The organism is Pseudomonas sp. TYF_14, assembly GCF_043105275.1.
In the GTDB taxonomy this organism is placed as follows: Bacteria; Pseudomonadota; Gammaproteobacteria; order Pseudomonadales; family Pseudomonadaceae; genus Aquipseudomonas; species Aquipseudomonas alloputida.
Window position 1 is genome coordinate 1 of sequence record NZ_JBICLK010000095.1, and the last position, 52,232, is coordinate 52,232.

48 protein-coding genes, 1 tRNA gene and 2 pseudogenes are annotated in these 52,232 nt (G+C 61.3%); 22 read left to right on the plus strand and 29 right to left on the minus strand.

Annotation, left to right across the window (positions count from 1 at the left end; genetic code table 11):
• Positions 1-208 (minus strand): annotated as a pseudogene (locus tag ACF8O8_RS26655) (DUF1264 domain-containing protein); the annotation flags it as partial.
• 428 nt (positions 209-636) lie between these two features.
• A pseudogene (locus ACF8O8_RS26660) lies at positions 637-747 on the minus strand (transposase domain-containing protein); the annotation flags it as partial.
• Between the two features lie 269 nt (positions 748-1,016).
• On the opposite strand from ACF8O8_RS26660, the gene ACF8O8_RS26665 reads away from it, so the two are divergent.
• Both ACF8O8_RS26665 and ACF8O8_RS26670 read left to right on the plus strand, forming a co-directional pair.
• Positions 1,017-2,225, plus strand: coding sequence for an MFS transporter (locus ACF8O8_RS26665; protein WP_392510820.1), 1,209 nt, complete (start codon positions 1,017-1,019; stop codon positions 2,223-2,225).
• A gap of 156 nt (positions 2,226-2,381) precedes the next feature.
• A complete protein-coding gene (locus tag ACF8O8_RS26670; RefSeq protein WP_010954776.1) occupies positions 2,382-2,987 on the plus strand; it encodes a TetR/AcrR family transcriptional regulator in 606 nt (201 codons plus the stop codon).
• A gap of 81 nt (positions 2,988-3,068) precedes the next feature.
• Here the strand turns inward: ACF8O8_RS26670 and ACF8O8_RS26675 are convergent, their stop codons facing one another.
• Positions 3,069-4,430, minus strand: a complete 1,362-nt coding sequence (locus ACF8O8_RS26675; protein WP_392510821.1) for a chloride channel protein — start codon at positions 4,428-4,430, stop codon at positions 3,069-3,071.
• Positions 4,431-4,566: 136 nt separating this feature from the next.
• A complete protein-coding gene (gene nhaA, locus ACF8O8_RS26680) occupies positions 4,567-5,928 on the minus strand; it encodes a Na+/H+ antiporter NhaA (RefSeq protein ID WP_392510823.1) in 1,362 nt (453 codons plus the stop codon).
• A gap of 303 nt (positions 5,929-6,231) precedes the next feature.
• On the opposite strand from nhaA, the gene ACF8O8_RS26685 reads away from it, so the two are divergent.
• The gene (locus ACF8O8_RS26685) at positions 6,232-8,205 is read left to right on the plus strand and encodes a choline BCCT transporter BetT (protein WP_010954773.1); all 1,974 of its coding nucleotides are present in this window, start codon (positions 6,232-6,234) and stop codon (positions 8,203-8,205) included.
• Between the two features lie 27 nt (positions 8,206-8,232).
• On the opposite strand, the gene ACF8O8_RS26690 is transcribed toward ACF8O8_RS26685, so the two are convergent.
• From ACF8O8_RS26690 to ACF8O8_RS26715, 6 genes are all read right to left on the minus strand, one after another.
• Positions 8,233-8,649: a DUF1850 domain-containing protein gene (locus ACF8O8_RS26690; protein WP_392510825.1), complete on the minus strand. Its 417-nt coding sequence runs from the start codon at positions 8,647-8,649 to the stop codon at positions 8,233-8,235.
• The gene (locus tag ACF8O8_RS26695) at positions 8,646-10,673 is read right to left on the minus strand and encodes a TRAP transporter permease (protein ID WP_010954771.1); all 2,028 of its coding nucleotides are present in this window, start codon (positions 10,671-10,673) and stop codon (positions 8,646-8,648) included. The genes ACF8O8_RS26690 and ACF8O8_RS26695 overlap by 4 nt, the downstream gene beginning before the upstream one ends.
• Positions 10,674-10,700: 27 nt before the next feature.
• Positions 10,701-11,651 carry a TAXI family TRAP transporter solute-binding subunit gene (locus ACF8O8_RS26700; protein WP_392510827.1) on the minus strand — a complete coding sequence of 317 codons (951 nt, stop codon included), beginning with the start codon at positions 11,649-11,651 and terminating at the stop codon, positions 10,701-10,703.
• Between the two features lie 104 nt (positions 11,652-11,755).
• Positions 11,756-13,210 carry a TrkH family potassium uptake protein gene (locus tag ACF8O8_RS26705; protein ID WP_392510829.1) on the minus strand — a complete coding sequence of 485 codons (1,455 nt, stop codon included), beginning with the start codon at positions 13,208-13,210 and terminating at the stop codon, positions 11,756-11,758.
• Positions 13,211-13,477: 267 nt separating this feature from the next.
• Positions 13,478-14,119 carry a 3-oxoacid CoA-transferase subunit B gene (locus ACF8O8_RS26710; protein WP_003251131.1) on the minus strand — a complete coding sequence of 214 codons (642 nt, stop codon included), beginning with the start codon at positions 14,117-14,119 and terminating at the stop codon, positions 13,478-13,480.
• 8 nt (positions 14,120-14,127) lie between these two features.
• A complete protein-coding gene (locus ACF8O8_RS26715; protein WP_010954768.1) occupies positions 14,128-14,823 on the minus strand; it encodes a 3-oxoacid CoA-transferase subunit A in 696 nt (231 codons plus the stop codon).
• A gap of 1,905 nt (positions 14,824-16,728) precedes the next feature.
• Between ACF8O8_RS26715 and ACF8O8_RS26720 the strand changes: the two genes are divergently transcribed.
• Complete coding sequence (locus ACF8O8_RS26720) at positions 16,729-17,379, plus strand: methyl-accepting chemotaxis protein (protein WP_370688786.1); 651 nt, start codon at positions 16,729-16,731, stop codon at positions 17,377-17,379.
• Between the two features lie 204 nt (positions 17,380-17,583).
• Positions 17,584-18,222 (plus strand): TetR family transcriptional regulator, encoded by a 639-nt coding sequence (locus ACF8O8_RS26725; RefSeq protein WP_392510831.1) that lies wholly within the window; start codon positions 17,584-17,586, stop codon positions 18,220-18,222.
• Between the two features lie 3 nt (positions 18,223-18,225).
• On the opposite strand, the gene ACF8O8_RS26730 is transcribed toward ACF8O8_RS26725, so the two are convergent.
• From ACF8O8_RS26730 to ACF8O8_RS26745, 4 genes are all read right to left on the minus strand, one after another.
• Positions 18,226-21,789, minus strand: a complete 3,564-nt coding sequence (locus tag ACF8O8_RS26730) for a molybdopterin cofactor-binding domain-containing protein (protein ID WP_392510833.1) — start codon at positions 21,787-21,789, stop codon at positions 18,226-18,228.
• The gene (locus tag ACF8O8_RS26735; protein ID WP_064491887.1) at positions 21,786-22,259 is read right to left on the minus strand and encodes a (2Fe-2S)-binding protein; all 474 of its coding nucleotides are present in this window, start codon (positions 22,257-22,259) and stop codon (positions 21,786-21,788) included. The genes ACF8O8_RS26730 and ACF8O8_RS26735 overlap by 4 nt, the downstream gene beginning before the upstream one ends.
• A 440-nt stretch (positions 22,260-22,699) precedes the next feature.
• Positions 22,700-23,176: a MarR family winged helix-turn-helix transcriptional regulator gene (locus tag ACF8O8_RS26740; RefSeq protein WP_350298065.1), complete on the minus strand. Its 477-nt coding sequence runs from the start codon at positions 23,174-23,176 to the stop codon at positions 22,700-22,702.
• Between the two features lie 70 nt (positions 23,177-23,246).
• The gene (locus ACF8O8_RS26745) at positions 23,247-24,299 is read right to left on the minus strand and encodes a 2,5-dihydroxypyridine 5,6-dioxygenase (protein WP_004577272.1); all 1,053 of its coding nucleotides are present in this window, start codon (positions 24,297-24,299) and stop codon (positions 23,247-23,249) included.
• A gap of 321 nt (positions 24,300-24,620) precedes the next feature.
• On the opposite strand from ACF8O8_RS26745, the gene nicC reads away from it, so the two are divergent.
• The 6 genes from nicC (at position 24,621) to ACF8O8_RS26775 (ending at position 30,947) form a co-directional block, all read left to right on the plus strand.
• Positions 24,621-25,769 (plus strand): 6-hydroxynicotinate 3-monooxygenase, encoded by a 1,149-nt coding sequence (nicC, locus tag ACF8O8_RS26750; RefSeq protein WP_010954763.1) that lies wholly within the window; start codon positions 24,621-24,623, stop codon positions 25,767-25,769.
• Complete coding sequence (nicD, locus tag ACF8O8_RS26755; RefSeq protein WP_010954762.1) at positions 25,766-26,572, plus strand: N-formylmaleamate deformylase; 807 nt, start codon at positions 25,766-25,768, stop codon at positions 26,570-26,572. The genes nicC and nicD overlap by 4 nt, the downstream gene beginning before the upstream one ends.
• A gap of 13 nt (positions 26,573-26,585) precedes the next feature.
• Positions 26,586-27,338: a maleate isomerase gene (locus tag ACF8O8_RS26760; protein ID WP_003251112.1), complete on the plus strand. Its 753-nt coding sequence runs from the start codon at positions 26,586-26,588 to the stop codon at positions 27,336-27,338.
• Between the two features lie 15 nt (positions 27,339-27,353).
• On the plus strand, positions 27,354-27,995 hold the full coding sequence (locus tag ACF8O8_RS26765; protein WP_003251109.1) for an N-carbamoylsarcosine amidohydrolase: 642 nt from the start codon (positions 27,354-27,356) through the stop codon (positions 27,993-27,995).
• 208 nt (positions 27,996-28,203) lie between these two features.
• Entirely contained in the window at positions 28,204-29,517 is a 1,314-nt protein-coding gene (locus tag ACF8O8_RS26770) for an MFS transporter (protein ID WP_003251108.1), read from the plus strand.
• A gap of 137 nt (positions 29,518-29,654) precedes the next feature.
• On the plus strand, positions 29,655-30,947 hold the full coding sequence (locus ACF8O8_RS26775) for an OprD family porin (protein WP_392510836.1): 1,293 nt from the start codon (positions 29,655-29,657) through the stop codon (positions 30,945-30,947).
• Between the two features lie 171 nt (positions 30,948-31,118).
• On the opposite strand, the gene ACF8O8_RS26780 is transcribed toward ACF8O8_RS26775, so the two are convergent.
• A complete protein-coding gene (locus ACF8O8_RS26780; protein ID WP_350298062.1) occupies positions 31,119-31,304 on the minus strand; it encodes a hypothetical protein in 186 nt (61 codons plus the stop codon).
• 260 nt (positions 31,305-31,564) lie between these two features.
• On the opposite strand from ACF8O8_RS26780, the gene ACF8O8_RS26785 reads away from it, so the two are divergent.
• On the plus strand, positions 31,565-31,840 hold the full coding sequence (locus ACF8O8_RS26785; protein ID WP_350298061.1) for a hypothetical protein: 276 nt from the start codon (positions 31,565-31,567) through the stop codon (positions 31,838-31,840).
• 312 nt (positions 31,841-32,152) lie between these two features.
• Here ACF8O8_RS26785 and ACF8O8_RS26790 read toward each other — a convergent pair whose 3' ends face one another.
• Positions 32,153-33,058 carry a LysR substrate-binding domain-containing protein gene (locus ACF8O8_RS26790; protein WP_392510838.1) on the minus strand — a complete coding sequence of 302 codons (906 nt, stop codon included), beginning with the start codon at positions 33,056-33,058 and terminating at the stop codon, positions 32,153-32,155.
• 98 nt (positions 33,059-33,156) lie between these two features.
• On the opposite strand from ACF8O8_RS26790, the gene ACF8O8_RS26795 reads away from it, so the two are divergent.
• Entirely contained in the window at positions 33,157-33,918 is a 762-nt protein-coding gene (locus ACF8O8_RS26795) for a TSUP family transporter (protein WP_010954755.1), read from the plus strand.
• Position 33,919: 1 nt separating this feature from the next.
• Here ACF8O8_RS26795 and ACF8O8_RS26800 read toward each other — a convergent pair whose 3' ends face one another.
• From ACF8O8_RS26800 to ACF8O8_RS26820, 5 genes are all read right to left on the minus strand, one after another.
• Positions 33,920-35,344, minus strand: a complete 1,425-nt coding sequence (locus tag ACF8O8_RS26800) for a diguanylate cyclase (RefSeq protein WP_392510840.1) — start codon at positions 35,342-35,344, stop codon at positions 33,920-33,922.
• A 137-nt stretch (positions 35,345-35,481) separates the two neighbouring features.
• On the minus strand, positions 35,482-37,311 hold the full coding sequence (locus tag ACF8O8_RS26805) for an SLC13 family permease (protein ID WP_392510842.1): 1,830 nt from the start codon (positions 37,309-37,311) through the stop codon (positions 35,482-35,484).
• Between the two features lie 126 nt (positions 37,312-37,437).
• The gene (locus tag ACF8O8_RS26810; RefSeq protein ID WP_010954752.1) at positions 37,438-37,830 is read right to left on the minus strand and encodes a glycine zipper domain-containing protein; all 393 of its coding nucleotides are present in this window, start codon (positions 37,828-37,830) and stop codon (positions 37,438-37,440) included.
• 73 nt (positions 37,831-37,903) lie between these two features.
• Positions 37,904-38,089 (minus strand): hypothetical protein, encoded by a 186-nt coding sequence (locus ACF8O8_RS26815; protein ID WP_004577263.1) that lies wholly within the window; start codon positions 38,087-38,089, stop codon positions 37,904-37,906.
• 243 nt (positions 38,090-38,332) lie between these two features.
• Complete coding sequence (locus ACF8O8_RS26820) at positions 38,333-38,623, minus strand: RcnB family protein (RefSeq protein ID WP_010954750.1); 291 nt, start codon at positions 38,621-38,623, stop codon at positions 38,333-38,335.
• Between the two features lie 117 nt (positions 38,624-38,740).
• Between ACF8O8_RS26820 and ACF8O8_RS26825 the strand changes: the two genes are divergently transcribed.
• Both ACF8O8_RS26825 and ACF8O8_RS26830 read left to right on the plus strand, forming a co-directional pair.
• Complete coding sequence (locus ACF8O8_RS26825) at positions 38,741-39,091, plus strand: hypothetical protein (protein ID WP_012051882.1); 351 nt, start codon at positions 38,741-38,743, stop codon at positions 39,089-39,091.
• Positions 39,092-39,260: 169 nt separating this feature from the next.
• The gene (locus ACF8O8_RS26830) at positions 39,261-40,082 is read left to right on the plus strand and encodes a bifunctional 2-polyprenyl-6-hydroxyphenol methylase/3-demethylubiquinol 3-O-methyltransferase UbiG (protein ID WP_003251085.1); all 822 of its coding nucleotides are present in this window, start codon (positions 39,261-39,263) and stop codon (positions 40,080-40,082) included.
• On the opposite strand, the gene ACF8O8_RS26835 is transcribed toward ACF8O8_RS26830, so the two are convergent.
• The 4 genes from ACF8O8_RS26835 to ACF8O8_RS26850 form a co-directional block, all read right to left on the minus strand.
• A complete protein-coding gene (locus ACF8O8_RS26835) occupies positions 40,083-40,850 on the minus strand; it encodes an SDR family oxidoreductase (protein ID WP_003251082.1) in 768 nt (255 codons plus the stop codon). It lies immediately after the preceding gene.
• Between the two features lie 36 nt (positions 40,851-40,886).
• The gene (locus tag ACF8O8_RS26840) at positions 40,887-41,954 is read right to left on the minus strand and encodes a phosphotransferase family protein (RefSeq protein WP_010954749.1); all 1,068 of its coding nucleotides are present in this window, start codon (positions 41,952-41,954) and stop codon (positions 40,887-40,889) included.
• Between the two features lie 183 nt (positions 41,955-42,137).
• Entirely contained in the window at positions 42,138-42,455 is a 318-nt protein-coding gene (locus ACF8O8_RS26845; protein WP_003251077.1) for an SCP2 sterol-binding domain-containing protein, read from the minus strand.
• Between the two features lie 56 nt (positions 42,456-42,511).
• Positions 42,512-43,222: a histidine phosphatase family protein gene (locus ACF8O8_RS26850; protein ID WP_010954748.1), complete on the minus strand. Its 711-nt coding sequence runs from the start codon at positions 43,220-43,222 to the stop codon at positions 42,512-42,514.
• A 197-nt stretch (positions 43,223-43,419) separates the two neighbouring features.
• Here ACF8O8_RS26850 and sohB point away from each other — a divergent pair, with 197 nt between their 5' ends.
• Positions 43,420-44,439: a protease SohB gene (gene sohB, locus ACF8O8_RS26855; RefSeq protein ID WP_392510845.1), complete on the plus strand. Its 1,020-nt coding sequence runs from the start codon at positions 43,420-43,422 to the stop codon at positions 44,437-44,439.
• A 154-nt stretch (positions 44,440-44,593) separates the two neighbouring features.
• Positions 44,594-44,667: transfer RNA gene (locus ACF8O8_RS26860), tRNA-Cys, on the plus strand.
• Between the two features lie 522 nt (positions 44,668-45,189).
• On the opposite strand, the gene ACF8O8_RS26865 is transcribed toward ACF8O8_RS26860, so the two are convergent.
• Positions 45,190-45,987 (minus strand): helix-turn-helix transcriptional regulator, encoded by a 798-nt coding sequence (locus tag ACF8O8_RS26865; protein ID WP_010954674.1) that lies wholly within the window; start codon positions 45,985-45,987, stop codon positions 45,190-45,192.
• Between the two features lie 120 nt (positions 45,988-46,107).
• Here ACF8O8_RS26865 and ACF8O8_RS26870 point away from each other — a divergent pair, with 120 nt between their 5' ends.
• From ACF8O8_RS26870 to ACF8O8_RS26885, 4 genes are all read left to right on the plus strand, one after another.
• Complete coding sequence (locus tag ACF8O8_RS26870; RefSeq protein WP_010954673.1) at positions 46,108-46,923, plus strand: carbon-nitrogen hydrolase family protein; 816 nt, start codon at positions 46,108-46,110, stop codon at positions 46,921-46,923.
• Between the two features lie 140 nt (positions 46,924-47,063).
• Positions 47,064-48,173, plus strand: a complete 1,110-nt coding sequence (locus ACF8O8_RS26875) for a polyamine ABC transporter substrate-binding protein (protein ID WP_010954672.1) — start codon at positions 47,064-47,066, stop codon at positions 48,171-48,173.
• 85 nt (positions 48,174-48,258) lie between these two features.
• A complete protein-coding gene (locus ACF8O8_RS26880) occupies positions 48,259-49,380 on the plus strand; it encodes a P1 family peptidase (protein WP_049587969.1) in 1,122 nt (373 codons plus the stop codon).
• Between the two features lie 179 nt (positions 49,381-49,559).
• The gene (locus tag ACF8O8_RS26885) at positions 49,560-49,859 is read left to right on the plus strand and encodes a hypothetical protein (RefSeq protein ID WP_010954670.1); all 300 of its coding nucleotides are present in this window, start codon (positions 49,560-49,562) and stop codon (positions 49,857-49,859) included.
• A 125-nt stretch (positions 49,860-49,984) separates the two neighbouring features.
• Here the strand turns inward: ACF8O8_RS26885 and ACF8O8_RS26890 are convergent, their stop codons facing one another.
• Complete coding sequence (locus ACF8O8_RS26890; RefSeq protein ID WP_010954669.1) at positions 49,985-51,082, minus strand: SDR family oxidoreductase; 1,098 nt, start codon at positions 51,080-51,082, stop codon at positions 49,985-49,987.
• Positions 51,083-51,154: 72 nt separating this feature from the next.
• Between ACF8O8_RS26890 and ACF8O8_RS26895 the strand changes: the two genes are divergently transcribed.
• On the plus strand, positions 51,155-51,526 hold the full coding sequence (locus ACF8O8_RS26895; protein WP_020191349.1) for a MerR family transcriptional regulator: 372 nt from the start codon (positions 51,155-51,157) through the stop codon (positions 51,524-51,526).
• 31 nt (positions 51,527-51,557) lie between these two features.
• Here the strand turns inward: ACF8O8_RS26895 and ACF8O8_RS26900 are convergent, their stop codons facing one another.
• Both ACF8O8_RS26900 and ACF8O8_RS26905 read right to left on the minus strand, forming a co-directional pair.
• The gene (locus tag ACF8O8_RS26900) at positions 51,558-51,794 is read right to left on the minus strand and encodes a hypothetical protein (RefSeq protein ID WP_020191348.1); all 237 of its coding nucleotides are present in this window, start codon (positions 51,792-51,794) and stop codon (positions 51,558-51,560) included.
• Between the two features lie 276 nt (positions 51,795-52,070).
• Positions 52,071-52,232: DUF6434 domain-containing protein (locus tag ACF8O8_RS26905; RefSeq protein ID WP_392510849.1), on the minus strand; the 162-nt coding region annotated here is incomplete at its 5' end.

Here is a 52,232-nt window from a genome sequence, read left to right on the forward strand (position 1 = left end):
TGTAAAAGTGGAAGCCATCCAGGTAGGCGTTGATGGCCTCAATGGGCGGCTTGGCCTGCAAGGTCGCGGCGCCGGCTTCCAGCAACTGAGTCTTTGCGGTTTCGGGCCTGCCAGGCGTCTCCACAGGCGACTTCGTCTCAGGAGCAGAGCAAGCCCACAGAAGACTACAGGCCAGGGGAAGGGTTATAAATCTGATGAGTTGTGGCATGAGAGTGGCTCTAGCTAGTGTCCTCAAGGGACAGCCTGGGCCTGCTGAACGGACAACTCAGAAGACAAACGGCCGAATTCTAGGCAAAAGAAAGCCCGCTGCTAGGCGGGCTAATGGGAGCTTCTATCACACGTAGGGATAGGATGAGTGTTGCCTAGGTGTCGTGAAAATTGGGTGAAAGAAAAGTCCCTACAATGTCATCGCAGGGTTCTCCAACGCAGGGCCAGCCCATGCGCGTGATCTGCGACATATGCGACGGTTCACGTCATTGAATCTTGGTGTCAAATGGTAAGCGGAGCGCGCCGGCCCAATGGGCCAGAGGCATGAGGAAAGCCCTGATTATTCAAGGCTTTTTGCGTTTCTTAACCGATCCACGTTCCCTTCCTGCCGCAAGGTCAGGGCTTGGTTTACCGTGGCTTCCCCGACTTTCACTTCCACGGCAATAGCGATTCGTAATCCTCAACCTTCGCGGCATGCGGCAAGTCCTCCAGTACGTGGCGAAGCCATGCATAGGGTTCTTGGCCGTTGGCTTTGGTGGTTCAAGCAAGCTCTCAATTGTGCGCTGACTGCAGTGACGTTCGTGGCGACTGGCCTGCGGGCCTCATCGCTCACACCTTTCACTCTCGCTTAACGGCGAACGAGTGCTCGGGACACGCAAGGCGCCACGGGGCAGGGCGGCTGAATAAGGACGTTCCCCGTCGAGTATTTACATTCAGTTCGTATGATAATAAGGTTTTAATCATACGAGCTGCATGTATTTTGCCTTGAGCGTGACTGCCCAAGGGCCTTTCGATAAGGAGAGTCGAGCGTGTTCAGTACCTACCGCGAGTTGTTCCAGGCCAAAGGCGCCAAGGGCTTCGCCTTGGCCGGCCTGCTGGCCCGGCTGCCGTTGCCGATGACCGGTATCGGGATCATCACCATGTTGTCTCAGATCACCGGCAGTTACGGCCTGGCCGGTGCGGTGGCGGCCACCTTCGTGCTGACCTATGCACTGATGTCGCCGCAGATCTCGCGCCTGGTCGACCGCCATGGCCAGGGCCGCTTATTGCCGGCCGCCGCCGGGCTCAGCGTGCTGGGCATCCTTCTGCTGTTGGCTTGCAGCTATTGGCGGCTGGCGGACTGGACCCTATTCGTCGGGGCCGCGCTCGCCGGCTTCATGCCCAGCATGTCGGCGATGGTGCGCGCGCGCTGGACCGCGATTTACCGCGGCAAGGCGCAACTGAAGACAGCCTACTCGCTGGAAACCGTTCTTGACGAAGTCACCTTCATTGCTGGCCCGCCGATTTCGGTGGGGCTGAGCGTGGCGGTACTTCCGCAGGCCGGTACATTGGCTGCTGCCGTGTTCCTGGCCATCGGCGTGTTCGCCTTGGCGGTGCAGGTCGGCACCGAGCCGCCAGTAGAGGCCGATGCCGCCACCGGGCAAGACAGCACGTCGGTGTTCAGGCTGGCCGACGTACGCCTGCTGACCTTGCTGATGGTCGCTATGGGCTTGATCGTCGGTACGGTCGACATCGTCAGCGTGGCATTCGCCGAGCAGATGGACATGCCGGCTGCGGCCAGCGTGGTGCTGTCCTGTTATGCCATCGGCTCCTGTGTCGCTGGGCTGGTGTTCGGTGTCCTGAAACTCGATACCCCGCTACACAAGCTGCTACTGCTGGGTGGGTTGGCGACGGCGGCGACAACCTTGCCGCTGCTGGTGGTGGGAAACATCATCGGGCTGGCCATCGCCGTGCTGGTTGCGGGCCTGTTCTTCGCCCCGACCATGATCGTGGCGATGTCGCTGGTAGAGCGCATCGTGCCCGAAAGCAAGCTGACCGAAGGGATGACCTGGTTGCTCGCCGGTCTCAACGTTGGAGTTGCCGGCGGTGCCGCAGCATCTGGGCAGGTGGTCGATGTGTGGGGTGCCCAGGCCGGATTCAACGTGGCCTTGGCCGCCGGGGCCGCAGTGTTGTTGGTCGCGCTTTGGGGCTACCAGCGCATGCGCGATCGAGCCCGACAGGCGTCGTATTCGCTTTGATCGGCTTCAGGGCTGGCCGCCTGGCTTGGGGGCTCGGTCACCGCGCGACGATACGACAGGCTTGTCAGTGCGCCTCGCGCCCAAGACAATGCGTGCAAGCGGTATGAATACTCGTATACGCCTACCCCATGCCGCCAGAACACAAGGAATAGCTGGATGGTTCGCCGCACCCGCGCCGCAATGCAAGAAACTCGAGCCCTGTTACTGGCCACCGCCCGCCAGATGTTCAGCGAGCAGGGGTTTGCGCACGCCTCGATGGATGATCTGACCGCCCGGGCGGGCTTGACGCGGGGGGCGTTGTACCACCACTTTGGCGACAAGAAGGGCTTGCTGGCAGCCGTCGTTGAGCAGCTCGACGCTGAAATGGACGAGCGCCTGCGTGCTATTACCGAGACCGCCGATAACGCTTTGGACGGCTTCCGCCAACGCTGCCACGCCTACCTGGAGATGGCGCTGGAGCCCGAGATCCAGCGTATCGTGTTGCGCGACGCCAGAGCGGTGTTGGGGGGCGGCTCGCCTGAGGCCCAGCGGTATTGCATAGAGTCGCTGCGCCAGTTGATCGACAACCTGGTACTAGAGGGCGTTTTCGTCAACGCGCACGCTCAAGCGCTGGCTGCGTTGATCTACGGCAGCTTGGCTGAAGCGGCTGTGTGGATCGCGGAGGCCGAAGACGGCAATGCACGCTTGGCGCAGGCTGGCAAGGCGTTCGACCTGCTGTTGCTCGGGGTGCTAAAGCGGCCAACAGACTCTACGGACGCGTGAATGCGCGCGACAGTTCCACCCTGTTGGGAGCCCCGCTACCTGACTACCCGTTAACGTCTGGCAGGGCAGGCTTGGTGCTGCTCAAGGTTTTTCAGTAGCGCTCGCTCGGCTAGCGGCGGGTTCTGTGGAAGAAGACGCGGCAGCATGAAGCTTGTCGGTAATCTGCTTGGCCAAGGCATGGTAAAGCGAGACCGGAGACACCCATCCAGAGATGGCCGCCGCCATCAGTGTCGCGGCCAACATGGGAATGGCCAGGTCCGGGCTGTGTGTCAGTTCAAGCACGATGACCGAGGCGGTCAGTGGCGAGCGTGTCACACCGGCCAGGTATGCGCCCATGCCGAGTAGTGCGCCTGCCTGAGGGTCAACATCGGGCAGCAAGCTCAACAGCGGCGCAAAGGCGGCGCCGATGCTCAGCGAAGGCGAAAAGAGCCCGCCTGGAATCCCGGAAAGATAGGACGCGACGTTGGCCAGAAACTTCCACAGGAGAAAGCTTGTGTCCGTGATCGGCTGCCCCTCCAGCAACGCACGCGTTTCTTCATACCCGGTGCCGAATACATGATTGCCAGAGACGAGCCCCAAGGTGGCCAGCAGCAACCCACAGGTGGCAGCAAAGCGCACTGGATAGCGTCCGCGTAACGTACAGACCTGGCCGAGTATGCCCTTGTCGGTGGGCAGCACAAGCTTGGCGTAAAAACCACCCAGCAGCCCGCCCAGCACTGCACAGGCAGGAACGACGCTCCAGCCCCAGCCCACCGGCATCCGACCGCTGATCTCGCCAAAGTAGGCGTAATGCCCCATCAGCCCCAGCGTCACGACCCCGCCGATCAGCACCGCAGTGAGCACCAAGCCACTGAAACGTTGCTCGAACGTGCGGCTCAACTCCTCAATGGCAAAGACTACCCCCGCTAACGGTGTATTGAAGGCTGCCGCAATACCCGCGGCGCCTCCGGCGAGCACCAGGCCAGCGATGGTGCGCCGGCCGTGCAGGCCTAAGCGTCGGCCAAAGGAATAGAGCACTGCGGCGCCGATGTGGACGGTCGGGCCTTCCCGGCCAACCGAACCGCCGACCAGCAGGGCGCCGAGCGTCAGGCTCATGCGTGCTGCAGCCACAGGGAGCGAGAGTAATCGGGCGCGCAGCCGGCGAGAGGGCATTTCCAGGGCGGCGATGACTTGGGGGATGCCGCTACCCTTCGCATTCTCAAACCATCGTTGCGTCAGATAAGCCAGGAGCGCGAAACCCAGCGGAGTGATGAGAAGAGGTGACCAGGGTGCCCATTCCAGCAAGCGCTTGAAAGAAGCGAACGCCGCGTCGGCTAGCCAGGCGAATGCCAGCGCAACGAGCCCCACCAGCAATGCCCCGATCCAGAACGCCAGTCGCTGGCGCCATTCTCGCCAGCGTGAACGGCGGGGGAGTGAAGGTGCAGGGCGGGTAGGGTCGGACATTGTCCACACATGGCTGACTTGAAAAGCCGTGAGTATGGCGTGTTTTCCCGCACAGGCCTACCCGACACAGGTTGTAGCCGCACCGGGAGTGGCGATCCGCTTGCCCAACTGCAAGGGATCGCCAGTCCGGAATTGGCTAGGTGGGCGAACCGGCTTTGGTAGCAGACGCTGCGCTGCGCATGCTCCACACCCCCCAGGTCAACCCCAGCACGGCTGCGATCAACGACGCGGATAGCACACCGAGTTTCGCTGCCCCGAGTGAGCCAGGGTCGACGAACGCGAGGTTGGCGATGAAGATCGACATGGTGAAACCGATACCGGCCAGCAGCCCGACCAGGACAATGCTACGCCAGTTGACCTCGGCGGGAAGCACGCACCAGCCCAGGCGGACCATCAGCCAACTGACGCTGACGATGCCCAAGGGCTTTCCTGCAACCAGGGCGACAGCGACGGCGATCATGACCCACTGGGGGCCTTCTGCGGACAGGTCGACACCCGAAAGGCTGACCCCGGCGTTGGCCAAGGCAAACACCGGCATGATGCCGAAGGCTACCCAGGGGTGCAGGGTGCCTTGCATGCGCACTACCGGCGGCAGCAGTTCGCGCTGGGCCAGGCGCAGTCGTTTCAACGGGTCCATGAGGTCGCTGGCATCTTGCTCAGGCGCTTTGGCGCGCCCCAGCAATTCGCCGGTGAAGCGGGTAATGGCGTCCAGTGGGCGCTCACGCATCGGCATTGCGGTGACAGGTGTCATCAGGCCCAGCACGACGCCTGCGAGGGTCGGGTGGGCGCCGGTCAACAAGATGCCCAGCCAGACGATCGCACCGGGAATGACATAGGCGTAGGCTGAACCCACTCCGATCTTCTGAAGCCCGATCACCATTAGCAGGCCGATCACTGCAACGCCGAAGCCGGTGTAATCAAGGCCGCCTGAGTAGAAGAACGCGATGATCAGGACTGCGATGATGTCATCGATGATTGCCAGGGCGAGGAGGAATACACGTACGTTGGACGGGATCGACTTGCCGAGCAGGGCCAATACGCCCACCGCAAAGGCGATATCCGTCGCCGTTGGCACGGCCCAACCTTGTTGGTCTGCTGGCGCGTGACCAAAACTCAGGTAGAGGAGTGCGGGTACCGCTACGCCGCCGACAGCGGCTGCCATGGGAAGCGTGGCTTGACGCAGGCTGGACAGTGCACCTTCGTGGATCTCGCGGCGGATCTCCATGCCCACGACCAGGAAAAAGATGGTCATCAGGCCATCATTGATCCAGAAATGCAGGGACTGCGAATAGACATGCGAGCCCACGCCGAACGTCAACGGGGTATGCCAAAGGGCTTCATAACTGTCGGCAGCCGGGGAATTCGCCCAGATCAGGGCAGCGACTGCGGCAATCAACAGAACGATGCCGCTGACCGCTTCAATGTGCAAAAAGCGTTCAAGGTTGGCGAAGGCGCGCTCGGCCAGTTTCTGGGCGCGAGGTAATTCTTGTTTATGCATAGGCACAGGTGCTCCCGCATGGCGGCCCGACCTGCGCTGTTCTTTAACCTGCCTCACTGCACCGTGCAGCTGGCACCCGTGCGGTAGTCTACCGAATAACCACTCGCAGATGAACAAAAAGCGCCAAACCATTCACTCCAATGAGGCGTCGGTTTGAGATTTTTTCCTGCAGACGTTAGGGTTTGTGGTTGTTTTCGAGCACACGGAGCTTGGCAAACGAGAGTTTATCCAGCTGCTAGCCTTGGTAAATGTCGTCGTGCCCAGGCACGCTGTGCTCATCGCCTTGCAAGGAGAACTGCCGCTATGACTGCAGCCCCCAAACCCAGGAGCACCCTCAATCCACCTGTCTTCTACACCAGTGCGATACTTGTTTTTCTGCTGGTCTTGTACGCCACGGCATTTCAGGAGCACGCCCAAACGCTGTTCGAGCAAGTCCAGCGATGGATCATCACCAATGCCAGCTGGTTCTATATTCTTGTTGTAGCGTTGGTGTTGATCAGCGTGGTGTTTCTGGCCGTCAGCCGCTATGGCGACATCAAGCTAGGCCCTGACCACAGTGAGCCGGATTACCGAAAGAGCAGTTGGTTCGCCATGCTGTTCTCGGCAGGAATGGGGATTGGCCTCATGTTCTTCGGCGTGGCCGAACCGGTCATGCATTTCTCCACGCCGCCCGTGGGCGATCCCGGCACCGTTGCCGCGGCGCGCGAAGCCATGAAAATCACCTTTTTCCACTGGGGCCTGCATGCCTGGGCGATCTATGCCATCGTCGCGCTGATCCTGGCCTACTTCAGCTTCCGCAATGGCCTTCCGTTAACCTTGCGTTCGGCACTCTATCCGCTGATCGGTGAGCGAATCTATGGCCCTATAGGGCATGCCGTGGATGTCTTCGCCATCCTCGGCACGGTGTTTGGTGTGGCCACCTCGCTGGGTTATGGGGTATTGCAGATCAACAGCGGATTTCATCATGTGTTCGGTTTGCCGGTAAACACCACCGTGCAAGTCATCCTCATCACCGCCACCTGCGCATTGGCGACGCTTTCGGTGGCTAGCGGCCTGGATAAAGGTATTCGCATCCTGTCCGAACTCAACCTGAGCCTGGCGGTGATCCTGATGCTGTTCGTGCTGCTGCTTGGGCCTACGGTGTTCCTGCTGCAGACCTATGTACAGAATACCGGCGCCTACCTTTCGGACATCGTCAATAAAACCTTCAATCTCTACGCTTACGAGCCCACCGACTGGATCGGCGGCTGGACCTTGCTGTACTGGGGCTGGTGGTTGTCCTGGTCGCCCTTCGTGGGTTTGTTCATCGCACGTATTTCGCGAGGGCGGACCATCCGCGAATTCGTCTGCGGCGTACTGTTCGTGCCTGCGGGTTTCACCTTGCTGTGGATGACGGTGTTCGGCGACTCGGCAATCCATATGATCCTCAACGATGGCGTGAAGGATCTGGCTGCTGTGGTCAGTGAAGACAGTTCCCTCGCGTTGTTTGCTTTCCTGGAGCATTTTCCGTTCTCCAGCATCATTTCGCTGGTCGCGGTGCTGATGGTGGTCGTGTTCTTTGTGACCTCGGCGGACTCTGGTGCGCTGGTCGTGGATATGCTCGCCTCCTCCGGACAAGGTCACTCACCCCTGTGGCAACGTATCTTCTGGTCAGTCTGCATAGGCGCAGTCGCGATCGCGTTGCTGCTGGCGAACGGCCTCAAGGCGCTGCAGACCGCGACCATTGCGAGCGCTTTGCCGTTCGCGGTCATCCTGCTGGTTGCGATTTGGGGCTTGTTCAAGGCGCTGAGTCTTGATGCGACTCGCCGCGGGTTGCGCAATCAAGCCTTGCCGGGCCCACGCCATACCCGCCACCCACACGGCGGCTGGCAGCGGAGGCTGCGCAATATTGCATTGATGCCTCGCCGGGTTCATGTCACGCGCTTTATCGCCGAGGTGGTGAGGCCGGCCTGTGAAGAGGTCGCCCAGGAGCTGCGCAAGCAAGGCTACGAGGTGAGCGTGAATGAGCGTGATGATGGGCGGGTATCTCTGGAGCTCTCCCATGCCGGTGAAGGACGTTTCCTCTACGAGGTGCGGCCACGGGCCTTCAATACGCCAAGCTTCGTCATGCGGGACACCGAAGACGGTGCCGATTCCCGCAAGTATTTCCGCGCGGAAGTGCATCTGCGAGAAGGGGGCCAGGACTACGACATCATGGGGTGGAGCCGTGACGATGTGATTGGCGACATCCTGGATCAGTACGAACGCCACCTGCATTACTTGCACGTGGTGGGCTGAAGTGGATTCGGTCCTGCCCTGTCGCCGTCAGGGCAGGGCGGTTCGCCTGCTGTCCAAAGGCGGATTTTCACAGGCCCAGAAGTCTACTGCAGCAATGCGTTCGCTCGGCGGTCCTAACCAATAGGACAGTGGCTGGCACCCGTCTGTCGTGCAGACCTGGTAGTCACCAGCCTCGGGCGTTCGCCCGGCGTGCAAGGGCTGCAGCGGTGGTAGATGACGACGATAGTGCCAAGTGCCGTCACGCAGTTGAGCGTCGTCCGGAATCTCCATGCCGGCCCCGCTGCCTTTGACCCGTGCCTCTACCAGTACCAGGCCCACCGGGGTCACCTGATAATCCTCTTCCCAGCGGACCTTTTCGGTACTGTGCTGCCACGCAAGGGTAAAACCGTTCAGTGGCAGGCTGACCCAGACCACACCGGCCAACCCAACGCAAAGGCTGATCATGCGAGGTGGCCAGAGGCCGGTCGGGTTCGCCAGTAGTGCCAACCCAGCACTGCCGCACCCAAAGCAAAACCGACCTCATCGCTGATGGGCGCGGCAAGTATCAAGGACACACCAGCCGCGAACGCCAACAGGCGCTCCCACCAGGGCATGGGGGCACGCAAATGCCCGATCGACGCACATCCCCAGAGGGCTACCGCGAACGCCGCCTTGATCACCATGTACAACGTGGAGCCCATGCTGTCACCTTGCATCATCAACGCCGGGTCATAGACCGCCATGAAGGGCACAACGAAACCGGCCAAGGCAATGCGCACCGCCCAGAAGCTGATCAACAGGCCTTTTTCCTTGGCAATCGGGGCCGCTGCAAAGCATGCCAATGCCACTGGCGGCGTCAGGTCGGCCAGGATGCCGAAATAGAACACGAACATGTGCGAGACGATCAGCGGGACCCCGAGCTCCAACAGGGCGGGGGCGGCAATGGAGCTGGTGATGATGTAGTTGGGGATGGTCGGGATGCCCATACCCAATACCAGGCAAGTGAGCATGGTCAACACCAGCGAGAGGAACAGGTTGTCCCGTCCCAGGTCAAGGATGTATCCGGCAAAGGTGGTGGCCAGGCCGGTCAGCGAGATGACGCCGATAATGACGCCGACCAGCGCACAGGCAATGCCCACCGGCACCGCATGACGGGCACCCTCCGCGAGGGCCATGACGCATGCGTGCAGGGTGGCACGGCCGCCCTGGACAAAGCAGCACGCAATGGCCAGGCCGGCAATGACCATCAGGATCACCCCGATCCCCATGCGGAAAAAACCTGAACACAGTATCCCGAGTGCAACCCAAAAAGCCGCGCGCAGCCAGGTTTTTTGAGCGCGCAGGATGATCGCCGAGCCTAGGATGACGATGGCGGTCAGGGCCAGGCCGACCATTCCCGAGTACAAAGGCGTTCGCCCGGAAAACAACAGGGCGACCAGGACCATCAGCGGTACCAGCAGGAACCAACGTTGTCGCAACGCATCCCAGGCACTCGGGCACTGTTCGCGAGGCAAGCCGTGCAGATGGCTGCGCCGAGCCTCCAGGTGGACCATCCAGTAGACCGAGCCGAAGTACAGCAATGCTGGGATGAGCGCGGCTTTCGCCACCTCGGCGTAGGGCACGTTGATCGTCTCGGCCATGATGAACGCCACGGCGCCCATCACCGGCGGCATCAGCTGGCTGCCCATGCTGGAGGTCGCCTCGACGCCACCGGCAAATGCAGGTTTGTAGCCAAAACGCTTCATCAGCGGAATGGTGAACTGTCCGGTGGTGACGACATTGGCCACCCCCGAGCCGGTAATGGTACCCATCAGTGCCGAGGAGAACACCGACACTTTGGCCGGCCCTCCGCTGCGATGGCCGAACAGCCCCATGGCGAAATCGGTGAACAGACGAATCATGCCCGCCTGCTCAAGAAATGCGCCGAACAGGATGAACAGGTAAATGTAGGTGGCTGAGACATAGGTCGGGGTGCCATACAGTCCCTCGGTGCCGAAGGCCAACTGATTGACGATCTGATCGAGGCCGTAGCCTCGATGCGCGAGTTCGCCTGGCAAGTGTTGGCCAAGCAACCCATAGGCCAGAAACAGGGCGCAAATGATGGGCAACGCTATGCCCATGACGCGTCGCGCGGCTTCAAAGACCAAACCAATAAGCAACAGCCCCACGATCAGGTCACTGGTGGTCAGCTCACCGGAGCGTTGAATCAGATCCCCTTCGAAGTACCACTGGTATGCAGCCGTCGCCATTCCCGCAAGGCCCAGCAGCCAGGCAAGGGGTTGCCACGGCCGACGGTGGCCAACGAATGAATAGCTCAGGTACACCACCAGCAACAGGAACCCCACGTGTATTGCACGCAGTACTTGGGTGGAAATCAGGGGGAAGGCCGCCGTGGCGATCTGGAAAACCGAAAAGACCAATGCCACGGCAAAAAGCGCGGCAGGCCAGCGATCGGTGCTGGCGTGAAGACCTTGCGCGGTATCACTCATACGCTGCTCCATGGCTCAGGAATGTCATCAGGGGAGCAGGTTTTTCTCCTTGAAGTACCTCTCTGCTCCTGGATGCAGCGGAATGGGCAGGTTCTTGGCGGCATTTTCTGCCTGGATATCTTTCGCTGCAGCGTGGGCCGTGACCAGGCGTGGAAGGTTCTCGAATATCAGCTTGGTCATCTGATAGGCCAGGTCATCGCCGATGTCGGCGCGGGTGACGAGGATGTTGTTGATGGCCGCCGTTGATACGTCCGCACTCTGACCATCATAGGTGTTGGCAGGAATGGTGGCGGGTTGGTAGGCGTTGTTGCCAATGCGGGTCACGACCTCGGCAGGGATAGGCACGAACACTACCGGCAAGGTCGCGGCCAGGTCTCGGATAGCCGCTTGACCGAGCCCTGAGGATTGCAGCGTGGCGTCAAGCTGACGGTTCTTGATCAGTTCGACGGACTCCGCATAGGGCAGGTATTCAACTTTTCCCATGTCCTGGTAGGTAAGCCCCGCAGCTTTGAAGATGGCGCGGGCGTTCAGTTCTGTCCCGGACTTGGGGGCTCCAACCGAGATACGCTTGCCTTTGAGGTCTGACAGGGATGTGATCCCAGACTCCTTGCTGGCGACGATCTGGATGTAGTTGGGGTAGGTACCTGCGATGGCACGGAGTTTCTTCAAGGGCGTTTTGAATCCAGCCTCTGCATCGCCCTTCCAGGCATCTGCCACCGAATCCCCCAGTGCGAATGCCAACTCCCCTCGACCGGCTTGCAACAGGTTGAGGTTCTCTACCGAGGCCTTGGTGGCTTGCACCGTGGTCTTGCTGCCCTCTATGCCGTGGCTGTAGATCTGTGAAATGCCTACGCCTACCGGGTAATAGACGCCACTGGTACCGCCTGTGAGGATGTTGATGAAGGTCGGTGCGGCCTGGGCAGCCGCGCTGACAGCAAACAAGGTGCTGGCCAATGCCAGGCGAAGGGCTGGGTTCATGGCGTCGTTCTCCGCTTGTTGTTGTTATTCCCGCGCCAGTAAACCTAGAACGAATATGCTGTCCCTGCCCAATTTTATGGCTGATTGGCTGGATGGCCTCTGCTCTAGAATCGCCAGAAGACTGGCGAGACCAGTACCAGTACGGTGAGGATCTCGAGCCGTCCAAGCAGCATGCCAACCGTCAGCAACCATTTCGCTGCGTCCGGCAAGGAGGCGAAATTACCTGCTGGACCGATAAGCGTCCCCAGGCCTGGACCGACGTTGCACACGGCGGTGGCCGCCCCGCTCAACGCCGTCATCCAGTCGAGTCCTATCAAAGACAGGCCCAGGGCGATGACCGCAATGGTGACGGTGAAGAAGAACGAGAACGTCAGCAGTGACCGTACGATCTCTTCATCGATGGGGTGCCCATTGTATTTCTTCGAGATCGTTGCCCGTGGATGGATCAACTGCTTCAGGCTGCTGACAAGCAAGGCAGCGGCCACCTGGAAACGGAATATTTTCAAACCGCCGGCGGTGGAGCCCGAGCACCCGCCGACGAACGTCAGGTAAAAGAACAGCATGATGGCGAAGCTGCCCCAGAGCGTGTAATCACCCACGGCAACGCCTGTGGTGGTTACCACCGAGGTCACATTGACTGCAACGATACGAAACGCATCCCACCAGGCCAGATCGCTGTGCAGGCAGAGCCAGGTTCCGACGGTGAGCCAGACGAAGACGAGAAAACCAATGAAACCGCGAACTTGATGGTCCTTGAGCAGGATGCCTCGATGGCCACGCAGCGTGGCGACATACAGCGTGAAGGGCAGGCTGCCGAGTATCATGATGACCACCGCTACCCAATGCACCGCAGGCTGCTCCCAATGGCCCAGTGAGGCATCCGAGGTCGAGTAGCCACCGGTTGAAATCAGCGACATCGAATGATTGATGGCTTCGAATGGGGTCATGCCGGCTGCCCACAATGCCCCTGTCCCCAATGCAGTCAGGCCCAGGTAGACCAGCAGTATTACCTTGGCTGCAACATGCGAACGCGGCGTCACTTTGTCAGACCAGTCCGAAGACTCGGTCTGGAACAGGCGCATACCGCCCACGCGCAGCAGTGGCAGGATCGCCACGGCCATGCCGATAAAACCAATGCCTCCCAGCCAGTGCAGCAGCGAACGCCATATCAGCAGCCCCGGCGATGCACTGTCCAGGCCGGTCAGCACGGTCGAGCCGGTGGTGGTGATTCCCGACATGGTTTCGAAGAACGCGTCCGTGTAACTGATGTGTCGAATGAACACCATTGGCAGCGCCGCGAATGCGCACACGATGACCCAGCTTGCCGTCGTGAGCAGATACATGTCCCTGGTCCGCAGTTGCGGTGTGTCGGGTACGCCGCGGGCCACCATGAGCAGGCCGACACACAGAACGATCAGGCTCGACCAGACGAATGCACCGAGGTCGTCGCTGCGGTCGTACACCAGCAGCGTCAGCATTGGAATCACCATGCTGACGGCCAACGTGATCAGGAATACACCAATAATGAAGGCGATGAAACGCAATGCAGGAAGCGGCATTGAGGGAGCTCGTTGGGACAGTGCCGGCAGTATTGCCTGCTTTACGGTAATGTCGAGTAAAAAAGGCGTAAAGTCGTGGCCGGCAATTTTTTACGCCGCTATCTGGCTCCCGCTCGATAGCTCATTGGGTTGACCTCTCCGAGAGTTCCATCGGCTTCGAAGCGGCTGTAAAGGTAGTCTCAAGCACCGCGTGCTCCCTGCTCGCGGCGCTTGTGCGGCACTATTGATTGTGCCGCAGAGGCATGGAAAGCCCTAAGTCTTCCTGGATCACTTGATCAGCGGCACGCCACTGAGTTTCTGCAGCTCGTCAAAGTCGATGTCCGCGCAGATTTCGACCACTTTCAGCCCTTCAGGTGTCACTTCCAGTACGGCCAGGTCGGTGTAGATGCGGCTGACGCAAGCGATACCGGTCAGCGGGTAGGTGCACTCGGGCACCAGCTTGCTTTCGCCGGTCTTGGTCAGGTGGTCCATCATCACGAACACCTGGCGGGCGCCGGTGGCCAGGTCCATTGCACCGCCTACGGCCGGGATCGAGCCTTCGGCACCCGTGTGCCAGTTGGCCAGGTCGCCCTTGACCGACACCTGGAAGGCGCCCAGTACAGCGATGTCCAGGTGGCCGCCACGCATCATCGAGAACGAATCGGCATGGTGGAAGAAGGCACCACCGGTTAGCAGGGTGACGTGCTGCTTGCCGGCGTTGATCAGGTCATCGTCTTCCTCGCCCGGCGCAGGGCTTGGGCCCATGCCCAGCAGGCCGTTCTCGCTGTGCAGGAACACTTCCTTGTCGCCCAGGTAGTTGGCCACCAGGGTCGGTGCGCCGATGCCCAAGTTTACGTAAGCGCCTTCCTGGATGTCTGCGGCCACGCGTTGGGCCATCTCGGTGCGGGAGAGCTTTTTGGTGATGGTCATGGCAGGCCTCAGACAGCTTTGGCAATCGAAGAAGCGGCAGCACCGGTGACGGCGACCACGCGCTGGACGAAGATACCCGGGGTGATGATGTGTTCCGGGTCCAGTTCACCGAGTTCGACGACCTGGTCGACCTGGGCGATGGCGGTCTTGGCAGCCATGGCCATGATCGGGCCGAAGTTGCGGGCGGCCTTGCGGTAGGTCAGGTTGCCCCAACGGTCACCCTTGTGCGCCTTGATCAGTGCGAAGTCGGCGTGCAGCGGCATTTCCAGCACGTACATGCGGCCATCGATCTCACGGGTTTCCTTGCCCTCGGCCAGCAGGGTGCCGTAGCCGGTTGGCGAGAAGAACGCACCAATGCCGGAGCCTGCGGCGCGGATACGCTCGGCCAGGTTGCCCTGCGGGACCACTTCCAGCTCGATCTTGCCGGCGCGGTACAGTTCGTCGAACACGTAGGAGTCGGACTGGCGCGGGAACGAGCAGACCACCTTGCGCACGCTGCCTGCCATGAGCAGGGCGGCCAGGCCGATCTCGCCGTTGCCGGCGTTGTTGCTGATGATGGTCAGGTCGCGGGCACCGGTGGCAATGAGGCCATCGATCAGCTCGGACGGCATGCCAGCCGTGCCGAAGCCACCGACCATGATGGTCGAACCGTCGGTAATCCCTTCCACCGCGCTGGCGATGGACTCGTACGTTTTATTGATCAAGGCGAGCTCCTGGTTGTTCCTGGAGTTGTGGTTGTCGGGCTGGCCGGAGCGCGTGAAGCGATGGGGCCTGTCAGCACTTGAAATGGCTTGCTGACTTTCGCTATAGCGTGCCGCAAGATAGGGCAACAGTAGAGAGGGTTTGGCTGAATTTGTGCGATTATCGAACTGTTGTGCGATCTGCGAGCAGTTCTGGAGGCTATTTGCCTCATTTCAGTTGAATGCTTAAACCGCTCATTTTTGCCCGTGGCTGGTGCGTTCCGGGGTTGCCTGCCGGCATCTTGCACTGATGAAGTGCATCCACTCCGCGGCATCGCCGATTAATCACGCCTCCCGCCGTTGGCGTGCGACTTGCTATCAGATTGCCATTCGATGTCGCTTATGGTGAAGATAATGTCGCTTTCCAGTGGTTCGATGCAGTTATCGTCGAGTGAAAAGGGCTGGCTGCCGTGGTTCGGCAAAACCGGCAAATTCAGCATGGGCTGGGCGTGCCGCCTTAACCGGGCCAGTTACCCGCAGGTCGAGCAAACCTTCGAAGCCATCGCCCAGACCCGAGTGCAGTTGCTGCATGAGTGGGTGCGCGAACAGTGGGAGCACCTGGCCGACCTGGCCGAGCAGGTGGCGCCCGGGCTCGCTCAAGTCGATAGCGCGATGTTGCGCAACACGCTGGCCCAGGCGGAGGACTTTTCCGAACTGTTTGTCGTCGATGTGCACGGCAGCGTCACCGCTTCGACCTGGCCCCAGCGTGGCACGCCACGTATCGAGTATTTGGCAGCTCTGGCGCAGGGGCTGAAAGCACCGTTTCTGCACGGGCCCTACAGCGACTCGCTGACCTTGCAGATCGGCCCGTCTTCCTCGCGCTTCCACGATGAAGTCACGTTGATGTTCTACCAGCCCCTCATGCACGAGGGCAAAGTGCTGGGTTGTCTGTGTGGGCGGGTGCCCAACGATGTGCTGGGTGACCTGATCCAGCGCGAGGCAGGGCACATTTACCCCGAGTCGGGCGACAACTACCTGTTCATGGCGCAATCGCGCTTCGACCCTGGCATACAGCCCGGTACCGCGTTGTCCCGCTCACGTTTCGAGGACGCCACTTTCACCCATGGCGAAAACCTCAAGAACGGTGTGCACACGCCCTGGGCCACTGTACAGGTCCAGCGCCATACCGAGCTGGAGCTTCGTTTCACCGACCCTTCCACGCGGGAACTGCACCCTGGCGTGAGGGAGACGATCAGGCGGGGTGCCAACCTGTTCGTGACCTACCCCGGCTATTCGGACTACCGTCATGTGCCAGTGGTGGGCAAGGGCGTTACCTTCCAGTTGCCGGGCTCGCCCGACCGCTGGGGCATGATGTGCGAGGCGGACCTGGAGGAGGTCTACCGCCGGCGTTCGCTGAGCTACGGGTTGATGAAACCCTATGTGGCGATCATGGCGGGGCTGTTCGGCTGCAATTACCTGGTGCAGCACTATGCAGGCCTGCCGCAAGGACTGACTGACGTGATCGAGGCCTTGAGCATGCTGGGCGCCACCTTGTTGTTTGGCGTGCTCGGGCCCAAGCGCCTGGCCGCGAGGTTGAATGGTATGAGCAGTGTGCTATGCACCATCGCCGAGGGTGAAGGCAACCTGCGCCAGCGCCTGGATACCAGCACCTTGGCCAATGATGAGAGCGGCGACATGGCACGCTGGATCAACAGCTTCATCGACCGCCTGGACGCGGTGGTCGGGCAGGTGGTCAAGGCCAGCCGCACGGTCGGCAGCACCAACCAGATGATGCTCGGGCGCAGCCAGGAGGCCAGCGTAAGCTCCGCCGACGTGGCCGACGCCGTGCACCAGATGATGATCATCATGGAAGAGCAACTCGGCGAACTGCAGCAGGCCTCGGTCAGCGCCGAGCAGATGAAGCAGGCCATGGACGAAGTGGTCAGCCGCGCACGCGCGCAGTACCAGGCGGTGCAGGCGGGCACGCAGTCGATCCGCGATGTGGTGGCGCGCTCATCATCCAGCGTGCAGCGGCTCGACAGCCGCATGGTCGAGATCGACAACATCACCGGGTTGATCAGCGAAATCACCAACCAGACCAACCTGCTGGCGCTCAATGCCGCCATCGAGGCGGCGCGTGCCGGGGAGCATGGCCGTGGCTTCGCGGTGGTGGCCGACGAGGTGCGCAGCCTGGCCGCACGCACCTCGCGTGCCGCCGACGACATTCGCCACATGGTCGAGAGCCTGCAGGGCGAAACCCGGCAGGCGGTAAGCTTCATGGAGCAGGGCGTGCAGGACGTCGACAACAGCCTGCGCCTGGCGGAGGACGCTTCTTCCGAAAATGTACAGCTGCACCAGGCGGTGGAGAGCATGTTCGCCATTATCCAGCAGCTCAACCGTCGCAGCGTGGAATACGGCAAGACGATCGAGCAGGTCAACCAGTCCTCCAGCGAGATGCGCCAGACCGCCCTGGTGCTGCAAAGCAGTGCGCAGAAGGTGAAGGTGGATGCTGGCAAGTTGCAGAAGCTGGTGGGGCAGTTCGAAGTCAGTGATGATGGCGAACGAGGCGTCGCTGCTTGAGTAACGCACCTGTCCGGTAACCCGGGAGCCCGTCATGATCCGGCTGGCTGTACCTGCCAATGATCAGGTGCAAGCCAGCCCCGATGACTGCTGACTTCCAGGCCGGTAGCGGACGGAGAGCGGGTTTGCCCAGCCGAAAAAGCCGCGCAATGGCTCAATGTCTGTGGCAGTGTTGGGTATCTGGCCAGCCCCACAGGGACCTACATGCAAACTCGCAAAACCGGTGTTCGCGCCCAGCAGGCCGACCGCACCCGGGACAATATTCTCAAGGCCGCAGTGAAGGTCTTCAGCAAGGAAGGCTTCACTGGCGGGCGCATCGAGCAGATCTCCACGCTGGCCAACTCCAACGACCGGATGATCTATTACTACTTCGGTAGCAAGGAAAAGCTGTTCATCAGTGTGCTGGAACACATCTATGCCAGCTTCAACCAGGCCGAAGCGAAGCTGCGCCTCGACCTCGCCGACCCTGAGCAGGCCCTGCGCGAGCTGGTGGCGTTTATCTGGGACTATTATGTGCGCCACCCCGAATTCGTCACCATCCTCGCCACCGAAAACCTTCACCAGGGCTTGCACGCGCGCAAGTCGCAAAACCTCAGGGCGCTGTCCGGCGAAGCGGTCGGCGTGCTGCGGCCGATCATCGAGGCAGGACAGGCAAAGGGCCTGTTCCGTGACGATATCTGCATTACCCACGCCTACCTGATGATTGCCTCGCTCTGCTACTTCTATAACTCCAACCGCCATACGCTCAGCTCGTTCCTGGCCGTGGACCTGGCCGACAAACAGGCCAAAGCCGATTGGCTGACCTTCATCAGTGACCTTGCGCTGCGCGGCTTGCGCCGCTGAGCCTCAGTGGCTGCCAGGGTTGGCGCGTACCTGCGCAGCCTTGGACGCCAGCCCTTGCCAGGCCGGTTTGTCGGCGGCAAAACGATGGCGCAGGTAGGCCGCGAGGTCGGCTACCTGGCGGTCCGACAGGCTGTCCTTGAAACCAGGCATGTAGCCCAGGTCGCGGGTTGCCGGGGTCGGAATGCCGTGCAGCACCACGCGCAGCAGGTTGTCCGGCAGGTCACTATGGACGTTGCTGTTGACCGCCATCGACGGGCTGACGCCAAACAGCTTCGGCCCCAGCCCATCACTGTGGCAGGCCAGGCATGCACCTTTGAATACCCGCTCGCCGTTGCTCAGCGACATTGGCGAGTCCACCTGAGGCGCGGCATTGGCCGCCAGTGCCTGCGGCTCGCCATCCAGGGAGCTGAGGTAGTGGGCGATGGCGCGCACGTCGCTTTTTGGCAGGGTGGCAAGCTCACTGACCACCGGGCCCATGGGGCCGGCCGCCACGCCATGTTTTTCGGAGAAGCCAGTGCTCAGGTAGTTGAACAACTCGTCTTCGCTCCACGGCGTCGATGACTTGCCCAGGGCATTCAAGGCCGGGGCCTCCCAGCCATCGACCATGCCGCCAGCAAGGTAGCTGCTACCGCCTTTTTCTGCGCCCATCAGGTTGCGCGGCGAATGGCAGGCCGTGCAGTGGCCCAGGCCGTCGACCAGGTAGGCACCGCGGTTCCACTGCGCGCTGCGCTGCGGGTCGGGCTGGTATTCGCCGCGTTGCAGAAACAGCGCATTCCAGCCGGCCATCAGCGGCCGCTGGTTGAACGGGAAGCGCATCTGGTTGGCGGGCGCTTCCTGGCGTACCGGTGTTTGCGACATCAGGTAGGCATACAGCGCTTGCATGTCGGCGTCGTTGATGTTGCGAAACGAGGTGTAGGGAAACGCCGGGTACAGGTGCCGGCCATCGCGGCTGATACCTTCGCGCATGGCCCGCTCGAAGGCGGCGAAGGACCAGCGGCCGATACCGGTTTCCGGGTCGGGGGTGATATTGGTGCTGTACAACGTGCCGAAAGGCGTATCCATTGCCAGCCCCCCGGCATTGGCCTTGCCGCCGCTGACCGTATGGCACACGGCGCAGTCGCCGGCCGCCGCCACCTGGCGCCCGCGCTCGAGCATGGCGGCGCTCCAGCTGCCGACACCAGGTGGCGTTACCGGGGCGATTTCGGCGCGCCAGGGCAAGGCGGTGGCAAGCATGCCCAATGCGGCGCCGAACACCCCGGCCAGCGAGCCGAACCACCACTTCGAACGCTTGGTTGACGGCTGCGCTGGCGCGGGCGCATCTGGCCCTTGGCCTTCGCCACCGAGCGCAGCACGCACGCGTTCGGCTGTGATCGGCAGCTCGCGAAAACGAATGCCGGTGGCGTCGAAAATGGCATTGGCGATGGCCGCTGCGCTGGGTACCGAGGCTGACTCGCCACTGCCCATTGGCGGCTCGTGCTGGCGCGGCAGCATCATCACGTCGATAGCCGGCAGCTCGGGGAAGGTCAGGATCGGGTAGCCGCCCCATTCCTTGCTCGCCACTGTCGATTCCTCGAAACTGACCTGCTCCTTGAGCACCCGGCTGGTGGACTGGATGACGTTACCGTGGATCTGGTGACGCACACCCTCGGGGTTGACCATCATCCCGGCATCGTGGCCGATCACCACGCGGGTGACGGCCACTTCGCCCGTGCGCCGGTCCACTGCGACATCAGCCACCCAGGCTGCCCAGGCCGCGCCGAAGCCGGGAAATTTACTGTGGATATAGCGCGCATAGGCAAAACCCCGGCCGCGCAGCACATCACCTTCGGCCTGTGTCTGCATGGGCCGGGTATGCGGCTGCCATTGCGCGCGTTCAGCAGTGGCTTTGACCAGGTCGATGGCGCGCGGGTCGGACAGGTGCTTGAGGCGATATTCGACCGGGTCGACGCCAGCGGCGAAGGCCAGTTCATCGATGTACGACTCATGGGCGAAGCTGTTGGGCATGGCCGACACACCCCGCATCCATGAGGCACGCACCAGTGGCGTCATGTCATTGATGGTGACGCGCATGTGTTCGTAATCGTAAGGCGGGATCGACGTGCGATCGCCCATCTCGAACAGCGCCGGCACCGGTTCCACGGCACCGGTCAGCAGCAGGGCCAGGGTGGGCGCGCCATTGGACGGGTAGCTGGTCTGGAAGTCATAGGCGGCCACGCTGCCATCGGCGTTCAGGCCGCCGTCGATTTCCATCAGTTGCGCGGTGCCCTTGGGCTCCCACACGTGTTCCTGTTCGCGGGTCAGCTGCACCCGCACCGGGCGCTGCACCGCACGCGACAGCAGCACCGCGTCGGCGCACACGTCATCGGCGCAGTTGCGGCCATAACAACCGGCTGCTTCCATGCGAATGATCTCGATGCGTGCTTCATCGCACGCCAGCAGCCAGGCCAGGTCTGCGCGCAGCAGGTGCGGGTTCTGCGTACCTGACCACACGCGGATCTGCCCTGCGGTGAAGTCGGCCAGTGCACATGATGGGCCGATCGATGCGTGCAGCTGGTAAGGCCACAGGTAGCTGCGGCTCAGGCGCTGGCTGGCATTGGCGATGCCGCCGTCGACATCGCCCTGGTCCAGCACGGTGCGCTGCACGCGCGGGTTGTCGCGGATGGCCTGGGCGACATCGCTAAGGTCGGGCAGCTTGCCTGTGAATGGCTTCCAGCTGACTTTCAGCTCATGGGCTGCACGGATGGCTTGCTCTTCGCGCTCTGCCACCACACCGACGAAGTCGCGGATGACCACCACGGCGACCACGCCGGGTAGATGGGCGATGGAAGACTCATCCACCGCCAGCAAGCTGTTGCCGACAAAGTCGCCGCTGTCATGGCCGGCATAGGGCGGGCGGATGACCCGACCGTGAAGCATGTTGGGCAGGCGCATGTCGTGCACATAGGTCAGCTCGCCGGTGGCCTTGCCAGGGATGTCTACTCGAGGGGCGCTGCGCCCGACCAGGCGGTAGTCCTCGATGGCCTTGAGCGGGGCGTCGTCGGCAATGTGCAGCTGGTGGTTCTTGCCTTGCACCAGTTCGGCAAAGCTCAGCGTGCTGCCGTTACTGGCGATAACCGTGCCGTCTTCAATGCGCAGCATTTCGGGCGGGCAGCCAAGGCGTAGGGCGGCCTGTTGCAACAGATAGCGTCGCGCTGTGGCTGCGGCCTTGCGCAGCGGTACCGCGGAAATCTGCAGGGTGGCGCTGGCAATGGTCGCGCCCTGGTTGGGTGCCCGCTCGGTGTCGCCCAGCACCATGTGCACCTGGTCCATGCGCAGGTCCAGCTCTTCGGCGACGATTTGCGCCAGCGAGGTACGGATGCCAGTGCCCAGGTCGACATGACCATTGAAGGCGTAGACCATGCCGTCGTCGCTGACCGCGATGAACAGTGCCAGCTCACGTTCCTTGACTGTAGGTGTCACGCCCTTGGCCACAGGGCCTGAGGGCGGGGTGATCTGGTCGACGATCAGCAACACGCCGGTCTTGGCCAGCAGTTGGTCGCGGCTGGGCACCTGTTGTGAGTGGTTCATGGCTTTCTCCGGGTCTCGGCAGCGCGGCGCACGGCGCGCAGGATTTCGACGTGGGTGCCGCAGCGGCACAGGTTGCCGGACAGCTCATTGCGAATCTGTTCGTCGCTGGGCTCGGGAATGCGATCGAGCAGGGCCTTGGCGGTCATGATCATGCCGTTCATGCAGTAACCACACTGGGCCGCCTGCTCGTCGATGAACGCCTGTTGCACGGGGTGCGGTGCGGCCTTGCTGCCCAGCCCTTCGAGGGTGGTGATATTGCGGCCGGCGGCGCCGGCCAAGGGGATGACGCAGGAGCGGGCGGCCACGCCGTCGATGATCACCGTACACGCCCCGCATTCGCCCAGGCCGCAGCCGTACTTGGGGCCGTTCAGGCACAGGTCGTTGCGCAGGATCAGCAGCAGCGGGGTGTCAGGCATGGCGCTGACTTCGACGGGCTGGCCGTTGACCTGCAGGGAGATGGTTGTTTGCATTATTGGCTCATCTCTGGAGGTTGCTTGCGCTACCAAAGGACTCAAATGACGCGAGCGTTTCGGTAAGTACTCACTACATGAAATGAGTGAGCAAGAAGCAGGCCAGAGATGAATTTGCAGAGAACTGTGATGGTGGGGCAGGGATGAAGATTGTCGGCGCCCGGGAAACCGAGCGCCGCCGCGCGGCGCATCGCGCTGTGCCGAACCCCCGAGTTTGTGTGTGTAGGAGCGGGTTTACCCGCGAATACGGTGGTGGCGGCAACGGTGATCGGCAGGTGGAGATTGGCCAGCAGGGCCGGCCCATTCGCGGGTGAACCCGCTCCTACGGCGGCCTGTGTCCAACCACCGATGCGTGTCCAATGTGAGCGAGCTTGCTCGCGATGCGCTTGATCTCTCAGGCCGCGTATCTGTGACGGCCACCGCGGCAGTCACAACAATTTTCAGCCCGCGTTCTCGTCGCTGTCGATCATCTTGCGCAGCAGGTACAAAATGGCTACGCGCTCCCCGGCATTCAGGCTGCCCATGCTCAGTTCGCTGATCTGCCGGGCGCAGGGGATCATTGCATCGAGCAAGGCCGCGCCGCTTTCGGTGAGTTCGACGATGACCTTGCGCCGGTCGCCCGGGTCTGGCGAAAGCTGCACCAGCTCGCGCGCCTTCAGGCGCTCGACGATGCCGCGGATGGTTGCCTGGTCCACCGCGGTGGCCTTGATCAGTTCGGCCTGGGAGCTGGGGCCGTGATCGCGCAGGGCGCACAGGGTGACGAACTGGATCGAGGTAAGCTGCGGGTCGCAGGCCTGCTGCTGGAAGATCGCCGTGTGCCGTTGGTAGGCCTTGCGCAGCAAGTGCCCGACCTGTTCGGTAACGTCGTAGGTGGTGTTGTCGAGCGGGGCGCTGCTGGGGGTGGTTTTTTTCGACATAGGATGGCTTGGGCTGGGTGGAAAGAGGCTGGCCGGCCGCCAATAGCGGAGCGCCCGGCCAGTATAACCCCTATCGCGCTCGCGACTCCTCTGGTGCAACCACGTCGCCGGCCAGCACTACCGCCTTGTCATCCAGGTAGATATCGCAGTTGCGCAGCGGGATGTCCAGGTGGCACGGGGTCTTGCGCTTGCCGCCGACCTCGGTGTTGGGGCCGGTGGAGAACAGGAAGTTGCCGTAGAACGCACGGGCATCCATGCACATGCCGTCGTTGCGGTCGTGCAGGCCCATGGCCGTCCATTGCGCGCGCGGCTGCAGGCCCCAGCCTATGTGCGAGATGCCGTATACCTCGGGGTCGTTGAAGTATTTCATGTAGTCACGCAGGTACTCGGCCTCGAAGCCGCCATGTATGCCGGTGATGAAGCCTTTTTCGATTTCCAGGGTGATGCGCTCGCGGCAATAGTTCTTGAACGGCAGGATGATGTCACCCACGTCCAGCACCAGCGTGCCCTCGGCGCTGTCCTCGTTCGGCCAGGTGAACAGAAAGCCGCTGGGCCAGTGGTCCCAGCGCCCCGGTTCGTCGGCATAGCCGTACTCAGTCACGGCCGGGTACTGGCCGAGCGGGGCATGGAAGTCGCTACCGGCCTTGGACCGCACATGCAGGCTGCGCGCCTGTTTCAACAGGGTTTCGGCAGCCAGCACCCGGCGTTTGTCGTCTTCGGTCGGCAGCATGCGCGCCAGCACCTCGGGTGGCTCCACGGCCAGCAGGATGCGCGTGCCGGTCTTGAGAATCTGCTCCTGCTCGGGCGAGTGCAGCAGCATCATGGTGTCGACGACCAGGTCGGCGGCTTCCAGCGCCCGCTGCGCCGCCAGGTTGCCGGTCAGCGCGGTGTCGCCGCAGTAGGCCGTCATGTCGTTGCCCATGGCGGTCGGGTGGTTGAACGCCGGCAGCTCTACCGCATACACCTTGGCCTTCAAACGCTGGGCGGCCTCCATGGCGGCGTTGACCGTGCGCGGGTCGGAGTAGTGGCTCTTGAGCACGGCCACGCTCTGCGTTTCGTCCACTCGAGACAGCTTCAGTACGTGCTCGAACATCTGGGTCAGTTGTGCATTGCTCACCGGCATCGGGGTTCTCCTGGGTGGCGTTGACAGGGGCGCACCATGGCAGTGCCTGGTGCTGCATCTCGGTGCAAAATAATAGTGTGTACACCCTACTTGTGCAGATGAAAACGCATCCTGCCAGCGAGCGCAAGTGATCTGTTCAAACGTTACCTATCCACACATTGACCAGTATTTACGGTAACAATCAGCCGGATGTCGTTTCGATCAGCTGTTTGAAAAATATTTTCAGCTGGCTCTTTTCAAAGGTCATTTGTAGCGTATACGCTCTAAATTGTCAGGCGGTTGAGCCGCTGGCCACCTATCAGAACAAGAGGAGACATACCCATGCGGGGTAGGCAGAAAATCGCAATCGTCGGTGCAGGTCTGGGTGGGGCAGCCGCCGCCACATTGCTGCAACAGGCCGGGTTCGATGTCGAGGTATTCGAACAGGCTCCGGCGTTCACCCGCCTGGGCGCAGGCATTCATATCGGCCCTAACGTGATGAAAATCTTCCGCCGCATGGGGCTGGAGCAGAAGCTGGAGCTGATGGGCTCGCACCCGGACTTCTGGTTCAGCCGCGACGGCAATACCGGTGATTACCTGTCGCGCATTCCGCTGGGCGAGTTTGCCCGCCGCGAATACGGCGCTGCCTACATCACCATCCACCGTGGCGACCTGCACGCCCTGCAGATCGAGGCCATCCAGCCGGGCACCGTGCACTTCGGCAAGCGCCTGGAAAAGATCGTCGACGAAGGTGACCAAGTGCGCCTGGACTTCGCCGACGGCACCCACACCGTGGCCGACATCGTCATCGGGGCCGACGGCATCCACTCGAAGATCCGTGAAGAGTTGCTGGGGGCTGAAGCGCCGATCTACAGCGGCTGGGTCGCGCACCGTGCACTGATTCGCGGGGTGAACCTGGCACAGCATGCCGATGTGTTCGAGCCCTGCGTCAAATGGTGGTCCGAAGACCGCCACATGATGGTCTACTACACCACCGGCAAGCGCGACGAGTATTACTTCGTCACCGGCGTGCCACATGAAGCCTGGGACTTCCAGGGTGCGTTCGTCGACAGCAGCCAGGAAGAAATGCGCGCAGCCTTCGAAGGCTACCACCCCACGGTGCAGAAGCTGATCGACGCTACCGAATCGATCACCAAGTGGCCGCTGCGCAACCGCAACCCGTTGCCGTTGTGGAGCCGTGGCCGCCTGGTGCTGCTGGGCGACGCCTGCCACCCGATGAAGCCACACATGGCCCAGGGCGCGTGCATGGCCATCGAGGACGCGGCCATGCTGACCCGCTGCCTGCAGGAGACCGGGCTGTCCGACCACCGCACGGCGTTCGCGTTGTATGAAGCCAACCGCAAAGAGCGGGCATCGCAGGTGCAATCGGTATCCAACGCCAACACCTGGCTCTACAGCCAGGAAGATCCAGCCTGGGTTTACGGCTACGACCTCTATGGGCAGCAGCTTGAAAGCGGGGAGGCGGCATGAGCACCTTCGTCGCTGGTGGTAACGTCAGCGCCAATGGCATCCGCCAGCATTACCTGCGCTATGGCGGCAAGGGCCATGCGCTGATCCTGGTGCCGGGCATCACCAGCCCAGCGATCACCTGGGGCTTTGTCGCCGAGCGCCTTGGGCATTATTTCGACACCTATGTGCTGGATGTGCGCGGGCGTGGCTTGTCTTCAAGCGGCCCCGACCTGGACTACGGCACCGACGCTTGTGCTGCGGATATTCCCGCCTTTGCCGCCGCGCTGGGCCTGGATAGCTACCATCTGCTCGGTCACTCGATGGGGGCGCGTTTTGCCATCCGCGCAGCCGCCCAAGGGGCACCGGGACTGCAGCGGCTGGTGCTGGTCGACCCACCGGTGTCCGGGCCGGGCCGCCGCGCCTACCCGAGCAAGTTGCCGTGGTACGTCGATTCGATCCGCCAAGCCACGGTTGGCATGAGCGGCGATGACATGCGCGCCTTCTGTGCCACCTGGAGCGACGAGCAGCTGGCCCTGCGTGCCGAGTGGCTGCACACCTGCTACGAGCCGGCGATCGTGCGGGCCTTCGATGATTTCCACGAGGTCGATATCCACCAGTACCTGCCTGCGGTGCGCCAGCCGGCATTGCTGATGGTGGCCGGGCGGGGTGGAGTGATCGAGCCCCGTGACATTGCTGAAATGCGCGAGCTCAAGCCGGATATCCAGGTCGCGTACGTGGACAACGCCGGCCACATGATCCCCTGGGATGACCTGGACGGTTTCTTCGCCGCCTTTGGCGACTTCCTCGACCACCCCCTCGTCTGACGGAGCACGAGACATGACCCAGCTATACCGCATCGGCCAGATCGTGCCGAGTTCGAACACCACCATGGAAACCGAAATTCCGGCGATGCTCAACGCACGCCAGGCGATCCGCCCCGAGCGGTTCACCTTCCATTCCAGCCGCATGCGCATGAAGCAGGTGAAGAAGGAAGAACTGGCCGCGATGGACGCCGAGTCCGACCGCTGCGCAGTCGAGCTGTCCGACGCCAAGGTCGATGTGCTGGGCTATGCCTGCCTTGTGGCGATCATGGCCATGGGGCTGGGCTATCACCGCCAATCTGAAAAGCGCCTGCAGCAGGCCACCGCCGACAATGATGCACTGGCACCGGTGATCACCAGCGCCGGGGCGCTGGTCGAGGCCTTGCATGTGATGAAGGCCAAGCGCATTGCCATCGTCGCGCCGTACATGAAGCCGCTGACCGAGTTGGTGGTGAACTACATCCGCGAGGAAGGCTTCGAGGTGCAGGACTGGCGCGCGCTGGAAATCCCCGACAACCTCGCCGTGGCCCGTCACGACCCGGCCAACCTGCCGGGCATCGTCGCCGGCATGGACCTTGAAGGCGTCGATGTGGTGGTGCTGTCGGCGTGCGTGCAGATGCAATCGCTGCCGGCAGTGGCCAAGGTCGAGGCGCAAACCGGCAAGCCGGTGGTCACCGCTGCAATCGCTACCACCTACGCCATGCTCAAGGCGCTGGACCTGGAGCCGATCGTGCCGGGCGCCGGTGCCTTGCTGTCGGGCGCCTACTGAAATCGGGAGACGGACATGAGCGACGCACAAAGCGCCCGTGACAACTACCAGGGTGTGTGGGGCCAGCGCATCGGCTTTGGCCGCAAGCCGGCCCTGCTGATGATCGACTTCATGCAGGGCTACACCACCCCGGGCGCACCGCTGTACGCCCCGGGCGTGGTCGCGGCAGTCGAGCAGGCCGCCGGCCTGCTGGCGCTGGCCCGCGACTGCGGTACCTTGGTGGTGCATACCAACATCCGCTACCAGCCTCCGCATTTTGCTGACGGCGGCGTGTGGGTGCGCAAGGCGCCGGTGATGAAGGACATGGTCGAAGGCAACCCGCTGGCAGCCTTTTGCGAGGCCGTTGCGCCACAGGCAGGGGAGGTGGTGCTGAGCAAACAGTACGCCAGCGCTTTCTTCGCCACCAGCCTGGCCCCGCTGCTGCATGCACAAGGGGTGGATACCGTGGTGCTGGCTGGCTGCTCGACCAGCGGCTGCATCCGCGCCAGTGCGGTGGATGCCATGCAGCACGGGTTTCGAACCATCGTGGTGCGCGAGTGTGTCGGTGACCGCCACAGCGACCCGCACGAAGCCAACCTGTTCGACATCGACAGCAAGTACGGTGATGTCGTCACCCGGCAGGATGCCATGCAGCAACTCAGGCACCTGGCCGGCTGAACGCCGGGCAGCGCCTACCCAATAACAATCAAGGACCGGTGCGGGAAGCCCGTCCATGACCGCCTGCTGTCCGGGTGGTCGCCCCGCAGGAGCACTCGGGGTCTTCAGGCGCTGTCCAGGCCCGCCGCGTAGAATGCGCGGCGTGCCCGGCGCGTCGAAAACTGCTGGCCTTAAAACAACCACAAAGTCGCCCGCCAGGAGACAGGAAATGCCAATTGCGAATGCAACCACGGTCCACAGTGACATCGACCATGGCACGAAAGCGCTGTACAGCAAGATCACCTGGAGGCTCATCCCCTTCTTGTGTTTCTGCTACCTCGCAGCTTATCTGGACCGCATCAATGTCGGCTTCGCCAAGCTGCAGATGCTCGAAGACCTGCAGTTCAGCACAGCGGCCTATGGCCTGGGTGCAGGGCTGTTCTTCGTCGGCTACATCATCTTCGAAGTGCCGAGCAACCTGATCCTGCAGCGCGTTGGCGCCAAGCTGTGGATCGCCCGCATCATGATCACCTGGGGCCTGCTGTCGGCCTGCACCATGTTCGTCACCAGCACCACCCAGTTCTATATCCTGCGTTTCCTGCTGGGTGCGGCCGAGGCCGGCTTCCTGCCAGGCGTGTTGTACTACCTGACCATGTGGTACCCCACCTATCGCCGCGGGCGCATCATTGCCCTGTTCATGATCGGGCTGCCGTTGTCGAGCGTGATTGGCGGGCCGATTTCTGGCTGGATCATGGGGCATTTCGACCAGGTTCAAGGTTTGCATGGGTGGCAGTGGCTGTTCCTGCTGGAGGCGATCCCCAGCGTTTTGCTCGGCATCCTCACGTTCTGGGCATTGCCTAACCATTTCCAGCAGGCCAAGTGGCTGTCGGCTGACGACAAGGCACAACTGGCGGCAGACCTGGCCGCCGACGATGCCGAGGGCAAGGACAGCAAACACAGCTTCCGCGATGGCTTCTTCAACCTTAAGGTGTGGATGCTCGGTGGTATCGACTTTTCGATCCTGCTCAGCGCCTATGCGATGGGCTTCTGGATGCCGACCTTCATCCGCGATGCGGGCGTCAGCGACACCTTCCATATCGGCCTGCTCACGGCCATTCCAAGCCTGGCCGCGCTGGCCGGCATGCTCATGATCGGGGCCAGCTCCGACCGCCACCGCGAGCGCCGCTGGCACATCATCGTGCCGTTCATCATTGGTGCAATCGCCATGGCCAGCAGCACCTTGTTCAGCCAGAACCTGGTGATGACCGTGGTGCTGTTCGCCATTGCCTCGGCGGCGATCATCGGCGCGGTGCCGGTGTTCTTCAGCCTGCCGGCGACCTTCCTCAAAGGCACCGCAGCCGCCACCGGCTTTGCCCTGGCCTGTTCGGTAGCCAACATCGCCGGCCTGGTGAGCAACTCACTGATGGGCGTGGTCACCGACCTCACCGGCACCTCGCACGCTGCGCTGTGGGTGTTTGCCGGCTGCCTGATCCTCAGCTGCTTCCTGGTCATCGCCTTGCCGGCCAAGCTGGTCAACCGCTAGCGGCCCAGCGCTTCACGCAACGGCAGGGCAGGCGGGCCGGGGCCCGCCTGCCGACCTCTCTCGATGCAACCCGCACGCCGGTGGCCATGCAGTGCCGCCGCGCCGGGTTGCTGTTGCCCAAATCCAGGAGTAGCCCTATGCAAGGTTTCACTGCGCCGCGTCTTTCTTCGTCTGCACGCCTGGCCGGCGGTTGTATTGCCGCCGCCTTGTGTGCAGAGGCCACGGCAGAAGAGGCCGGTTTCATCGAAGGTGCCCGCGCCACGCTGCAGGCGCGCAATTACTTCTTCAGCCGCGACTATGCCGATATCAAGGGCGCCAGCACCCAGTCGCGTACCCAGGAATGGGCGCAGGGGTTTATCCTCAATGCCAGCTCCGGTTATACCCAGGGCACCCTTGGCGTGGGTGTGGATGTTACCGGCCTGCTGGGTTTCAAGCTCGACAGCAGCCCGGAACATGCCCGGTCCGGGTTGCTGCCCAGCCTGGACAGCGGCAAGTCGGCGGACGAATACAGCCGCCTGGGTGCGGCGATCAAGTTCAAGGTGTCGCAAACCGAGCTGAAAGTGGGCGAGTTGATGCCCAACCTGCCGGTGCTGCTGTTCAGCGATTTGCGCCTGCTGCCGCCGACATACCAGGGCGCGATGCTGGAGTCGCGCGAGTTCGCCGGGTTGACCCTGAGCGCCGGCCAGTTCCGCTCCACCAGCCTGCGCGACTCGTCCAACAGCCAGAAGATGTACGCGCTGGTCAACGACCCGATCAACCCGGCGCGGCTGGCGCGTTTTACCAGCGACCGGTTCAACTACGTGGGTGCCGACTATGCCTTCAACGACAACCGAACCAGCGTCGGTGTCTGGCAGGCGCAGCTGGAGGATATCTACCAGCAGCGCTTCTATAGCTTCAAGCATGCCGAGCCGCTGGGGAGCTGGACGCTGGGGGTCAATGCCGGCTACTTCGATGCCCGCGAGGACGGGAGCAAGGTGGCTGGCGACTACGATAACCATGCGCTGTTCAGCCTGTTCTCGGCCAAGACCGGCGGGCATACCTTTTATGTGGGCTATCAGCAGATCGGCGGCGATGACGGCTTTATCCAGGTAGGCGCCAACACCAACCCGATGGGTAATACGCTGCCGACCTATGAGTTCTCGGCGCCGGGTGAACGCTCGTGGCAGGTGCGACATGATTACAATTTTGTCGCCTTGGGGCTTCCAGGGCTGACGTCGACCCTGCGTTATGTGAAGGGCCGGGACGTGGAGACAGGGCTGGGCTTTGAAGGGCGTGACCGCGAGCGTGACCTGGACCTGGCCTACGTCGTGCAAAGCGGGCCGTTGGCCGGGCTTGGGATACGGGTGCGCAATGTGATGGCGCGCTCCAACTACCGGACAGATATAGATGAGAACCGCTTGATTCTGAGTTACACGATCAAGGTGTTCTGAGGGGATAGGTGACCCGGCGCCAGCTCGGCTTCCGAAGCAACCTTATGCTGCGAAGAAGCAATAGCTGCCTAAGGCAGTCGTTTGCCTTACCGCGCTCTTCGCAGCGCAAGGCTGCTCGTGCAAGGGGATGGGTAGGCCTGAGCTGTGGAGCATGACAATGGCTCTTGCAGGTCACTGCAAGGTGTCGGGCTTCAGGCTATCCGGCAGTTGCCGAATGGCCTCCTCAAGCCGCGCGATCGGCCCAGTGAGTTGATCCGCTTGCTTGTCCTTGCCTTCACCTCTTAAGCGCTCACGCTCAACGCGCAGGTTAAGCAGATTTTTCTGCAACTTCAGTGCAGAGGTTTTGAACGAGTCCATGATTTGCTCACGCTGTAGGCTTCCGTACCGTTGTAGGAAAAATGGACCGTAGCAGCTCGAATTTGCCGGAGAAACTGATGTTTCATACAGGCAATACTCATTGCTGCGTCATTTCCTACGGAGTGCGGTAAATAATCCTACAAGTCGTGTTTCAGATAGTGTCCTCCCAAGCAAACTCAATCTACCGTATTGGCTGGGTTCGGGCGCTTTCGAGGGGCAGCGCACTCAACGCAGGTACTGCGCAAAGCTGGAGGCGTGTTTTGAAACTTCATGTATCAATTGCCGGCCCGCGAGCGACACGTGCTCAGCGTCAACCACTGCGGCTGAATCCAGCTCGGCGGCATCTGCGCATCACATCTGATCCGCTTTTTTTCCATAAACCTGAATCTGTAACCGTATCAGCCCAAGCTCGACAATATGCCCATTCCCGCATCACAACTGTAGAGGTTCCAATGGGCAAGCTGGCGCTGTTCCTGGGTGGTTTTCTGCTGCTGACCATTCTGATTGGTATTCTTGGCACCATTCCGCCAAGCTGAGTTCAACTGCGTTTTCCCCTGCGCGGCCCGTCCACTCCAAGCGACGGGCCCAATCTATTGGCCAATGGCCGGTCATCTTTTTCATCGCACTGCTGGGTCAGCATCAGGTGCAAGTCATTCTCAGGGCAGGCGTGGATCGAGCGGGTCAGGTTGGCCAATTCGCCTTTCTGCTTGTGCGATAAGTCGTTCTTTACGCTGGGAAATCTGTCCACAAAAAACGTGGGTAGGTCTGTGGATAAAGTGCTGCAAGCCAGACCCGCGGCGGGCTCTGTTAAATTGAGCAGAATTTGAACAGTCGTTTCATGGCTTGTTTCAGTGCAGCGGGCCGGCTCGGCGCAGGGCGGCCAGCAAGTCACGCACTCGCGTCGGCAACTCGCCGGCAGGGTATACAGCATGCATCTGTGGGTCCTGGCCGCTACTGGACGTCAAGCGGTACTGCGGGCACACCCGCACCAGGCGGCCGGCCTTGACCTGTGCTTCGCCGACCCAGGCGGCAAGGCGAGCGATGCCGGCGCCGGCCAGGGTGCTGTGGTACACCGCGCCTCCTGAGCCCAGGCGGAGCCTGGGCCTGGGGCGAAGGCTGGTGATCTGGTCATTGTGGCAAAAGTGCCAGGCCTTGAGGATGCGTGGCGCGGTATGCAGGATCAAGGTGTGTCCATCCAGGTCTTCCGGATGTTGCGGTGTGCCAGCCAGGGCCAGATATGCCGGGCTGGCATACAGGTGGCGCTGGTAGGGCCAAAGCGGGTAGCCGATCAGCTCGCTCGATTGCGGGAAGGCGCCGCGCACCACGAAGTCGAATTTACCTTGCAGCGGGTCAAGGGCTTCGTCGCTGTACTGCACGTCCAGGGTCACCTGAGGGTGGCGGCGGGAAAACTCGGCAAGCACTTGCGGTAGCACATGCTCTCCCAGCAGTTGCGGCGCGGCAAAGCGAATCCAGCCTTGGGCGTTGCCGCTGAGCGCGGCCAATTCGTCGGCTGCATCGCGTTGCACATCCAGCAAGCGTTCGGCATGCGGCAGCAAGCGCTCGCCGGCCTCGGTCAGGGTGACGGCGTTGGCGTTGCGGTTGAGCAGTTTGCTTCCCGCATTGTCTTCCAGGGTTTGTACCGCGCGCGTAACTGCGCTGGGTGAACGCCCCAGGGCGCGGGCGGCAGCAACGAAGCTGCGCTTGTGCGCCACGCTGACGAACGCCTGAATTTCCCGCAGCATGTCCAGTGCCATGGCCTGCTCCTCGTTGCAGTTATCGCAATATGGCATTTCAACACAAGTGTGCCACTTTGATTAGCCTTGCAGGCGTCTTCACTGCCTGGAACCGCGTCATGATGGATATTGCTGTGCTTTCTGTGTTCGCCTTCGCCGCTGGGTTGATCGACGCCGCGGTGGGTGGCGGCGGGCTGATCCAGATCCCGGCCTTGTTCAACGTGTTGCCCTCCGCGCAACCGGCCGCCTTGCTCGGCAGCAACAAACTGGCGTCCGTGTGCGGCACGGCCTTCGCGGCCCGCTCGTTCATCCGTAAAGTGACGCTGGATTGGGGGTTGATCGTACCGGCGGCACTCAGTGCCTTTGTCATGTCGTTCGCGGGGGCCGCCACGGTGTCGCTGGTACCCCCCAGCGTGATGCGCCCGGCGGTGCTGGTGCTGATCGTGCTGATGGCTGTCTACACCTTCTGCAAGAAGGACTTCGGCACCTTGCACACACCTGCCCAGGTCGGCCGCAAGGAGCAGTGCCTGGCAGTGCTGATCGGCGGTGCTATCGGCTTCTACGATGGCCTGTTCGGCCCGGGCACCGGTAGCTTCCTGATCTTCCTGTTCATCCGCTTCTTTGCCCTGGACTTCCTGCACGCCTCGGCTTCGGCCAAGGTGGTGAACATTGCCACCAACCTGGCGGCGCTGGTGTTCTTCGTGCCGACGGGCAACGTGCTGTACGCCATAGCCTTGCCCATGGCAGTGTGCAACATTCTCGGCGCGCTGACCGGTACCTGGCTGGCGGTACGCAAGGGTGCCGGGTTTGTCCGCGGGCTGTTCCTGGTGCTGTTGTGTGTGCTGATCGCCAAGCTGTCGTGGGACCTGCTGGCCGGCTAGTTCAGATCACCAGGCGCTGTGCTTCGGCCTGTTCGACGCGGTTGCGGCCCCGGGCCTTGGCCCGGTACAGGGCCTGGTCGGCACTGGCCAGCAGTTCGTCGAGGCTGGGGGCCGGCATGTCTGCGTCGCAGCCTGCCACACCGATACTCACGGTAATCTGCAGGCGCTGGTCGGCCTGTGTCACGTGCAGGTCCTGTATGGCGCGGCGCAGGCGTTCGGCGGTGAAGTTGGCCCGCTCTGGCGCAAGTCCGGGCAGGATGACAACGAATTCTTCGCCACCCAGGCGTGCGATCAGCTCATCGTTGTGCAGCTGGTCCTGGAGGGTGCTGGCGAATTGGCGCAGAACCTGGTCACCGACGGCATGGCCGTGGGCATCGTTGATCGACTTGAAGTGGTCGATGTCCAGCATCATCAGGGTCAGCGGCAGCGCCTGGGCGTGCTGTTGACGGCTCTCCAGCAGCGCGTTGGCGCGGCGTGTGAAGGCGCTGCGGGTGAGCACACCGGTGAGGTGGTCGACGGTGGCCTGGTGCGCCAGGCGGGCCATGAGGCTACGGTTGGCCTGGCTGACGCAGGCCACCACCAGCGGCCCGAGCACCAGCATGGCGATGCCCAGGCGCGCCGACATCAGCGTGGTAACCCCAGGCTCGCTCTGCGGCACGCTGAAGTGCATGAGGTTTTGCGCCACAGCCACGATCAGCGTACTGCCGGCCGTGAGCGTCAGCAATGAAACCAGAAACGGTGAATAGGTCCAGGCACACCACAGTAACGCGGCAATCGGGAAGGCAATGGCCCCAGGGCCACCGAATGCGATGCTGAATGCCAGCGAGGCCAGCAGTACCAGCAACGGCGCCAGGCGGATGGGCTGCGCGCCGCCGCGCACCAAGGCCCGCACCGAGGGCGCTGTAAGCAGCACCGGCAGCACCAGCACGCCGGTCGAGAACTGTTCGCTGAGCCAGGCTAGCCAGGTGGCGCGCAACGACTGTTCGAACCAGGGTGCGGCCATTACCGCTGCCATGCTCGCCGCCACCATGGCAGCGGCGGCGCAGGCGGCGAACACGCTGAGTACGCCGTGCGGGCTGCGCATGCGCCGGTGCATGCGTGGCAAGCGCGACAGCAGCTGCCAGAGGGTGACCACCACGCCAAGATTGCACAGGTTTAACCACAGAGCCGGTACCCAGGCGCTGCCACACAGCAGGTCGGCCCCGACCATGGCCAGCCACACCAGGCTAAAGCCCGTAAACGTGGCTTGACGGGGGTAGCGCAGCAGTACGCCGGCCAGTACGGCATTGACTGGCCAGAACAGCGACAGCGATTCGATCGGGCGTGCCAGGATACCGCCCAGGGTAAGGGCGAAGGTTACGCCAACTACAACGACATAAGGCAACACGCGCGATTGGGCTGGAAAAACCATGAACTCGACCGGCAAGCGGAAACGAAATCCAGGACAACGCGATAGAGCACCTGGGGCAATTACCTGCAGTGTGTTGGCTCAGGGTGGTTGATGTCAATCTGCCGCGATTGGTTGCGATAATGTCAAATTGCCTCTATTTCTGGCCACTTTCCTCACAGCCCGAAGAACCACGGCACCATCACGACGGTAACCAGCATCACCAGCACGGTGAACGGCACGCCAATCTTGACGAAGTCAGCGAAGCGGTATTGCCCGGGCCCAAGCACCAGCGTGTTGACCGGTGATGACACCGGCGTCATGAATGCCGCTGACGCGGCCAGTGCGACGGTCATGGCGAACGGGTAGGGCGACATGCCCAGCTGCGCCGCAGTGCTGACAGCCACCGGCGCCATCAGAACCGCGGTGGCGGTGTTGGAAATGAACAGCCCGATCACTGCGGTGACGGCGAACAGGCAGGCAAGAATGGCGCTGGGGCCGGCACCACCCAGCACGTTCACCAGCCCACCCACCGCCAGGTCGATGCCGCCGGTTTTCTGCAGCGCCTGGGCGAAGGGCAGCATGCCCACGATCAGCACCAGGCTTTGCCAGTGGATGGCGCGGTAGGCACTGTTCATGTCGATGCAACGGCCTGCGCCCATCAGCAAGCAGCCGATCAACGCTGCAATGACATTGGGTACGGCGCCGCTGACCATTAGCCCGACCATTACCGCCAGGCTAAGCAACGCTTGCGGCGCGCGAGTGCGGGCTGGTGCGACCAGGTCGATCTCGGCGGGCAAGCTCAGGACCAGGAAATCTTTGGGCTTGCTTTGCAATTGGCGTACTGCCTTCCACGGGCCGACTACCAGCAGCGTGTCGCCAAGGCGCAGCTTTTCTTCCACCAGTTGCTCTTCGATAGCGGCCTGATCGCGGCGCAGGCCGACCACGTTGAGGCCATAGCGGGTGCGAAACGCCAGTTCGAGAATACTCTTGCCGATCAACTGCGAGCCGGGCGGCAGCGAGACCTCAGCCATTCCCAAATCCTGGGACTGGTCGATGAAGTACGCGGCCTTGAAGTGCAGCGGCTCCAGGTGCATGGTTTGGCACAGGCTGCGCAGGTCGTCATGCTTGGCGAACAGATCGAGCAGCAGCACGTCGCCCTGATGCAACACGGTGCCCGAGTCGGCCGCGATCACGCGCGTTGTGAACTTGTGCTGGCGCTCGATACCGATCACGTTGGCGCCGTGTCTGGTGCGCAGTTGCAGTTCGCCAAGGTTGTGGCCGATCAGCGGCGACTGAGGGCGGATGCGCAGGCGTCGTTCACGGCCGTTGAGCTTGTAGTCCAGTACCAGGTCCAGCAAGGTGCGGCGGCTTTCCACCCGGCCGTCCTTGCGCACTTCACCGTTGAGCCAGTGCCTGGTCAGCAGCATGTAGCCAATGCCCAGCACCAGCACCACCAGGCCGAACGGGGTAAAGCTGAAGAAGCTGAACCCCGCTTCGCCATGGCGGACCAGCTCGCTGTGCACCACTACGTTGGGCGGTGTGGCGACCAGGCTGAGCATGCCACTGATGAGGCCGGCAAAAGCCAGTGGCATCATCAGGCGGCTGGGTGACAGCTGCAGGCGCGCAGCGATGCTCAGCACCACCGGGATGAAAATGGCCACCACGCCGGTGGAGCTCATGATTGATCCCAGCCCGGCCACCGCCACCATCAGCAGTACCAGCAGGCGCGCTTCGCTATTGCCGGCCCGCTCGCTCATCCATTCGCCGATGCGATAGGCAATGCCGGTGCGCACCAAGCCTTCGCCAATCACGAACAGGGCGGCGATCAGCACCACGTTGGGGTCGCTGAACCCGGCCAGGGCCTGTTCCACGGTAAGGATGCCGAGTAGTGGCAGGGCGAGAATCACCAGCAGCGCGACCACGTCCATACGTGGGCGGTTGATGACGAACAGGGTAATCACGATGGCCAGCAGGCCGAGGACCCAGAGCAACTCATGGTTCATGGGGAGGGGGTGTTCCTTCACACGGGGGCACGATAGACAGTAGCAGTCAGTGTGCCAGCTTGTAGTGAAGGGGGTGTTGATGTGCTGCAACAAAAAGGGCCGCTATGCGGCCCTCCGGTCACGGGGTCAGTGACGGTGGCGGTGGTGCTTCTTGCTGCCGCGGTTGTTGTCGCCCAGATGGTTGCCGAGGGCACCACCGGCCGCGCCGCCCAGGCCGGCACCCACGGTCGAACCGGTCTTGCCGCCTACTGCGCCGCCCAGCAGCGAGCCGCCGGCCGAGCCCAGGCCACCGCCGATGGCGGCTTCGGTACGGTTGCCTTTGCGCGCACCGACAGCGCTGCCGGCTGCGCCGCCAACGCCGGCACCGATGGCTGCGCCGGTCTTGCCGCCGAGCTGTTGACCAACAACGTTGCCCAGGACACCCCCCAGGCCACCGCCAATGGCGGCAGTACCGTCACCGGCGAAAGCGCCCTGGCATAGCAGCAGGCCGAGGGCAAGGGAAGGCAGAGTCAGACGCATGATACGAACCTCAAAGGAATCATCAGGATAAGTCGCCGCGCAACGGGCGGCAGGTCAGGGCTGAAAGGACGCTTCAGCGGTAGTAGCGGTCACCGCGGTATTGCCGATCGTCATCGTCGTCGCGGTCATGGCGGTGGTGGTGGCGATGGTCACGGTCGCGGTCACGCCAGCCGTCGTCATCATGGTAGCGATGGCTATGGCAACCTGCGGTCAGCAGGACAACAGCAACCAGAGAAAGGCTTGCAAGACGCGTGAGCACGATATAGGTCCTTGATCCGCATAGGTTTACGGGGCACCTTTTAAGACTGGGACCGATCGATTTGGTTTCCCGGGCGGGCAAAAAAATTATGCTTCAAGTGATCAGCGCCAAGGCGTCCGTCTGAAAGAACGGGCTGTGGCGCTGACCGGCATTGATCGTTCCAAGCGTATCAACACGTTCTGGCCATGCTTGGCCGGCGGCGAAGTGCTGTGCAATGGGTCGCCTTGGCCGGGGCGTGTCAAATCAGGATGCTGGTTGAATCGCCAGCACCACGCCATTGGTGATCTGCACCAGCACATAATGCTTGCCCATGCGCACCCAATGGCTTTCCTTTTCCGGTTCGGGCAGGCCTTTGGCTTTCCAGTCCTGGATGGCCTGGTCATCGCGTTTGTACTGGTCCGGGGCCTTGTCGCCGACGTTCAGTTCACGGTTGTGGGTTTCGGGGGCTGTGATGCTTTCTTCGCTCGAGGGGGCGGCGCTGACGCTCAGGGGCAGGCAAGGCAGGGCGGCGAGTAGCAGATAGTGCAGTTTCATGATGGGTTCCTCGTGATGGCATGTTTTATCTGCGACAGCGGCAAGTGCGCGGCAATTCACTCGGGATGCCTGCCAGTGCTAGAGTCGCCTTCTTTTTTGCGACCCCGAGGATGGAACATGCGTGCGATTCTGCCGTTGGCTGCGGTGCTGATGCTGGCCGGTTGTGCTTCTGCGACCATGGAAACGGCGCGTGGCGGCAAGCCGACTGCGCAGCTCGACTCGCACAAGGCGCCAGAGCTGGTTGCCCAGTGCATCCAGTTCAGCTGGCAGGAAGAGAAGGTTTTCGGTGATGACGCCAGCGGCTACCTGGAGCCGCGCAAGCAGGGCGGATTCACCGTGTTTACCCGTGAGGCCGAAGCGTTCGTGGACGTTTACCCGCAGTCGGGCGGGACGCGTGTGGATTACTACGCGAAGCAGAACGACGGCGTGGCTCTGCAGCGCCGAGCGGCTGCTGCAACCTGCCTGTAACGGCTGGCGCTATCGCCGCTCCTGTAAGGGCCCGTGCATTCAGGGTACTGAGCAAGGCAGTTGTTGCCACAGCAGAGGCGCGCGGGCTTTACAGTTTTTTTCAAGGCAGTTGTGTCGCAGCGCGCGCGGTGGCGGCTAGCATAAGGTGCTTCCACGCAAGGACGACACCATGGACCGTTCACTGCAACTCAACCGTATAAGCTGGGATGAGCGTGCCCCATTGCACGCCGCTTCGAAGGACTACGAGGTCGAACGCCTGGTCCAGCAACACGGGCACTTGTCCGAAACCGTACGCTTCGACCTGCCATTGCTCGGTGACATCGACGGGCTTGATACGGTCCACTTGCAGTGCCACATCGGCACCGACACCCTGTCGCTGGCGCGCCTTGGCGCCAAGGTTTGCGGCCTGGATTATTCCAAGGCTTCGCTGGCCGAAGCACGGGCATTGGCCGAGCGATGTGCGCTGCCCATCCAGTATGTCGAGTCTGACGTCTATGCCGCCGACAAGGTACTGCCGGCGGGTACGTTCGACCTGGTCTACACCGGTATTGGCGCGCTCTGCTGGCTGCCCCGCATCGAGCCATGGGCACGCACCGTCGCGGCACTGCTGAAACCGGGCGGGCGACTGTTCCTGCGCGACGGGCATCCGATGCTGATGGCTGTCAACGAAGATCATCAGGACCGCCTGCAGCTCGAATATCCGTATTTCGAGCACGAAGCGCCGACGGTGTGGCACACCGACCAGACCTACGTCGAAACCGATCAACGCCTGACCCACACCGAAACCCACGAGTGGAACCACGGCCTGGGTGAAGTGATCACCGCCTTGCTGGCTCACGGCCTGCAGCTGACAGCGCTGGTCGAGCACCAGAGCATCCCCTGGGAGGCGCTGCCAGGGCAGATGGTCAAGGGCGAAGACGGCGAATATCGCCTGCGCGAGCAGCCTGCACGCCTGCCCCTGAGTTACACCTTGGTCGCCGTCAAAGCCTGATCAGGACAGGAAGCCACCGTCGACATTGAGCGTGGTGCCGGTGGTGTAGCTGGAGGCATCGCTGGCCAGGTACAGCACCGCGCCCGCCATTTCCTTGGGGTCGGCCACGCGTTTGAGGGGGATCTGCTGCAAGGCGGCGTTGAGGATGGCTTCGTTCTTCACCAATGCCGAAGCGAACTTGGTATCGGTCAGCCCCGGCAGTAGCGCGTTGCAGCGAATACCGAAGGGTGCACACTCTTTGGCGAACACCTTGGTCATGTTGATGACCGCCGCCTTGGTCACCGAGTAGATGCCTTGGAACAGCCCGGGTGAAACACCGTTGATCGACGCCACGTTGATGATGCTGCCGCCGCCGTTCTCGCGCATCAGCTTGCCAGCCTCCACCGACATGAAGAAGTAACCACGGATGTTCACGTCCACGGTCTTCTGGAACGCCCCTGGGTCGGTGTCCAGCACATTGCAGAATTGCGGGTTGGTGGCTGCATTGTTGACCAGCACGTCCAGTCGCCCGAACTGTTCGCGAATGCCGGCGAACACCTGCTGAATCTGTTCCAGCTCACCAATGTGGCAGGCCACAGCCGTGGCCTTGCCGCCGGCGGCAATGATGGCGTCGGCCACCTGCTGGCACCCGTCAAGCTTGCGGCTGGAAACGATCACATGGGCCCCTTGCTGCGCGAGCAAGTGGGCGATGGCCTCGCCGATGCCACGGCTGGCGCCGGAAACAAAGGCAATCTTGCCGTCGAGGTCGAACAGGTGGGTCTTGGACATGCTGTTTTCCTTGTTATCCGTCGTCGTGGGCTGTGCTCAGAGGCTGGACTTGGAAATGACCTGCAAGGTCATTTGTTCCAGCAAGCGGTTCATGTGAATGAACTGGGCGAAACGCTTGTCCTGGGTCTGGCCATGGTAGTAGCGGTAGTAGATCTGCTGAACGATGCCTGCCAGGCGGAACAGGCCATAGCAATAGTAGTAATCGAAGTTGTCCAGGCGGATGCCGGCGCGCTCGGCGTAGTAATCGACGAACTGGCGACGGCTGAGCATGCCCGGCGCGTTGCTCGGCTGGCGGCGCATCAACTGCACTGGCGTCGGGTCGCCGGCTTCGATCCAGTAGGCTAGGCAGTTGCCCAGGTCCATGAGTGGGTCGCCCAGGGTGGCCATTTCCCAGTCCAGCACACCGATGATGCGCATGGGGTTGTCCGCGTCCAGGATGACGTTGTCGAACCGGTAGTCGTTGTGCACGATGCCTGGGCGCGGGTGGTCGGCCGGCATTTTTTCGTGCAGCCAGGCGGTTACCGTTTCCCAGCGTGGCGCATCCGGTGTCAGGGCTTTTTCATAACGGCTGGTCCAGCCCTCGATCTGGCGCTGCACGTAGCCCTCCGGCTTGCCCAGGTCGGCCAGGCCGCAGGCGGTGTAGTCCACCTGGTGCAGCTCGACCAGGCGGTCGATGAAGCTTTTGCACAGGGCTTCGGTCCGGCTGGCGTCCAGGTTCAGTTCGGCTGGGATGTCCGAGCGCAGGATGATGCCCTTGACCCGTTCCATCACATAGAACTCGCCGCCGATCAGGCCGGTGTCGGTGCAGTGTGCGTAGGCCTTGGGGCAGTAGGGGAAGCCGCTGTTCAGTTGGTTGAGGATGCGGTACTCGCGACCCATGTCGTGGGCCGATTTGGCCTTTTGACCGAAGGGTGGTCGACGCAGCACGAAGTCGCGGCCCGGGTAGCTGACCAGGTAGGTGAGGTTGGAGGCGCCGCCAGGAAACTGGCTGATGCTCGGCAGGCCGTGCAGGCCGGGGATATTGGCTTTGAAGTAAGGGTCGATGACGGCCGCGTCGAGTTCTTCGCCGGGGCGTACCTGGGTGGACTGGTCGGTGAGCGTCATGCGTCTTCCTTATTCTCGATAGCAAGTACTATTGGGTAATCTAATGGTCCGCCAGGGTTGGAACAATCGTCCCATGTGCCAAATAGGTGAGGGTGTTGCTGGTGGATCACTGCACCGAATGCAGGGCAAAAAAAACCGAAGCCGTCAGGCTTCGGTTTTTCGATCATCCGGTATTCCCAGCCCTCAGGACGGGAACAGCTCGCTGAGTTTCATCGACAGCATCATGTCGCCTTCAACCCGCAGCTTGCCACCCATGAAGGCCTGCATGCCGTCGGTTTCGCCGCTTACGATACCCTTCAGGGTTTCGGCGTCCATCACCAGGGTGCAGTTGGCATCCGGGTTTTCGCCTTCCTGCAGGTCGCAGGTGCCGTCCTTGACGATCAGCGCGTAGTGCTTGTCTTCGTCGGTGATGTTGAAGCCGAACACCAGGTCCAGGCCGGCGGCAGCGGATGGGTTGAATTTCTCTTGCATCTTTTTGACGGCATCAGCTACGGAGGTCATGGCGCATTCCTTATAGAGTGATTTACACGTCCCCGCAGGGACACAACAAGCCGGGCTTATCGGTAGGTGACAAGCTCCGGCGCCCTCAACAGCTGCACATGGGCCTGGCTGTTGAAGGAGGCCAGTGCCACGTCGCGGCCGCGAAACTTCAGCTGGCTGAGCGACGTGTTGATGATCTGCCAGTTCAGCGCGAACGCCTGGCTGGGGGTAATACCGGTAACCAGGTGGAGCAGGGCGGCAATGGTGCCACCCGAGGTGAAGATAGCAACATGATCGCCGCTGCCGGCGCTGTCCAGCACGCGTTGCAAGCCCCCTTGTACGCGTGACGTAAACGAATGCCAGGTTTCCAGGCCATTATCGGCATGCTCGCCATCGTGCCAGCGCTGCACCATCAACGCGAACAGGCGCTGAAACTCGCTGCGATGCTGCGCAGCATTGCGCAGCACATGCAGGGCATCGGGCTCTTCCGGCAGCAGGTCGGGCAACAGGGCGCGGATCACCCCGTCGGCATCGAACTCATTGAATGCGGCGTCGGTCTCAACCGCCGGCACCGGGCAGCCGTTGGCGTGCAGCGCCTGCAGCGCCAGCCGTGCGGTATCCTGCTGGCGGCGCAGGTCGCCAGCCACGCAGCGGTCCAGCCGCACGCCCAACTGGGCCAGGTGTTCACCCAGGGCCTGGCTCTGGCGCACGCCCACGGGCGAGAGGACGTCGTAGTCATCGGCACCGAAGGAGGCTTGGCCATGTCGAATCAGGTAGAGATTGCCCACGAAAGGTTCCGGCCTGTTGGAGGTTGCTGCGAGGTTAGGATGCGGCTCACGGGCTGTCAACGAAAAAACATACAAGCGTTTGAAAAGGTTGTTTGAAAGATGTTGCCAGCGTTTACACCGGCTGGCAGCACCACAGACGCAACGGTATGCTTGCAACAGTGACGCGCCGTAGTGGCGCAGGCATTTAAGGAGTCAACGTGGAGTTTCTTGCCGAATACGCAAGCTTTCTCGCCAAAACCGCCACCCTGGTCATCGCCATCCTGGTGGTGCTGTCGGCCATCGCTGGTCTGCGTGGCAAAGGTCGGCGCAAATCGGGCGGGCAATTACAGGTCACCCGACTGAACGATTTTTACAAGGACCTGCGTGAGCGCCTGGAGTCCGGCCTGCTCGACAAGGCCCAGCTCAAGGCCCTGCGCAAGCAGCAGGCCAAGGCGGAAAAACAGCAGAAGAAGGGCAAGGCCGAGGACAAGAGCCGGGTATTCGTACTGGACTTTGATGGCGACATCAAAGCCTCGGCCACCGAAAGCCTGCGCAACGAAATCACCGCACTGCTGACGCTCGCTACCGCGCGTGACGAAGTGGTACTGCGCCTGGAAAGCGGCGGTGGCCTGGTGCACAGTTACGGCTTGGCTGCGTCGCAACTGGCGCGTATCCGCCAGGCGGGCATCCCGTTGACCGTGTGCATCGACAAGGTGGCTGCCAGCGGTGGGTACATGATGGCCTGCATCGGCGAGAAGATCGTCAGTGCCCCATTCGCCGTACTGGGGTCTATTGGCGTGGTGGCGCAGTTGCCCAACGTCAACCGCCTGCTGAAAAAGCACGACATCGACTTCGAAGTGCTGACTGCTGGCGAATACAAGCGCACCCTGACCGTCTTTGGCGAAAACACCGAGAAGGGCCGGGAGAAGTTCCAGGAAGACCTGGACATCACTCACCAGTTGTTCAAGGATTTCGTCGCACGCTATCGTCCGCAGTTGCACATCGATGAAGTGGCCACTGGCGAAGTCTGGCTGGGCGTAGCCGCCTTGAATCGCAAGCTGGTTGACCAGTTGCAGACCAGTGATGAGTACCTGAGCGAGCGCGCACGCAACGCCAACCTGTTCCACCTGCACTATGCCGAACGCAAGAGCCTGCAGGAGCGCATTGGCATGGCCGCCAGCGGTACCGTGGAGAACGCGGTGGTAGGCTTGTGGAGTAAACTCAGCCGCCTGCGCTAACACCTTGAACCCGTTGAAATTTTTTTTCGTTCAGGGGGTTGCAAGGTTAAAAGAATGAAGACATAATGGCGCCCATCGAAACGCAGCAAACTTTGAAAAAGGTTCAGCGTTTCAAGGAGATAGCAAAGCGCAAGCAGCTAGATCCGACCTTTGAGGCCGAGTAGCAAAGTGGTTATGCTCCGGATTGCAAATCCGTCTACGCCGGTTCGATTCCGACCTCGGCCTCCACCATTCGAAAGCCCCGCAGATTAACGTCTGCGGGGTTTTTCTTTATGGGTCGAAAAAAGGCAAGAGTTCCGAAACTTTCGGGGTGGAGTTCTGAAACTTCAGCCTTTCGAGGGCTTTGCGATCTCCCTCTTTCGAGTGGCCCGGCAGTACGCTTGCCTCGCTAAGGTCGTAGATCTCTTATGCGGCCTTCGGTTGGATATCGCGGAGCTGGATGAAGCACAGCGAAAGGTGCTGGCTGGTGTGTCGCGTAACCTTATCGAGCAGCAGGCTTAGGTTGTTGCTCACTCCGTTCGTTTCCAGGACGATCCTCAGTCGCTGCCGGTCTTACCCCGAGGTTTCGATCAGAGATTGGGTGGTTGCTGAGCGTGGTGAGGCGGCAGAAGCCCTGTCGTTCTCCTACGTCAGCGGCCCTTACCAGTCCCGGCGCCTGGCCAACATTGAGTTGCGCCGCCGGCTCGGCGGAATACTGCCCGCAACGAGACCGATTGTCTTAGAACTTGAAGCCATCATGAGAAAACGAGTTCAGTTCTGTGCGTTCAAAAATAATGAGAACAGCTCGGACTGAGATTTAATGCCGAGTTTGCTGTACATGTGCTTGCGATGGACCTTCACAGTCTCTGCGGAAATCGCCAGCTTGCGCGCGATCTCCTTGTTCGAGCAGCCGCTAAGCATAAGCCGGCCAACTTCCAGTTCACGGGCGGAAAGCGGCGTATCCAACTGCTGGTCAGTAGAGTCCAGCCAGCTCTGCCAGCTGGGTGCCGGCGACGTGTTCTGCTCCAGCGCTTCCCGCTCGAATGCCATGCGCTGACGCATCAGGGCGGCAACCCAGGACTGGATGAGAGTGAGTAGGGCGGTCTGCTCTGCATTGAAGAGACACTCACTTCCCAGCGAGAGGCTGAGGGTGCGCTCCGTGTCGAGCTGGACGTTGATATGTGCTTCGTCGGCAACGACATTGAGGCGGAAGTAGCGTTGGTAATAGTCGGTTTGCTCGAAGCACTCCGGCGCCACGTCGGCTAGCCAAAACAAACCGCTCTGCGGTGCTTCCCGGTTGGCGAGATAAAAAGGGTCGAGCAAATACAGGCCTTTGAGGTAGTCCTGAAAGAGCGGATCTGGCCCGCCATCCTTGCCTGGGCATTCAGCGAGCACCTGCGGGCGACCACTGCTGAATATCAGCACGACCCAACTGTCCACCGGAATGTATCTATCCAGTTGACGCACCAAGGCCAGCCAGAAATTAGGGCGGTCAAGTGCCTCGATTAGTCTGCCGATGGCCTGGTGCCAAGCCATGTCCTGCAGTGTAATGCTCCCGTTTCTACCCATACGGGGTTACCCCATCGAAGTAATTACTTTCCGTTTTACGGCTCTCCATACTTCGTTTCAGCCCTGGCGGGTGCTGTTCAGTTTGGCGATTGAGCCAACATACACGTGAAAGGATCACCGATGAAGATTGAACTTGTACAACTCTCCGGTCGCGATGGCGATACCGCTTATAACCTGGAACGTACATTGCAGGCCATCGCTACCTGCGCCGTGGATACCGATCTGCTGATTTTCCCAGAGACCCAGCTGATGGGATTTGCCAGCGCCCAACAGCTCGCCGAAATCGCCGAGCCCGTTAACGGGCCGAGTGTGCAGGCCGTGCAACGCGCCGTACACGAACGAAACGTCTCAGCGGTGATTGGTCTGGCTGAGAACGACTCCGGCACCGTTTACAACACCTCCTTGCTGGTCACCCCGCAAGGGATCGCATTGAGTTATCGCAAGACTCACCTTTGGCCGTCGGAGCGCGGATTGTTCCAACAAGGAGACCGCTATGTCACCGCACTGTGGAAGGGCATCCGTGTCGGTATCCTGATTTGCTACGACATTGAGTTTCCGGAAAGTGCTCGGGCGCTCGGCCAACTCGGCGCCGAGCTCATATTGGTCACTAACGGTAACATGGATCCTTACGGCCCTGTCCACCGCACTGCAATAATGGCTCGCGCTCAGGAAAACCAGGCATTCGCGGTGATGGTCAATCGGGTGGGCGACGGCGACGAAGGGCTCGTTTTTGCCGGCGGCAGCGCCGCTGTCGATCCCTTCGGGCGCACGCTATTCGAAGCGGGCCGCGCAGAGTGTCGGCAGGTGGTGGAATTAGATCTCGACCTGCTGCGCACCGCCCGCCACGAATATGACTACCTCGGTGACCGCCGCCTGTTCCTGACCGGCGATCAGAGTGAGCACGATGATGGTCGACGTGAGCTCCTGATCCCCTGAATCAGTTGTGGGGCGCAACAGCAACACAACGATTGTTCCGTCTTAACGGCTGTTTCGACCCTGCCACAACAGTAATTCACAAACTAGTAGGAGCAGTGCTCGTGTCTCTGGACTCAGCGCTAACGCTCCGGAGCATCCCCATGAAACGGATTCGTTACATGCAATTCGCGCTGGTCTCTCTGTTCAGTTTTGGCGTGGTTTGCGCCGAGGCCGGTGACGCTCAAAAGCCAAGTGTCCATATCTACAACTGGTATGACTACATTGCCCCGAACACCGTGAAAGACTTCCAGAAAGAAGCAGGCGTCAGCGTGGTGTACGACGTGTTCGACAACAGTGAGGTCATGCAAAGCAAACTGATGGCTGGCCGCAGTGGTTATGACGTTGTGGTTGCCAGTGCCGACCTGCTACCGAACCTGATCAAAGCCGGTGTGCTGAAACGACTGGATCGCTCCAAGTTACCCAACTGGTCCCATCTCGATCCCGACGTCCTCGCCAAGTTGCAGAGCAATGATCCCGGAAACAGCTACGCGGCCCCTTATTTGTGGGGGACCACTGGCATCGGCTATGACGCGGACAAGGTTAAGTCATTACTCGGCCCCGATGCGCCAGTCAATTCCTGGGACTTGATTTTCAAGGAAGAAAATCTAGCCAAACTCCGTCAATGCGGTGTGGCCATGCTGGACGCGCCTGGCGAGGTTATTCCCATCGCACTGCACTACCTTGGACTGCCATACAACAGCCATAACCCGGACGATTACAAAAAAGCTCAGGAACTGCTGCTGAAGCTACGCCCCCATATTGCCTACTTCGATTCTTCCAGGTTCATCTCTGATCTCGCCAATGGCAACGTCTGCGTCGTGCTGGGCTGGGCGGGCGGTGTCTCCGACGCGCAGAAAGCCTCCGAGCTGGCTGGCAACCATCGAAACCTTGTCTACAGCATTCCACGCGAAGGTGCCCCGGTGTGGGTGGAAAGTATGGTGCAGCTCAACGATGCGCCGAACCCGGAGCAAGGGTTGGCCTTCATCAACTACATGTTGCGCCCCGAAGTCATTGCTGAGTCATCCAACTACCTGAGCTATCCGAACGCGAACAAGGATGCCACTGCGCTTGTAGAGAAGAAGATCCGCGACAATCCTGGGGTATATCCGTCCAAGGATGTGCTGTCCACGCTTTTCCCCCTGGAGCCACTGCCGCTGAAGCTGGAGCGCATTCGGACCCGTGCGTGGAACACGGTCAAGACCGGCAATTAATTGGCAGACCCGGTTCTGCTGATGATTGACCAAACCCCAGTCATGAAACAAACCAAAACAAGAGCGAGAGATCATGAAAGACACGATGAAGCCACGTGCCCGCGACCTGAATATTCAGTTCGGCCAACTGCAACCCGGTCCCCTCAATGCCATCACCGATGTGCCGGGCGTTCGGGTCGGTCACAGCAATGTGCGAGGACGCACCGCCAACGGCCGCGACATCCTGACTGGGGTAACAATCATCGAGCCGCGTGTCGGTTCCACCAGCCAGCAACCGTGCTTTGCCGGCGTCCATGTGTTGAATGGCAACGGCGACGCAACCGGTCTGGAGTGGATTCGCGAAGCGGGTCTTTTGACCAGTCCCATCGCCTTCACCAACACCCACAGCCTGGGTGTGGTGCGCGATGCACTGATTGTGCTGGACCGTGAACAACAACCGGATGACGGCCGTATCTACTGGAACATGCCGGTGGTGCTGGAGACCTATGACGGGCTGCTCAACGACATCAACGGTTTTCATGTGAAGCACGAGCATGTGGCCGAAGCCCTGAGTAATGCTGTAATTGGGCCCGTTATCGAGGGCGCGGTCGGTGGTGGCAGCGGCATGATCTGCCACGAATTCAAGGGCGGTATCGGCACCGCATCGCGGCGCCTGAGTAGCACTCAGGGCAGCTGGACTGTTGGCGCCATTGTCCAGGCGAACCACGGCATCCGTAACGAACTGCGCGTCGACGGCTATCCGGTGGGACGCTACATGGAACAGGCTGACTCCCCGTTCCTCAAGGCTTCGCTGCCGCACCCGGGCATGGGCTCGATAGTCGTTTGCCTGGCCACCGATGCGCCGTTGCTGCCACACCAATGTACGCGCCTGGCACAACGCGCCAGCATCGGTCTCGCCCGCACCGGTGGTGGTAACGAAGACCACAGCGGTGACATTTTCATCGCCTTTTCCACCGGTAATCATGTGCCGCCGGCAGCTTACGAAAGTAAGCGCGCGCCGACCACCGACAACCTTAGCATGGTCAACAACGACCATATCAGCGAGTTGTTTCTTGCCGCCACCGAAGCGGTGGAAGAAGCCATCATCAACGCCTTACTAGCCGCTGACACCGCCGAAGGCAACGGCCATGCAGTACCGGGACTGGATTGTGAGACGCTGCTCAAAGCCTTGCATCAGGCCGGCTGGCCGGGAGCGGCGAATGGTTAACTGATCTCTTCGCTTGGCCGCCCGAGCTTCAGGACAAGCGTTGAGTCTTTGGCGGGGCTGCTGAATAGCCGATTGTCCGATTCAGCTCACAGATGAGTCAGACGAATTTGCGTAAAACTGCACGTTCGCTATGGTGGCAATAAACCACCTGACTACAACTAAAGTCGTAGGAGCGTCTCATGAGAATACGCGGTGATGTTTTCTGGGCCTGGGCTGACCCGACGCTTCATCACCGAACTCACGACGAGACACTCGACGATGGGACATACATTGATGTTCAGACGCGGCTGTCGCGGACAGGCAAAACGCAGATGTTCATCGGGGTGTACGCCCCTGGTGGCATGGCTATCCTCGAGGAGGCCTTCGATTCTCGCCCTGGCGAGTCGATGACCAGGGCGCTGGCGTGGGGCGTTGGCCGGGCCCGACGTGTCGCCGCTGAAGGTGCGCCTGCGGCAGGCTTTCTGGCTGCCTCGAAATAGCGGAGGCGCGCAGCGCCGGAGGTCGAGCGGCGACTTACTGTCATCAGCGAAGACGCAGTGCGTGAAATGCCTGCGTCGCCACACTTCCAGCTATCCGACAGAGTGGGCATCATCAGCCTGGCCCGTCATCCTCGCTGGCCAGCGCCCTCACTTTTGGATTTTTTCATCAAGGAGCCGTTGACATAGCGCACCGTGTTTTCCAGGGCTTGTGTCATGTCGGGATGCGTAAACTGGTACTTGCGCTCCAATTGCCTGCTGTTTCCCATGTCGAAGCGCTGCGTCTGAATAAAGTTCAATGACTCGGCGCTGATCGCCAAGCGGGTCGCCAGTCCCGGAATCGTCAATATCGACCTGAGCAACCCTATGGGTATATGGCGGTGGGGTGCCTTGACCTTTAGCGTGTCTGCGATCTGCCCAAGCATTCCCTGCAAGTTCGGTGTTCGCTCATATAGCGCCAGAACTTGCCGGTTGGCCATGGAGGGGTCGAACGCCACGCAAGTTATCATTTTCACCAGATAATCGACGCTGACCAATGGCAACCAGTGACTGGCGGAGCCGGGAATGGCTTTGAACCGGCCTTGTGCCAGATTGCGAATGAGTTCGGCAAGCGGTTGTCCGTCCAGGATATGCCCGTTCTCGCTGTGGCCGCACACCGTAGCAGGGTGAACAATCGTGTAATCCGCATCCGCGTCTTGCATATAGCGGATGACTGCAAAATGGGACTCGAGTTTGCTGCCTTCGTAGCCGCCTACACGGGCGTAGACTGCGGGCCAGTTTGTGTTTTCAGGGCACTGAGTATCAACCCCGATACTGGCAAGGTGGTTGAGGTTTTGCAGCATGAAGCCGCCTACCATGAGCAATCGGATGCGCTGGCTGGCCGCAAGCCTGGCCACGCTCAGAGCACCTTGGACATTGACTGTGCGGGCGCGCTCCGGTGTCAGCCCCCAGGAAAATTGCGCCGCGAGATGGAAAAATACAGCGGCCGAAGTGACGCGTTCTTTGTCTGCTTCGCTGAGGCCAAGCCCCTCCTGGCTGATATCGCCTTCAACGGCATGGATATACTCAGGGTTACCCCCCAGTTGGCCTACCTGCTCCTTGAGGCGTTCGATGTTACCGGGGCTGCGCATCAGCACCCAGGTCTTGTGCCCTTGCGCAGTAAGACCGGCCAGCAAATGTTGCCCCACAAAGCCGCTGCCGCCGGTGACAAAGCACTCCACACTCATGTTTGAATCCTTGTTTGAATGATGGGCGCAGGCTAAGGTGTAGAGCCTGCTCTACAGTCAAGGATTTTTAACGTGAATATTGGAGAGTTGGAGCGCCGGAGTGGGCTCAGCCGCCATACATTGCGCTATTACGAACAGCTCGGGCTTATCGAGCCACACCGACAAGCCAACAACTATCGCAGTTACAGTGAACAGACCGTTGCTGACTTGGCTTTCATACAGAGTGCCCAGGGCGGAGGCTTTTCACTTGCTGAGATTGGGGACATTCTAGTGGCCAGGCGGGGGAACACGATCGATTGCGCGCAAGGCGCCGTCTTGGTCGCCGCCAAGATGGCCGAGATTCAAACGAAGATCAAAACGCTACAAGCCGCTTATGTTTTTCTGGACGCGGAGCGTGCCAAGCTCGAAGCCAGTGCTATTGCCAATGGGCAGATAATTCCCTGAAGTTCTGTCCATGACCCTTTTCGATCGAGCGTCAGCCTTCAGGTAAGGTTACACCGCAGATAAATTCATGCGTCCCCAAGCGGTGCGAGCCGAATTCCACCACGTAGCCGTCTCCTCTGCGCTGCGCCTCTGCCATGGCCGTTTTCTGGTCGGCATAAACGTCGACAAAATGCCACGGGTGTCGGTCTCTCAGGACCCCCCATCCGATGACCCAGCCTTCCCGCGAAGGGTCCGGCGGCAGGTGCTTCGCCAAGCTTCGAATGGACATACCGATCTCCTCATATGCACAGGCTCGCCCTTGCAGGTTGAGCACTTTTCTTGAACCACACCTAGCGGGCGTCGGTCTTCAGCATGAAGGATGAGTGATATTTCCAGGTTTCCTCATCAAATATTGAAATGTTCGCAGCCTAGGATTGAACTCAAGCCAATTCCACCATCGAGGGAGTCAGGAAATGGATTATTCCAGCATGGTTGAATCGTTGGACAAGATGCTGAAAGCAACGGCTGCAGCCAAGACCTGCCTGCAGCCGTCAGAGACAGAGCGTCAACCATACCTCCGTAGCCATTCGTCCGCGACGTCACCCATGGTTGATGGGGTGCCACTCTTGATCCAAAGCATGAATCCTCGGTCGAACTTGAATGCCGCCCCGCACTCACTGAGCAGAAACTGACGAACCTTCTGCGTGTTGCGGTAATGCTTGTCCAG

Coding starts and splice junctions, on each gene's coding strand:
- ACF8O8_RS26670 (WP_010954776.1), top strand. CDS start 2,382: ATGGTTCGCCGCACCCGCGCCGCAATGCAAGAAACTCGAGCCCTGTTA.
- ACF8O8_RS26675 (WP_392510821.1), bottom strand. CDS start 4,430: ATGTCCGACCCTACCCGCCCTGCACCTTCACTCCCCCGCCGTTCACGC.
- nhaA (WP_392510823.1), bottom strand. CDS start 5,928: ATGCATAAACAAGAATTACCTCGCGCCCAGAAACTGGCCGAGCGCGCC.
- ACF8O8_RS26685 (WP_010954773.1), top strand. CDS start 6,232: ATGACTGCAGCCCCCAAACCCAGGAGCACCCTCAATCCACCTGTCTTC.
- ACF8O8_RS26690 (WP_392510825.1), bottom strand. CDS start 8,649: ATGATCAGCCTTTGCGTTGGGTTGGCCGGTGTGGTCTGGGTCAGCCTG.
- ACF8O8_RS26695 (WP_010954771.1), bottom strand. CDS start 10,673: ATGAGTGATACCGCGCAAGGTCTTCACGCCAGCACCGATCGCTGGCCT.
- ACF8O8_RS26700 (WP_392510827.1), bottom strand. CDS start 11,651: ATGAACCCAGCCCTTCGCCTGGCATTGGCCAGCACCTTGTTTGCTGTC.
- ACF8O8_RS26705 (WP_392510829.1), bottom strand. CDS start 13,210: ATGCCGCTTCCTGCATTGCGTTTCATCGCCTTCATTATTGGTGTATTC.
- ACF8O8_RS26710 (WP_003251131.1), bottom strand. CDS start 14,119: ATGACCATCACCAAAAAGCTCTCCCGCACCGAGATGGCCCAACGCGTG.
- ACF8O8_RS26720 (WP_370688786.1), top strand. CDS start 16,729: ATGGACGAAGTGGTCAGCCGCGCACGCGCGCAGTACCAGGCGGTGCAG.
- ACF8O8_RS26725 (WP_392510831.1), top strand. CDS start 17,584: ATGCAAACTCGCAAAACCGGTGTTCGCGCCCAGCAGGCCGACCGCACC.
- ACF8O8_RS26730 (WP_392510833.1), bottom strand. CDS start 21,789: ATGAACCACTCACAACAGGTGCCCAGCCGCGACCAACTGCTGGCCAAG.
- ACF8O8_RS26735 (WP_064491887.1), bottom strand. CDS start 22,259: ATGCAAACAACCATCTCCCTGCAGGTCAACGGCCAGCCCGTCGAAGTC.
- ACF8O8_RS26740 (WP_350298065.1), bottom strand. CDS start 23,176: ATGTCGAAAAAAACCACCCCCAGCAGCGCCCCGCTCGACAACACCACC.
- ACF8O8_RS26745 (WP_004577272.1), bottom strand. CDS start 24,299: ATGCCGGTGAGCAATGCACAACTGACCCAGATGTTCGAGCACGTACTG.
- nicC (WP_010954763.1), top strand. CDS start 24,621: ATGCGGGGTAGGCAGAAAATCGCAATCGTCGGTGCAGGTCTGGGTGGG.
- nicD (WP_010954762.1), top strand. CDS start 25,766: ATGAGCACCTTCGTCGCTGGTGGTAACGTCAGCGCCAATGGCATCCGC.
- ACF8O8_RS26760 (WP_003251112.1), top strand. CDS start 26,586: ATGACCCAGCTATACCGCATCGGCCAGATCGTGCCGAGTTCGAACACC.
- ACF8O8_RS26765 (WP_003251109.1), top strand. CDS start 27,354: ATGAGCGACGCACAAAGCGCCCGTGACAACTACCAGGGTGTGTGGGGC.
- ACF8O8_RS26770 (WP_003251108.1), top strand. CDS start 28,204: ATGCCAATTGCGAATGCAACCACGGTCCACAGTGACATCGACCATGGC.
- ACF8O8_RS26775 (WP_392510836.1), top strand. CDS start 29,655: ATGCAAGGTTTCACTGCGCCGCGTCTTTCTTCGTCTGCACGCCTGGCC.
- ACF8O8_RS26780 (WP_350298062.1), bottom strand. CDS start 31,304: ATGGACTCGTTCAAAACCTCTGCACTGAAGTTGCAGAAAAATCTGCTT.
- ACF8O8_RS26790 (WP_392510838.1), bottom strand. CDS start 33,058: ATGGCACTGGACATGCTGCGGGAAATTCAGGCGTTCGTCAGCGTGGCG.
- ACF8O8_RS26795 (WP_010954755.1), top strand. CDS start 33,157: ATGATGGATATTGCTGTGCTTTCTGTGTTCGCCTTCGCCGCTGGGTTG.
- ACF8O8_RS26805 (WP_392510842.1), bottom strand. CDS start 37,311: ATGAACCATGAGTTGCTCTGGGTCCTCGGCCTGCTGGCCATCGTGATT.
- ACF8O8_RS26810 (WP_010954752.1), bottom strand. CDS start 37,830: ATGCGTCTGACTCTGCCTTCCCTTGCCCTCGGCCTGCTGCTATGCCAG.
- ACF8O8_RS26820 (WP_010954750.1), bottom strand. CDS start 38,623: ATGAAACTGCACTATCTGCTACTCGCCGCCCTGCCTTGCCTGCCCCTG.
- ACF8O8_RS26825 (WP_012051882.1), top strand. CDS start 38,741: ATGCGTGCGATTCTGCCGTTGGCTGCGGTGCTGATGCTGGCCGGTTGT.
- ACF8O8_RS26830 (WP_003251085.1), top strand. CDS start 39,261: ATGGACCGTTCACTGCAACTCAACCGTATAAGCTGGGATGAGCGTGCC.
- ACF8O8_RS26835 (WP_003251082.1), bottom strand. CDS start 40,850: ATGTCCAAGACCCACCTGTTCGACCTCGACGGCAAGATTGCCTTTGTT.
- ACF8O8_RS26840 (WP_010954749.1), bottom strand. CDS start 41,954: ATGACGCTCACCGACCAGTCCACCCAGGTACGCCCCGGCGAAGAACTC.
- ACF8O8_RS26845 (WP_003251077.1), bottom strand. CDS start 42,455: ATGACCTCCGTAGCTGATGCCGTCAAAAAGATGCAAGAGAAATTCAAC.
- ACF8O8_RS26865 (WP_010954674.1), bottom strand. CDS start 45,987: ATGGGTAGAAACGGGAGCATTACACTGCAGGACATGGCTTGGCACCAG.
- ACF8O8_RS26870 (WP_010954673.1), top strand. CDS start 46,108: ATGAAGATTGAACTTGTACAACTCTCCGGTCGCGATGGCGATACCGCT.
- ACF8O8_RS26875 (WP_010954672.1), top strand. CDS start 47,064: ATGAAACGGATTCGTTACATGCAATTCGCGCTGGTCTCTCTGTTCAGT.
- ACF8O8_RS26880 (WP_049587969.1), top strand. CDS start 48,259: ATGAAGCCACGTGCCCGCGACCTGAATATTCAGTTCGGCCAACTGCAA.
- ACF8O8_RS26885 (WP_010954670.1), top strand. CDS start 49,560: ATGAGAATACGCGGTGATGTTTTCTGGGCCTGGGCTGACCCGACGCTT.
- ACF8O8_RS26890 (WP_010954669.1), bottom strand. CDS start 51,082: ATGAGTGTGGAGTGCTTTGTCACCGGCGGCAGCGGCTTTGTGGGGCAA.
- ACF8O8_RS26900 (WP_020191348.1), bottom strand. CDS start 51,794: ATGTCCATTCGAAGCTTGGCGAAGCACCTGCCGCCGGACCCTTCGCGG.